Here is a 55,598-nt window from a genome sequence, read left to right as displayed (position 1 = left end):
TGATCGCGTTGGTAATGAGGTCTGCAGCGGCAGCGCGTTTTGCGTCGCTTTCCACCGATTTCGGGGGAAGCGCTCGGTCGCCCGCCCTACGCACCGCACTCAGCGTTGCTTTTTGTGCCCTGCTTGCGCTCCTTGCCACCGCCACTGTGGAGATCATTGCCCGCGATGGGTTGGCCGACGTCCGCGAATTCCTGACATCGCCTGTGCGTCCGGGGATGACGACGGTTGTGATGTTGACTGTCCTGATGCTGTCGCTCGATGCAGTCCTGGGCCGGCGGTTCATTTCGGCGCTGATCGTTCTTCCGCTTGTGATCGTCCCCGCCATCGTATCCAACCAGAAGCAGCACTACCTTTCGGACCCGCTTTATCCATCGGACGTCCTTTTCGGGCGGCAGATCATGGAACTGCTCCCTGTGATGGTGCGCGACCGCCCCTGGACGGCCGTTGCGATGCTTGTCGGCATCGTCTTGTCCGTTACCGCGATTGTCTTCCTCTGGCGCTTCGCCTGGCGCAACTTCCCAAAGCTCCCAAGGGCCTCTCGCGTCCGCCGGCTTTGCGTCGGCCTGCCCGTTATCGCGGCTTTCGGGTCCTTGATGGACTATTCCCAATATTCCTTCATCCGTGACCGCCTGCAGGTGGTTCCGATGATGTGGGACCAGAAGGAAAACTACCGCAGCAACGGCTTCATCCTCGCCTTCATCTTCAACATTCCGATGGCAGACGTGGCAGCGCCTGTCGGCTTCGGTACAGAGGCGCTCGACGCCATCCCCGGCCGCAACTACGGCTACCTCAGCGGGCCACGCGAAAAGCCCGACGTGATCATGCTGATGAGCGAGTCATTCTGGGATCCGACCCGCCTGAAGACGCTGAGCCTGTCGCCAGATCCTATGCCGACGATCCGTGCAGAGCAGTCCGGCTATGTCTTCTCGCCGGAGTTTGGCGGCATGACCGCCAATGTCGAATTCGAGGCGCTGACAGGTTTCTCCAACGCCTTCCTGCCATACGGCAGCATTCCCTACCAGCAATACATCCGTCGTGATGTTCCCTCGCTCGCCACGTTCTTCCGTGGCGAAGGTTACGCGGCGCGGTCGCTTCATCCGTTCAGCGGCTGGTTCTGGAATCGCAACGAGGTTTACAAGGACTTCGGCTTCGAGCAGTTCCGCTCCGAAGAAACCCTGCCTCCCATGGAAAAGCGAGGCATCTTCGCTTCGGACGAGTCGCTTATGAAGGAGATCATGAACGAGGCTGACGGCATGGATCGCCCGTTCTTCTTCTTTGGTGTCACCTTGCAGGGACATGGCCCCTACGAACCGAACCGTTACGCCCACAACACTATCGACATCAAGGGCAACCTGAACGATGCCGACCGCGCCACCCTTGGCACCTATACGCAGGGTGTCAAGGAAGCCGACGACAGCCTCAAGATGCTGATGGATTGGGCAGAAAAGCGCGACCGCGAAACGATCATCGTGCTGTGGGGCGACCACCTGCCCCCGCTCGGCAATGTCTACATGGCGACCGGCTACATGCCGGACCAGGTTGCCACCCGCAAGGCATCAGTGAGCGTCATGAAGCAGGAACACGAGACCCCGCTCGTCATCTGGTCGAACAAGAAGGGCAGCAAGAAGGATGTCGGCACCATCAGCCCCTCACTGCTTTCGTACCACCTCCTGAAGTTCGCCGGCTTCGAGCATCCCTACTACACGGGCTTCCTCGGCCGCGTGCAGAAGAAGTACAGCGTCATCGACCGATATCAGCTCATTGCCCGCGACAACACGGCATCTCCCGATTGGGTCCTGAAGCCGAAGAACCTCGATCCCCTCGTCCGGGACTATCGATACCTCCAGCATGACATCATGTTCGGCAAGGCTCAGACGCTCGAGCGGTTCTTCCCGCAGCATGCCTGGCTCTATGCGCAAGGCACATAGAAAAGCGGCACAAGCCCGCATTGCAATTTGAAAACATTACGGAATACTGGCGCCCGAGCGATCTAGCATTCGGAGTCGGCCATGCATAACCTATCGGACCTCATCCACCATCACTTCGACAAGCCGGCCTACGAACTCGGCGAGATCGAAAGGCGCGTTCTCGCGAAGGCGCACGAGCGGAAGATAATCTCGACCGATATCAATGCCGCTCTTCAAGCCGAATCTTCCTCCGGCCAGCGCTTGGCAGATACGATTGCGCGTGTTGGCGGCTCGTGGAGCTTTATTATTGCTTTCCTGCTCTTCCTGGTCTGCTGGTGCGTTGTAAACACCATTGTATTGCTGACGCGCGCCTTCGATCCCTATCCGTTCATTTTCCTCAATCTCGTGCTTTCGATGCTGGCGGCGATCCAGGCTCCGATCATCATGATGTCGCAAAACCGCCAGGCGGAGCGCGATCGTTTCGAGGCGGCAAAAGACTATGAGGTCAATCTCAAAGCAGAACTGGAAGTTCTATCCCTGCATCAGAAGATTGACATGCGCGTGCTCACCGAAATTGCAGCATTGCGCGAAGACATCGAGCGTTTGAACCAGCGTCTGCCCAGTTGATCGAAGGATCCGGGATCGCTTGAATTTAACTATACCAATCGATTAACGATCCGCTAACCAAGTCCCGCATTGAAACATCGACGCAAATGTTGGAGGAGCAACGGGAACCAATCCGATCCGACAATACGATACGATGCTCACTGGCCGACTGCATACACGCGACGAAATCCTTCATCACCCTCTGTTTCTGTCGATCGAACGCCAGATCGCACTCCACCTTATCGACATACACAAGCGCGCTCCTCGCCTTGCCCGCCTCGCCGCCTCGCACCAAAAGTGGCTAATGACGCAAACGCTGTTTGCCATGCATGCCGGACGAGACCGAGGCAACCCACGTTCGGGGCTCACGGCCGGCCGCATGATGCAGGTGGCCAAAGAGTTCGATCTCGCCAGTAAGAATACGGCTGCGTCGTTCCTTGCAGAACTGATTGCCTATAAGTTCCTGCGGGATGCTGCCGATGAAACGCCCGACCGGCGCCTGCGTCGCCTCGAGACGACCGAGGCGAGCGAGGAGGCCATGGCCTCCTGGTTCCAGGGCCATATGGCCTGCCTCGATCAACTCGACGGCGGCAATCGCGCAAACCTGACCGCTGACACCCCGCGGCTCTTCCTTCTCGCACAGCCGCGAGCTGCGCGTGCCCTTATCCAGGATCCGGTCTGGAAGGAACCCCGGAGCAGCATCGGGCATTTCCTCTGGTCGGATGTCGGCGGCCTCGTGCTGCACGATCTGATCAGCCGCCTGCCGGACGACGCGCGGGAGCATGATCGCACTCTGCTGAAAGGCGTGACGATCAGCGAAATCGCGAGCGACTTCGGCATCTCCCTCACCAACTTGAAACGGATGTTCAAGAAAGCAGAAACGGACGGCATGCTCGGCTGGGAAAACCCGCGCAACCGTGGCACGCTATGGCTTTCCAAGACATTCATCGAGGACTATTTCCACTGGCAATCCGCAAAGTTTGCCGAATTGGACAGCGCTATCCACTGGGCGGCCGGCCAAATCCGCTAGAGCATTCCGCCGATGCGAACTCATACGGAGCGACGTCCGATACGGTAGTCAGAGCGCGCCACCCGCCACCATCGTATAAAACAAAAAAGCCCGGCATCAGGCGGGCTTTTTCTTCTATTTTCGATCAACCGTTGACGGCCATGCGCTTTTCGTCGCGCCCGCCCTTCATGCGCTCGGCCAGCAGGAAGGCCAGTTCGAGCGCCTGGTCAGCATTGAGACGCGGGTCGCAATGCGTGTGGTAGCGATCGTGCAGATCCTCGGCCGTGACGGCGCGGGCGCCGCCGGTGCATTCCGTCACGTCCTTGCCGGTCATCTCGATGTGGATGCCGCCCGGATGCGAACCTTCTGCACGATGGATCTGGAAGAAGCTTTCGACTTCCGACAGGATCCGCTCGAACGGACGCGTCTTGTAGTTGTTCAGCGTGATCGTGTTGCCATGCATCGGATCGCACGACCAGACGACCTTGCGCCCCTCGCGCTCGACCGCGCGGATGAGACGCGGCAGATGCTCGGCAACCTTGTCGTGGCCGAAGCGGCAGATCAGCGTCAGCCGGCCCGCTTCGTTTTCCGGATTGAGAATGTCGATCAGGTTCAGAAGATCGTCCGCCTGCAGAGACGGACCGCACTTCAAGCCGATCGGATTCTTGATGCCGCGGCAGTATTCGACATGGGCATGGTCTGCCTGGCGCGTGCGGTCGCCGATCCAGATCATGTGGCCCGAAGTCGCGTACCAGTCGCCAGACGTCGAGTCGACGCGCGTCAGCGCCTCTTCATAGCCAAGCAGCAACGCTTCGTGGCTGGTGAAGAAGTCCGTCTCGCGCAGGCTCGGATTGTTTTCCGCGCTGATGCCGATCGCCTTCATGAAGTCCATGGTTTCGCTGATGCGGCCGGCAAGCTTGCGGTAGCGCTCACCCTGCGGGCTATCCTTGACGAAGCCAAGCATCCACTGATGGACGTTCTCGAGGTTCGCGTAGCCACCCATTGCGAAGGCGCGCAGCAGGTTCAGAGTAGCGGCCGACTGGCGATAGGCCATAGCCTGGCGCTCCGGGTTCGGAATACGTGATTCTTCCGTGAACTCGATGCCGTTGATGATGTCGCCACGGTAGCTCGGAAGCGACACGCCATCCTGCGTCTCGATGCCGGAAGAGCGCGGCTTGGCGAACTGCCCGGCGATGCGGCCGACCTTGACCACCGGCAGCTGTGCCCCGAAGGTCAGGACGACGGCCATCTGCAGGAACGCACGGAAGAAGTCGCGGATGTTGTCGGCGCCATGCTCGGCAAAACTCTCGGCGCAATCGCCACCCTGCAGCAGGAAACCGTTGCCTTCTGCAACGTTGGCGAGATGCTTCTTCAGCCGGCGTGCTTCACCCGCAAAGACAAGAGGCGGATAGGATGCGAGCTGGGCTTCCGTTGCTGCCAATGCGGCCTGGTCCGGATAGTCCGGAACCTGCTGGATCGGTTTTTGCCGCCAACTACTCGGTGTCCAATTCTCTGCCATCTTACTCACCTGCTCCACCATCCGGTCAGTCCGGATGTTCCGTCCTAAAAATGTTGGGCGGCTTATAACCCTTTAGTGCCATCTTGCATAGCGGCGTTCCGCTCTTCGACACTGAGGATTAAATCGGCGACCACGCGCGATATAAAGGAATTCGATGACGTATTTTCAAACAGAAAACGTACGATCAACGATCACTATACCAAGACGGTTTGTATCCAATTTAAGCTTGTCTCGGAAAAACGCCGGCAATTCTAATGAAGCGTCATACAGGCGCTCTTCCTCAACGTGATCCGCACGCCCCACATCACCAGCTGCTGGCGTCAGACATGAACACCGTCCCGAATGCGATAGCTCGGGGCATACATTGTGACGAGCTCTTCCGCGGCCGTCGGATGCACGGCCATCGTCCGGTCGAAATCGTCCTTCGTGCAGCCCGCCTTCAGCGTAATTCCAAGGATCTGGGCCATCTCACCGGCGTCGTGGCCGAGGATATGCGCGCCCACAACCTTTTGGCTGGCAGCGACCACAATCAGCTTCATGATCATCTTCTCGCCACGCCCCGACAGCGTCGCCTTCAGTGGACGAAACTGCGCACGGTAGACCTCGAGCTCCTTGTAGCGCTTGCCCGCTTCCTCCTCGGTCAGCCCTACGGTACCGATCTCGGGCTGCGAGAAGACCGCCGTTGCGATCGTCTCGTGATCGGGCTTGGTCGGATTGTCCTTGTACTCCGTCTCGATGAAGCACATTGCCTCGTGGATCGCCACCGGCGTCAACTGTATCCTGTCGGTGACATCGCCGAGCGCATAGATGTTCGGGACGTTGGTGCGAGAATAGTCGTCGACCACCACCGCTCCGCGCTCGTCGGTCTTCACACCGGCGGCTTCCAGGCCTAGGCCTTCCGTATTCGGAATGCGCCCGAGCGCCAGCATCACGACATCGGCAACCAGCGTGCCGTTCTTCAGCGTCTCGACGGAAAGACGACCGTCCTCTTTCGATACCTTCTGCAGCATATCATGGCAGAGGATGCGGATGCCCTTGGCGGTCATCGCCTCGTGCAGTCCCTGGCGGAGGTCCTGATCGAAGCGCGACAGAATCTCGGCGCCGCGATAGATCAGCGTCGTCTCGACGCCGAGGCCGTGAAAGATATTGGCAAACTCCACCGCGATATAACCGCCACCCGCAATCACAATCGCCTTCGGCAGCTCCTCCAGATGGAAGGCCTCGTTGGAGGAAATGCAGAGTTCGTTCCCAGGCAAAGCCGCGTGCGGGTTCGGGCGGCCACCGGTCGCGATCACGATGGTCTTCGCGGTCACCGTCTTGCCGGTATTGACCAACCGGACCGTATGCGCGTCGACCAATTCGGCACGTGTTTCCAGGATTTCGGCGTTGGCGCCGGCCAGTCCCTTCTTGTAGAGCCCTTCCAGTCGCGCGATCTCGTTGTCCTTCGCGGCAATCAGCTTCTTCCAGTCAAACGAGCTCTCGCCGACCGTCCAGCCGAAGCCAGCGGCATCCTCGAAATGTTCATGGAACTGAGCCGCATAGACAAAGAGCTTCTTAGGCACGCAGCCGCGGATCACGCATGTTCCGCCGTAGCGGTACTCCTCTGCGATCGCGACCTTCTTACCGAGCGAGGCTGCAACGCGGGCGCTTCGCACACCGCCTGAGCCACCGCCAATGACAAAGAGATCGTAATCGTAGGACGTCATGAGAAACTCCGGATGGAATCGGCTGGTGAGGTGAAAGTGATATAGTATCGGCGGCCGCAAAAACAAAAGCCCGGACGGTGCCGGGCTTTTGATCTGTTATTCGCGCCTTCTTACGGCTTCGGCTTTGCAGCAGCCGGTGCAGCTGGCTTCGGCGCGGCCGTCGCGGCCGGGTTCGCCGGATCGGCAGCCGGTGGCGGGGCCTTGATGACCTTCACGAGTTCAGCGCTCGTCTGTTTCTGCAGATCGCGCGAGATGCCCTGCGCCCAAATGTCGGCGGCCTTGACGGTTTCGCGCGAAGCGATCGGGCCATCCTTGAGCAGCTTCTTGCCAACCGGCGAGTTGTAGAACTCGGCGATCGCGTTGAGTTCCTCGACGGAGAATGCCTTGGCATAGGTCAGCGCGGCTTCCTTCTCGAGATCGGCGCGACGCGGTGCAAGGGCCAGTGCCTGCTTGTCGACCTCAGCGGTGATCGCATCCTGGTAGTTCGGCGAGTCCTGGATGAGATCGGCCTTCAGGCGCTCAGCCAGTCCGGGCAGGATGTTGTCGAACTGCGCGGTGGCGCCGATCGCGTCGATCGCAGCGCGGGCCGCCTTCAGCTGCTCCGGAGAGGCTTCCTGCGCATGTGCGGCAAAGCCGAATGCGACGCCTGAGAAAATAACGGTCGCAGCAGCAAAACGGCCAAGACCTGCAAATTTAATCATGAGTTTCAATGCTCCTGTTACCTGTTCGCCCGCAGCGTGCGTGCGCCTGCTGGACCTGCAATGATCGCAAGCGCCGCCATTTTTAGAAAGAGCCCGTGTTCAACGACTCCGGGTATTGAATTCAGCTCGTTTGAAAGCGCCTCTGCATCAGGAATGCGGCCAAAAGATGCATCCAGGATGTAGTGGCCGCCGTCCGTCATGAAGTCTTCGCCACCGGATTGGCGCAGCGTCAGGCTGCCGCTCAACCCAAGCTTCGAGGCCTTCTTTTCGATCGCCATGCGTGTCGATACGAGTCCGAACGGATTGACCTCAATCGGTAGCGGAAATGCGCCAAGTGTCTCGACCAGTTTGCTCTCGTCGGCAATCACGATCATGCGCTGAGATGCCGCAGCGACGATCTTCTCGCGCAGCAGTGCACCGCCGCCACCCTTGACGAGCGTGAGGTCGGAATCGACCTCATCCGCGCCATCGATCGTCAGATCGAGTTCCGGCAGTTCATCCAGTGACTTCAGCGGTACGCCGAGCTCGACGCAAAGCCTTGCCGTGCGTTCGGAGGTTGGCACGCCTTCGACCTTGAAGCCGGTTGAAACCTTCTCTGCGAGCAGCCGAACAAACTCTTCGGCAGTACTCCCGGTTCCGATTCCAAGCCGCATGCCATATTCGACATGAGCGAGTGCGGCCTCGGCGGCCTTGATCTTCATTTCGCGGGCATCCATGCGCCGCTGACTCCGAATTATTGCGTTGGATGTGCTGTTTACACGGCTCGCTTGCCAAACGAAAGCCAAAAGAGCGTAATGATTTTTGAAAAGCCGTGGGCATTTGCAACTCGTCGCCTTTGCCGGCAAATATTGCTTTTCCGGTCCTCATCACCTACTGCCGATGACATCATTTCTGAAAGGCGCAATCCTTGACCCCTGCCCTTGTTGTATTCGATCTTGACGGAACACTGCTCGATACTCACACCGATCTTGTTGAGAGCCTGAATTATACGATCGCGGCAATCGGTGTGGCGCCGGTCAGCTACGACGACCTCACGCATCTCGTCGGACATGGCGCCAAGGTCATGATCGAGCGGGCCTGCGGTCTTCGAGGACATCCGTTGGCACAGGAACAGCTTCCTGCCCTGCTCAACCGCTTCATTGCGCACTACACCGACAACATGCCGGGACATACCGCGCCTTACCCCAGCCTGGTCGAGGCAATGGATCAACTGAAGAGTGCCGGCTGCAAGCTTGCCGTTTGCACCAACAAGCTCGAGGGCCTGGCGCGCAACCTGATCGAGAAGCTTGAACTCACCCATTATTTCGATGCCATTGCCGGCGGCGACACCTTCACCGTCAGGAAGCCCGACGCCCAACATCTTCTCGGAACCATCGAGCGCGCCGGCGGCGATGTCCGCAGGACCGTCATGATCGGCGACAGCGTCAACGACATTCTTGTTGCCCGCAATGCCGGCGTCCCTTCGATCGCCGTGCCGTTCGGCTATTCCGACGTCCCCGTCGAGACCCTCGGGCCAACGAGCGTGATTACGCATTTCAAGGAGTTAACTCCTGCCCTGATCGACGAATTGATCGAGGACTTCGCCTCGGCAACGCCGGCGGCGGCGGCAGGCTGACGCAAAAGAAAAGGCGGCCCGCGGCCCCTAACCCGATCGCGCGAAAAAACCCTCGCGAAACCCTGACCTACGCAAGGAGGTTTTGCGACATGCCCAGCCTCGACTATGGACTCTTCTTTTGCAGAGGCGCAGATTCAGGATACAAGGCGCAAGTTGCAAATCGTCCGATGCCGCATGCGTGATATGCGCAACTGATACATGATTGGCTCGCGATAGTTCCAAGTGGGTTGCGCATAGCCCGCATGTCCCTGTTCAGGTGACCGACGAATGGACGGTGCGACTGCGTTCCAGAACCGTCACGGAGGGAAATATGCCTGATTTCCAGCGCAGAAAATTTCTCGTTCAAGGTAGCACGGCGGCGCTCGCCGGGATGGCCGGTCTCAATTCTTCATCTCCTGCGTCCGCGGCTCCGACGGACGAGCTCGTGGCCGCTGCCAAGGCAGAGGGCCACCTCACCGTTGTCGGCCTGCCTCGCGACTGGTGGGGATACGGGGACATCATCGACGGTTTCAAGGCGAAATACGGCCTTGGTATCACCGAACTTATGCCCGATGCGGGATCGGCCAAGGTGATCAATACCATCAGAAATGCGAGGGACACAGCCGACTCGCAAGCGCCGGATGTCATCGACGTCGGTCTGCCTTTCGCCTTATCGGCGAAGAGGGACGGCCTGCTGCGGCCTTACAAGGTGGCGGCGTGGGAAGCCATTCCGGACGCAGCCAAGGATCCTGATGGATACTGGTACGGCGGCTACTACGGCACGCTTGCCTTCGAGGTCAACGCGGATATCGTGACGACGATGCCGACCGATTGGGCGGACCTCGCCTCGCCGAAATACAGAAATGCCGTGGGTCTCGCCGGCAATCTGACATCAAATCAAGCTATCCAAGGCATTTTCGCTGCGGGCCTGTCAGCTGCTCACGGGAACGCGGACGAGGCAGCCGATCAGGGGCTGAGCTTCTTTGCAGACCTCAGCCGCCGCGGCAACTTCGTTCCTATCGTCGGCGGCCTTGCTTCGCTTGAGGACGGGCGCACGCCTATCCTCGTTAGCTGGGACTACCTTGCAGCTACTGATCGGGAACGATCAGGAGGACGAACCAGGATTGAGATCGTGAGGCCGAAGACGGGCATCGTCGGTGGCGTCTATGCCCAGGCCATCAGCGCGTTCACTCCGCATCCGAACGCAGCCCGATTGTGGATGGAATACCTATACACTGAGACGCGGGCCTTCCTGAATAGCGGGTATGCGCCTGCCGACTTGGAAGGAAAGCTGGCACGGGTTCAGCATTCTGGTACCGAAGTCTACCCGCTCTTCCCAACACAGGAAGAACTCGATAGGGCAAGGGAGATCATCACCAACGGGTGGGGAGACGTCGTCGGAGTGCAAATCCAGTGTCTCCCGTGCGGAAGCCCTTCCGGTATCCCAATGGTTTTCAGTGAAGGCACCATCGGACAGCGCACGATGTCGCGGTAGCCGATATGGTTTTGATCGCCGTGCCATTCGACTATTCCGACATCCCGTCGAGATCCACGGAGCCTGCACAGATCGACGAATTGATCGCGGAGCTTGCTTCCGCAACGCGCGCAGCGGCGGCAAGCCGATCGCAAAAAGAAAAGGCGGCTCCCCGGCCGCCGTCATATCATCGGCGCGATCAAATCTGCGCGTCACGCGCCTTCGTCGTCGCATCGAAAGCCTTCTGCACATAGGCGTCGCGGCCGTATACGTCATCGAAATACTGGATGACACCATCCTTGTTCGGCCAGGCCGTGAAGTAAGCCACGTAGACCGGGATCTTCTGCGGAACCTGCAGGGCGTGGTTCTTGCCCGTGGCAATCTCCTTGCCGATCTGGTCCACCGACGTGTTCAGCACGGCCGCTGCCATCGCGCGTGGCTCGGCAAGGCGGACGCAACCATGGCTGAGGGCGCGCATATCGCGTTTGAAGAAGCTCTTCGAAGGCGTGTCATGCATGTAGATGGCGTGAGCATTCGGGAAAAGGATTTTGAGTTCGCCAAGCGCATTGTCGTCGCTCGGCGGCTGGCGCACGGAAACGTTGGTCGTCGAGCCGTACCAGTCGACGCTGGACGACGCCACGGCGCGACCGCCGACTGTTACCTCATAGCCCATCCGGTCCAGATAGCTCGGGTCGGAGCGCAGGCGCGGCAGCATCTCGTTGATGATGATCGACTGCGGCACACCCCAGAAAGGATTAAACTCGACCGTCTCGATCTGATCCTGGAAGAAGAAGGTCTGGTGCGAAGGCTGACCGATCACCACGCGCATCGACAACTGTTCCTTGTTGTCGTTGTGGTAGTAGACCATATAGGCCGGCTGGTTGATGAAGACGTAGCGCGAGCCGAGGTCGGCCGGCAGCCAGCGGGCCTGCTCCAACGCAACAATCAGCTTCTCGACCTTCGATGCGTTGCTGTCGCCGCCAGCCATGATGCGGACCGTCGCCTGGCCGATAACGCCGTCCGGCTTCAGTCCATGTTCCTTCTGGAAACCTTCAACGAGCGAAACGATCTCAGGCGAATATTCGGTGCTGCCCGTATAGGCGGAGAGCGTACTCGCATGTTCCGCCTTGAGCGCGGCCGAGCCATGCTTGCCGATCGCCTTCACGATGTTCGGGATTTCGGACGAGTTGTCGCCCGGACGAAGCAGGCCGCTCAGCGCGATATCGATGCGCTCTTCGCTGGCTCCCTCTGCGCGCAACTTCGCCAGTTCGCCTTCGAGTGCAACGAACTGCGGCGCATCCGGCGTACGGCTTCTGAGATAGGCCGGGGTATCCGGGCTCATGCGGGCGAGCTTCAGCACCGGCGCAAGGTTCACGTCCTTACGCTTGAAATCGTGATAGCCGGAGAGCTTGTTCGGATCGACGCGACCACGAACTGTATCCTGGACATAGGCGAGCACCTTTGCGGACAGTTCCAGTTCAAACTGCGTCAGGGCGCGGTCACGGACTGCCGGATCCGGATTGGTCGGATCCTCCGCCGGCACCTGGACCGCATAGTCGGCCGGGTCGAGACCGACCGAAGCGGCATCCGCCAGAACGTCCATCGCCGCCTTGGCACGATCGTTGACATCCGTTCCGGCGAGCCAGACCAGCGGATTCTTCACATCGCCGTAATAGGCCTCAAGCGCCCTGGCGACTTCGACGGGGGCGCGCACCTTCGCCTCAATAAGGAAGCGGCGCTGTACCGACGGCGTTGCCTCGGTCGCAGCCGACGCATCGGCAACTGCCCCGGTGACGACAGGATCGGTAAATTTACCGGTATCGACGAAGCGCATCGCATCTGGCTGATAGGTATAGTAGCGTGGGCTCGAAACCTTCGGCAGCGGCGCATCCGGAGCCGACTGAAGGAAGGACGGAACCGACCGCCTCGGATTGACAATCGTGCTCTGGGTGCGAGCGCGATCCCCGCGGATCATATCCATCAACGTGTAAGCCTGCGCGGGCGTGGAACCCATCGCAGCCATGCCGCAGGAAAGCGCTAGTGCGGAAGCCGCACCTTTCAGAAGGAATGTCATGCTTTTATCCAGTCCCAGTGTCATGCTGTCTTCAAATCGCGGGCAAAAACCCGCCTTAAAACTCGTTTCATCCGGCGCGAGCGTCACATGGCAGAAACTGGCCGCAGCCGCCAGCCTTGGGCCTCTCAACCCAAAGTAACGCGGAAAACGCTTATGCCGAGCCCCAGTTCACACAAAATAATGAAATTATTAGTTAATTTTTTACTTTATTTTCGCCTTCGGACACAGTGGCCAACGAGGCACTGAAATATAAAAATTTAGCCGTGTCTAAATGGCCACTGATCACCCGCCGATAACATGATTTATACATTCATATTTTGCATTTCCAGCAGTTTTCTTCGTCCCGTTTCGGACCTATAAGACCCATCTCCGAAGGCACCGCGACAGAAAGGCATGACCATGACCTCCACCCGCACCGAAACAGATACGTTCGGCCCGATCGAAGTACAGAACGACAGATATTGGGGTGCTCAGGCGCAGCGCTCGCTCGGCAATTTCAAGATTGGCTGGGAGAAGCAGCCGCTTTCGATCGTTCGCGCCCTCGGCATCGTCAAGCAGGCGGCGGCGCGTGCCAACATGGCGCTCGGTCAGCTCAATCCGGAGGTCGGCAACGCCATTGTCGACGCGGCGCAGGAAGTGATCGACGGCACGCTCAACGACCACTTCCCCCTCGTTGTCTGGCAGACGGGCTCCGGCACGCAGTCAAACATGAATGCCAACGAAGTGATCTCCAACCGTGCCATCGAATTGTTGGGCGGCGTCATGGGATCGAAGAAGCCGGTGCATCCCAACGATCACGTCAATATGAGCCAGTCGTCAAACGACACCTATCCGACGGCCATGCATATCGCCTGTGCGGAGCAGATCGTGCGCCACCTGCTTCCGAGCTTGAAGCACCTGCACGCCGCGCTCGACATGAAGGTCACCGAATTCAGCCACATCATTAAGATCGGCCGCACGCACACGCAGGATGCGACGCCGCTGACGCTTGGCCAGGAATTCTCCGGCTATGCAGCGCAGGTCGGCTCCGCCATCAAGCGCATCGAATTGACGCTTCCTGGCCTTTGCGAGCTGGCACAGGGCGGCACCGCGGTCGGCACCGGTCTCAACGCGCCTGTTGGATTTGCCGAGAAGGTCGCTGACGAGATCGCCGAAATCACCGGCCTGCCCTTCGTGACGGCCCCGAACAAGTTCGAAGCACTCGCCGCCCATGACTCCATGGTGTTCAGCCATGGCGCCATCAATGCGGCCGCCGCCGCGCTCTTCAAGATTGCCAACGACATCCGCCTGCTGGGCTCCGGTCCCCGCGCTGGCCTCGGCGAACTCGCCCTTCCCGAGAACGAGCCCGGCTCCTCGATCATGCCCGGCAAGGTCAACCCGACCCAGTGCGAGGCGCTGACGCAGGTCTGCATCCACATCTTCGGCAACAACGCGGCCCTCACCTTCGCCGATAGCCAGGGCCACTTCGAGCTCAACGTCTACAATCCGATGATGGCCTACAACTTCCTCCAGTCGGTGCAACTGCTCGGCGACGCCGCCGTTTCTTTCACCGACAATTGCGTCGTCGGCATCGAGGCGCGCGAGGACAACATCAAGGCCGGTCTCGAACGGTCCCTGATGCTGGTCACGGCGCTTGCTCCGAAGATCGGCTATGACAACGCCGCCAAGATCGCCAAGACCGCGCACAAGAACGGCACGACCCTGAAGGAAGAAGCGTTGGCGAGTGGCCTCGTCACCGTCGAGGAATACGACGCAATCGTTCGCCCTGAAACGATGATCGGCCCGAAGTAAGCCTGCCTCCTCGCTTGCTTGAAACAGTTGACACCGCCGTACCCGCGGCGGTGTTTTCCAGATTTTCATGACTAAAACAGACAAGTTTTAGAATTATTGCAATTGCGAAGACGCCCGAATAGATCATCTGCGATTTCGGTCCGCATGAAAGGTCCCTCGATGGCTGACGATCTTTTCCCCCTCAGCAAAGACTCCACCCAATACCGCAAGATCAGCAGCGACTACGTCTCTGTCGACAGCTTCAAGGGGCAGGATATCCTGACCGTCGAGCCGGAAGGCATCCGCCTCCTTGCCGAAACGGCCTTTGCCGACATCAACCATCTCCTGCGACCCGGCCACCTGAAGCAGCTCGCCTCGATCCTCGAAGACCCGGAGGCGACCGACAACGACCGCTTCGTTGCTTATGACCTGCTGAAGAACGCCAACATCGCCGCAGGTGGCATCTTGCCGATGTGCCAGGACACCGGCACGGCGATCATAATGGGCAAGAAAGGACGCCGCGTCTGGACCGAAGGTGAGGACTACTCGGCTCTCGCCAAGGGCGTCATGGACGCGTACGAGAAGAAGAACCTGCGCTATTCGCAGCTCGCGCCCATCAAGATGTTCGAGGAAAAGAACACCAAGAACAACCTGCCGGCGCAGATCGACATCTACGAGGAAGGCACCGACTCCTACGACTTCCTGTTTGTCGCCAAGGGCGGCGGTTCGGCCAACAAGACCTTCCTCTACCAGGGCACCCCGTCGCTCCTGACGCATCACCGGATGATCGACTTCCTTAAGGAGAAGATCCTTACGCTGGGTACGGCAGCCTGTCCCCCCTACCATCTGGCGATCGTCATCGGCGGCACCTCCGCCGAAATGAACCTGAAGACCGTCAAGCTCGCCTCGACGCGCTACCTCGACGATTTGCCGACCGAAGGTTCCGAGAGCGGCCACGCGTTCCGCGACCTCAAGATGGAGAAGGAAATCCACAAGCTGACGCAGCAGATGGGCGTCGGCGCGCAGTTCGGCGGCAAGTATTTCTGCCACGACGTCCGCGTCATCCGCCTGCCCCGCCACGGCGCATCCCTTCCGATCGGCCTCGGCGTTTCCTGCTCCGCCGACCGCCAGGCGAAGGGCAAGATCACCCGCGACGGCATCTTCGTCGAGCAGCTGGAGACCGATCCCTCCAAATACATGCCTGAGATCGACGAGTCGAAGCTGTCGGACTCGATGGTCCGGATCGATCTCAACCAGCCGATGAGCGCAATCCTGGCCGAACTCAGCAAGCACCCGGTCAAGACCCGCCTGTCGCTGACGGGCACGATCATCGTCGCGCGCGACCTTGCCCACGCCAAGATCCGCGAGCGACTGGAAAAAGGCGAAGGCATGCCGGATTACATGAAGAACCATCCGGTTTACTACGCCGGCCCGGCCAAGACCCCGGCAGGCTACGCCTCAGGCTCTTTCGGCCCGACGACCGCCGGTCGCATGGATTCATATGTCGACCAATTCCAATCCTTCGGCGGCTCCATGGTGATGCTTGCCAAGGGCAACCGCTCCCGCGCCGTGCGCGAAGCCTGTAAGACACATGGCGGCTTCTACCTCGGCTCGATCGGCGGACCGGCTGCCCGCCTCGCGCAGGACTGCATCAAGAAGGTCGAGGTGCTGGAGTATCAGGAACTGGGCATGGAAGCCGTGTGGAAGATAGAGGTGGCAGACTTCCCGGCCTTCATCGTCACCGACGACAAGGGCAACGACTTCTTCCAGGAATTCAACCTCGGCTGATCGACGTCAATGGATTGCCGCGGTCGCCCGATGGTCGACCGTGGCGGTATCGACGCGATTTGCGAGATCAGCAACATTGAGGACCTCCTCCGCCTTCACGCTGGCGAGAATGTCGCTGCGAAATACACCGTCGAAGAAACCATCCTGCTGGATCAGCGCGACGGAGCCTGCAATGACTGCAGCAACAAGGACGATCGGCGAAGTGTGACGAGAGCTTTCCAAGATCTCTGCCTTCCGTTGGAGCCACACGGCTCTTTCGGGGGGAATGTGCGCCTTCTCGCCGATCCGCGACAGCGCGACCGATCGACACCGACTGTCAACAAATATGAAACAATGCAAAAGCAACTGAAACGACTGGTTGGATTTTTTATTTTGCGCCACTCGCCCATAAGGCGAAATTACCGCAACCCTTCTGCAGCTTCTCAGATAAAAATCAATACGATAAGCAAATAACGCAGAATAATGGATAAATTTCACATGTAATCATTGGTATATCCTCTCTTAATCATTTCCCAATATTTCTTAGCTATCAAATTAAAGACTGCATTTGACATTCAATTGAGGAGTAGTCGCATGACGACGGCCGCAGCGCCAACGAGGGCGCAGGTTCCCGACGTGGCAGGTCAGATCACGTTCGCCATGCGCTCCATGGGCGTCGCACCGATCCCTCGGAACTACGAACTCTTTTACGAAGCCTATATCGGCTCCAACCCGGCGCTGACACGAGATCTTGCTGCGCTCGGCAGTCAGGCGACGCAGGAGGAACTGGACGCGCTCGGGGCGCAGTATTTTACGCACAGCCCTGCCCGTGTGTTCGACGACGCGCACGGTCGCATTGCCGCCGAGCTCGAGACGCTGCTGCGCGTGCTGCGCCAGGAGCAAATCTCGCTGGAGAGCTACAACAAGCTGCTTGGCGAAACCTACAAGCGGATCAGCTCGAAGAACCATACCAGCGTGGAGCTTATCGAAAACGCCCTCAGCCTGCTCACGCAGGCAACCGGCGACACCATGGCGCACGGCGAACGCACGGTCGAGAACGTCGTCCAGCGATCGCAGGAAATGGATCAGGTCCGCAAGGAGCTTGACGAATACAAGCGTATCGCCAACACGGACTCATTGACACGCCTGTCGAACCGCCGTGCATTCGACGATCGCCTCGCCGCCGTCTACAACAATCCGGCCATGCGGCCCGTTACTGCGCTGGTGCTCGCCGACATCGACAATTTCAAGAAGATCAACGACACCTACGGTCATCCGGTCGGCGACAAGATTCTCGCCACGGTCGCCTCGGTCATCCGCGCCAACGTCCGCCGCGACGTTTTCGTCGCCCGCACCGGCGGCGAGGAGTTCGCCCTCATCATAGAAGGCAACACGGCCGACGAAGTCATGGGGATGGCCGAGCGCATTCGTCGCACGCTGGAAACGACGCCCTTCACCAACTCGCGCACCAGAATAAACTACGGGCCGGTCACGGTATCGGTCGGCGTCTGTATGGCGTCCTACGCGGAAGACGCCGGCGAGCTTTACCACAGGGCCGACGTTGCCCTTTACGGCGCAAAGAATTCCGGCCGCAACTGCAGCGTCCTCTTCGAAGACGGTATGCAGAAGGACTTCACGAAGAGCTGGCTGATCTACAAGGGATAGACCCTGGCAAGCAGCGTCTTCGCCTGCCTGTCGATGAGCTTGATTTGCCGCAATCGCCCGTCGGCATCGCAATGGACCGCGATTTGCGCGGCCCTCCTTCCTAAGAGGTGGGCCTGCCAATCCTACGCGGAAGCCTACCACATCGTCCTGGCGGCACGCTCCGGCCATTCGCGGTCATAGGTTTCGTAGTCGAAATCCCCTGTCGCCGCCTTCAGCATCAAACCGGGCGTTGGCAGGCTCTTCGGATCGATGAAGGTTGCCGGATTCCACAGCTCCGAACGGATCAGCGCACGAGCGCATTGGAAATAGACCTCGTCGATCGTAATGACGATCACCGTACGCGGATGCTTTCCGTCCATCACGAAGCTGGACAGGACTGCCTCGTCGTTCGTCACGACACCACGCCCGTTAATACGCATGGTGGTGTTCGAACCGGGAATGAGGAACATCAGCGCCAGGCGTGGATCCCGCACGATGTTGGAGAGCGAATCCACCCGGTTATTGCCGCGCCAGTCAGGCAGATGCAGCGTCCGGTCGTCGACGATGCGCACGACGCCGCCGATATCACCGCGCGGCGAACAGTCGAGGCCTTCGGGTCCCACCGTCGCGAGTGCCACGAAGGGCGACGCCTCGATCATCTCGCGATAGAGCGGCGTCAGATAGTCCGTCACCTTGGCTACGGATGCCTGCGTCAGCCCGCCAGCGTAGATCGCTGCGAGTTCCTCTACCGTTTCAATGATTTTCATGACTGTCCTGCCGCTTTTTATCGTGGCGGCCTTTAGCTGCCTAACGTGACGTTACAATGACACGCGCCGCGCAGGAAGAGCGAAAAGCGGAATGATCTCAGCATCCTTTCCGGAATCGTCCTCCGCGAGAAAACCCCTAATCGCATCGAGAACCGACCGCGCCGCCACGATGCGACGGTGCCCGAAGCCATTTGCCCAGTGGAGCCGCACGGCATTGCCTGCGGCCGCGTAACGCCGAGCGTGATTGGCACTCACTTCCTTGTCGTCCTCCGCGTGCACGATCATCACTGGCCGCTGGATCGCGCCGGCCGCCCCGCTCGCATCGAACGCCTCCAGTCGCCGACCGGTGACACGGTGCACCTCGTTCTCCAGCGCCTGCTGTGCCGGGCGCCTAAGCCCGATCAGCCTGCCGAAATCCTTGAAGAGCCAGTGCATTTCGCTTGGCGAGCCGATCAGCACCAGCTTTTCCGGAAGCACGGCAGACTCGCCAGGCAACATGCCTGCCGCGGCCACCATCAGCGCGGCGCCGCCAAAGGAGTGGCCGATCGCGGCATCGAACGCACCGAATCGACGCTCGGCCGCGGCGATCGCCTTCACCGCCATGCCCATGTGGAGCATCCTCCCCGCCGCGCGGCCATGACCGGGAAAGTCGACCGCGATCACTTCCGCGCCGGTTGCCGCCAAGGTCGTCGCGATGTCGGCCATGTAGGCACAGCTCGATCCCCAGCCATGGGTCACAAGATAGCGCGGGCGCCGTCCCAAGGCGCCACCGTTCAGCCGATAGGCATGCGCCCGTCCGCCGCCGGCCAGACGAAGCGTGAACCGCTCCGCTCCGGCAAGCTTTGCCGCGCCGGCCGCATGTGCTGCTTTCGCCTTCTCGCCCTTCGGCCTTGTCGAGGGTGTTACGCAGAACAGGCGGAACGCCGCCGTCCCGGCGAGGCGCGGCGAAACCGACTGCAGCAGGGAAAAACCGAGGCGGGTGACCTTCAGCGCAAAGTTTGTCATAGTGGGAATCCAATAATGTTCAACACTGAACAATAAAGTACAACGATGAACAAAAATCAATCCCTGCCCTGGGATCATCCGCGTTTTCGCAGCTGGATCGCTGTTGCCCGCGCCTGCCAACTCATGCAGCAGTCGCTCGGTCGCTCGCTATCCGAACTCGATATCAAGACCCCGCACCTCGATATTCTGATCAATCTCTATCGCTTCGAGGGCATCTCGCAGCAGGAACTCGCCCGCAAGCTGCTGGTCGGTCGCTCGAACATGAGCATGCTCTTGCCGCAGATGGAGAAGCGCGGGCTGATCGAACGGCGCGGCGATGAGAAGGACAAGCGCGTACTGCGCCTCTTCCTGACGCCGGAAGGCCGGAATGTCACGGAGAAGGCCATGGTCATCCAGACCGACCTCATCGAGCGGGTGCTTTCGCCCGAGCCGATCGAGCAATGCATGGCGATGGCCGGATCAATGGAACGGATCATCCGGGTCCTGCAGCAAGACCTTGTCGACGAAGACTGATCTCAGTGAACGGTGTGGCCGACCGTTTGCCCCGCAAGGGATTTGTATTCCCACGCGGCCACGATGATCAGCACCAGCATCGCGAGGATACCGGCAAGGTAGACCTCGATGAACGGCGCAATGAAGGCGAGCAGAATCAAGAGCACAAGGCCGGCCAGATGCGACAGCGGCATACGTCCGCTGGTCGCCCCTTTGAACCAGAGATTGCCGGCAAGAAACAGTCCGGAGCCACCGAGTACGGAGGCCATCACGCCTAGATTGCCAGTCTCATGCGGATGCGAGAACATGAACTCGACGGCGACGGCGTGAACGATGATGCCCGCCAGGATCGGGATATGGGCATAGGTGAACGCCAGCCGTGCCAGGCTTCCCGGCGTTTCGTCGTGTTCGATCCGATGCGCCGCCCGCTCGTGGCCGAAGCGGAAATAGAGCCACCACATCGCCACCGTCCCCGCGAATCCAGTCCCGAAGACGACCGCCGTCAATGGCGAAAACGGCATTTCCGAGAAAGTCCGCCCCGACACCAGCACCGCCTCGCCAAGGCAGATGATGACGAAAAGCGCGCAACGCTCGGCCATATGCGCGCCCGACACGTCCCAGTCCGCGGCGGTCGATTTGCCAAGTCCCGGGACGGTAAAGCCGCTCGCCGGAGCGGCATATTCGATAGCAAGGGCGATGAGCCATGCGATCAGTCGCGCCTCGTGTTCCAGAAGGCCGCCGGCGATCCAGAAGACGCCGGAAAATATTAGCCAGCTACTGATGCGCACGAAATTTCGATACTTCAAGGCGTCCGACTTGACCGCATAGCACGCAAACAGCGATCGACCGACCTGCATGAGCACGTAGGACCCGGCAAAGAGCAGCCCCTTGTCGCCAAAAGCCTCGGGGATAGACGCGGAAAGAACCAGGCCAAGCAGCATCAAGACGACGAGCATGCCGCGAACCGCCATCTTGTCGGGGTCGAGCCAGTTTGTAACCCAGGTCGTGAATATCCACACCCACCAGACGGCAAAGGTCATCAGGCCGGCTTCAAGAGCGCCGAGCGGCGTATAATGCGCCGCGAGGGCATGCGAGAGCTGCGAGATCGAGAAGACGAAGACGAGATCGAAAAACAGTTCGAGGAAGCTGACCCTGCTTTCACTCGGACTGCCTTTGGCGCGCAGCCAGTTTCGCTTGCTCGTTCCCGCCATGCATTTCCCCCTTGCGGCAATTGTCGCTTAACGCGGCTTCTCTGAGGTGTCGCGGCTCATGCCCTTTTCGCGCAGCTCTTCTTCATAGGCCGAGAACAGCTCCTCGCCGCGCTCGCCGAGCTCGCGCAGATAGGTCCAGGTATAGATGCCGGTATCATGCATGTCGTCAAAGCCGATGCGCACCGCATAATTGCCGGTCGGCGTCATGGAAATGATCGCGACATTGCGCTTGCCGGGAACGGTGACTTTCTGCCCGGGCCCGTGCCCCTGCACCTCCGCCGATGGCGAAAGCACCCGCAGCATCTCGGCGGAAAGATCGAAACTCTGCTCGTCGTTGAACGTCACGACGAGGTGCTGCCGGTCTTTTGAAACTCTGAGTTCAGTCGGCCAGATATCGGTCATGATCCCATTCCCCTTCAAAATCACGAGTAGGCAATGAGGCTTGCCGAGGCAAGCTCAATTTACCGTGCGTAAGGGGCGTTTCCCTTGACGCGGCAATGGCATATACGCACATTAGTAGCATTGCGGAGGTATTCGTGAACAGCAACGTCGGAACGACAGGCAACGCATCGCCACTGGTTGCAGAGACGAAACCGATGATCGACCCGTTCAAACGGGCCGTGACCTATCTGCGTGTCTCCGTCACCGACCGCTGCGACTTCCGCTGCACCTACTGCATGGCCGAGCACATGACCTTCCTGCCGAAACAGGAGCTGTTGACGCTCGAGGAATTGCACCGGCTCTGTTCCGCCTTTATCGCCAAGGGCGTGCGCAAGCTGAGACTCACCGGCGGCGAGCCGTTGGTGCGCAAGAACATCATGTATCTCGTGCGGGAACTCGGCAAACAGATCGGCTCCGGCCTCGACGAGCTGACCCTGACCACCAACGGCTCGCAGCTTTCCCGCTTTGCCGGCGAGCTCTATGATAGCGGCGTGCGTCGCATCAACGTCTCGCTCGACACGCTTGATCCCGACAAGTTCCGCCAGATCACCCGCTGGGGCGATTTCCACAAGGTGATGGAAGGCATCGAGGCGGCCCAGAAGGCCGGCCTCAAGGTCAAACTGAATGCGGTAGCACTGAAGGACTTCAACGACACCGAAATGCCGGAGATGATCCGCTTCGCGCACGGCCGCGGCATGGATCTCACCGTCATCGAAACCATGCCGATGGGCGAGATCGAGGAAGACCGGACGGACCGCTACCTGCCGCTGTCGAAGCTCAGGGCCGATCTCGAAGAACGATTCACCTTCTCCGACATCGGCTACCGCACCGGCGGTCCGGCACGCTATGTCCAGGTGAAGGAAACCGGCGGCCGGCTCGGCTTCATCACTCCGATGACGCATAATTTCTGCGAGAGCTGCAACCGCGTCCGACTGACCTGCACCGGCACGCTTTACATGTGCCTTGGCCAGAACGACGCCGCGGATCTACGCGCCGCCTTGCGCGCCACCGAGGACGACGGATTGCTCTATGCGGCGATCGACGAGGCCATTTCGCGCAAGCCCAAGGGCCACGACTTCATTATCGACCGCACCCACAATCGCCCTGCCGTTGCCCGCCACATGAGTGTCACGGGCGGGTGACACCCGCGGAGCTAGGGCAGCTTACGTCCGGTTGATCGAAACCCCGCCATCCGCCAGCATTGACGTCCCGGTCACAAAGCTCGCCATATCCGATCCCAGGAACAGTGCGGCCTTGGCGGTCTCCTCCGGCCGAGCCAGCCGTTTCAGCGCGTGCAGGCCATGGATGAAGGCGACGAGCTGCATGTCGGGATTCTCGAAATTCGCCGGGTTCAGCGCGGTGTCTGTGCCCCCGGGCAACAGCGCGTTGACGCGGATGTTTTTCGGACCGAGCTCGGCGGCAAGAACCTGCACCAGGCCGGTCAGTCCCGCCTTGCTTGCCGCATAGGCACCCATCCCAGGCATTCCTGCCGTGTGACCGACGAAGGTCGAGGTGAAGACGATCGACCCGCGGCCGCGGGCGATCATTGCTGGCACCTGATATTTCGCTGCCAGAAATGCGCTGGTGAGATTGACCGCCAGCATTTCGTTCCAGCCATCCAGCGACAGGTCAGCCACCGGCGCCGATTCGCCGGCGCTGCCGGCGTTGTTGAAGGCAACATCCAGACCGCCGAAGCGTTCGACCGCCACTTCGACCAGCCGCCAGTTCAAAGCCTCGTCGCGCACGTCGCCGGCAACCGCAACCGCCTCGCCGCCCGCATCTCCGATCTCTTCGACCAGCATGCCAAGCTGAGCCTCGCGTCGCGCCGCGACGACCAGCCGCGCGCCTTCGGCTGCAAAGAGCTTGGCGGCCGCCCGGCCGATGCCGGAGCTCGCGCCGGTTATGATCGCAACCTTGCCATCCAGATATCTCATGTCGGAACCTCCGCTTGTTGTTCGCGGTATCCCAATCCCAGACATCCTGGCGCTCAGCCACCCGTTTCCTGCCCGTGTCGGCGCGCGCCCTATTGTGCACTGCGCAATCGAATTATTTCGGGTGTGTCTTTCGTTCGATACCCATGGCGCCTGGCACGCTCTAAGAACACGTGTACGAGAATCGGAATATCGACATGCCGCGGTCCCGCAACACCCAGGGCGCCATCTACATGAGTTCGGCCATGGCCGGATTTTCCTGCAGCGACGCACTTTCCAAATCAGTTATCGCTTACATGAATGCCGGCCAGATCATGTGTCTGCGCGGCCTCTTCACCAGCATCTTCGTCTACTTCATCGCGCGCCACATGGGTGCCTTGCGATCGTGGCGCATCATCCTCAAGCCCATGATCATCATCCGCGTCATTTGCGAGATATTGGCAGCGGTGACTTACATTACGGCGCTCGGAATGATGCCGATCGCGAACGCATCGGCCATCCTGCAGTCGCTGCCGCTGGTCGTGACCTTCGGTGCGGCGCTATTCTTCCGCGAACCCGTCGGCTGGCGTCGCTGGTCGGCCATTCTCGTCGGCCTGATTGGCGTGCTGATCATCATTCGGCCGGGACCGGACGGTTTCACGGCCGCAGCTCTCCTCTGCGTTGGCAGCGTCCTCACGACGGCCGGCCGCGACCTCGCCACGCGCGGCATCGCCCCCGAGATCCCGTCACTGATGATCACAGTGGTGACGGCCGTCTCGGTAACGGTCGTCGGTGCATTGCTGACGCCGCTGCTGGGAGGATGGGAGCCGGTTAGCGTGACTTCGCTTTCGCACCTGCTGCTCGCCGCCATTCTCGTCCTGGTCGGCTATCAGTCGGTCATCATGGCGATGCGCACCGGTGAAATCTCTTTCGTCGCACCGTTCCGCTACACCAGCCTTATCTTCTCGACATTGCTGGGCTTCGTCTTCTTTGCGGAGTTTCCCGATGTCTGGACGCTCGGCGGTGCGGCTATCGTCATAGCGTCCGGCCTCTACACGTTCTATCGTGAGGCCAAGCGCCATGTACCGCCGGTCGCCCAGGAGTCCGAGCCGAGAACCCCCGTCTGAGGCAACCATGAACGATTTTGTGCTGCATAGATCCAATATTCCGGGTGTGGTCCTGGCGGGAGGACGCTCTTCGCGCATGGGCCGCGACAAAGCCTCCGTGCGGCTCGATGGCCGCACGCTGCTGGAGCGCGTCATCGAACAGCTCGAGCCGCAGGTGAGCACCCTTGCCGTCAACGCCGACGCAACCCCGGAAAATTGCCGGCATCTGTTCATTCCTGATATAGTTCCCGGCAAAGCGGGACCGATGGCCGGCATCCATGCAGCGATGACCTACGGTGCATCGCTTGGGGGTGTCACACACGTGGTCACGGTTTCTGTCGACAGTCCATTCTTTCCGAGCGACCTCGTCGATTGGTTCGCTGGCGTCATCGATTCACCTGGCAAGATTGCCATCGCCGCCTCCGAGGGCCGCAGCCATCCGGTGTTCGGCCTGTGGCCCGTCAGCCTTGCCGATGACCTGGAATCCTGGATCGCAACCGACGAAAAACGCCGTGCGCGCGACTTCCTTCTACGGCATGACGTTACGGAAGTTGCCTTCCCGCTGCGCCCGACGCGGGCGAGCCTCCTCGATCCGTTTTTCAACGTCAACACGCCGGACGATCTCGCCGAGGCGGAGCGCTGGCTCAAGGTCATGGTATGATAGAGAAACCGAAGGTCTTTGGCATCGCCGGCTGGAAGAACTCGGGCAAGACCGGTTTGGCGGTCCGCCTCGTCGAGGAATTCACCCGCCGCGGCTACCGCATTTCCACCATCAAGCATGCCCATCATGACTTTGACATCGACAAGGTCGGTGCCGATAGCTACCGCCACCGACAGGCCGGCGCTCACGAAGTGACCATCGTCTCCGGAACGCGTTATGCCATCATGCACGAATTGCGCGGCGCCCCAGAGCCGACATTCGACGAAATTCTTGCCCGCATCGCGCCCTGCGACCTTGTCTTGATCGAGGGCTACAAGCGCGAACCGATCCCGAAGATCGAGGCGCGGCGGCTCGAATCCGCCAACCAGGAACCCCTCGCCCCGACGGATCCCCACATCGTTGCCATCGCGGCCGATCACCCGATCGCCGAAGGCTTTCTGCCGGTATTCAACCTCGATGACACCCAGGCAATCGCAGACTTCATTTCCGGAATAGTGGAGCTGCCTGCAAAGTAGGAAACGTTACGACCTAGAAGCTGGTGCGCTCGCGCCAGAACCGCAGAGCGCGCAAACGAAAGCCGCCGGTCTCCCGACGGCTTCCGATCAGTTTCGATTATCGGCTCGCGGAGGCGACCGGGCGTACCAGCGCCGTCACGCGACGGATGGTGACGCGGCGGTTTTCCTGGTTCGGCCCCTGCGTGTTGACCTTGAGGTAACGTTCGCCGTAGCCCTGCGTCGCCAGGTTTTCGGGCGGGATGCCGTAAACGTCGGTCATCACATTCGCCACCGATTCCGCGCGTTGGTCCGAGAGGACGAGGTTGCTCTGGTCGGAGCCGACCGCGTCCGTATGGCCTTCGATCAGAAAAGTTTCCGACGGATCCTTCCGCAACACCTCGTTGATCGCATCGGCGACCTTGCGCAGGCTGCGCGCCTGGCTCATCGGGATCTCGGCACTCCCCGTCGCAAAGGTGATCGTATCGAGATCGATACGGCGAACCTTGTCGCGGATACGCGCCGAATACTTCACCTCATCCAGCGAATAGACACGCTCCACGGGCTCCACCGGCGGCTCGCGCAGGAAGTCGTAGTAGTCGCGATCGTCGTCGCTGCTCGTGTCCATGATGTAGTCACCGAGCGGAATACGCAGGCGCATCGGCGGCAGGTCGCGGCCCGGATCTTCGAAGTAGCCGCGGTCCGGATCTTCGTAGAGACCAGGCGAATAGTAGAGCACGGACTCGCGCCCGCCATTGTCGATGCGCGACCGCTGGATGATGTCACCATAGCGGTTGCGGATCGTCACGATCTGATAGCCGTCACGGTCGATCGTCTCACGGTAACGGTCCCGCGGCAGCTGCTCGTAGGTCGGCCGCTCGCCGTCACGCAGGAAGCGCCGGTCGTCATCGCCGCGAACGATCGTCTGGTTGTTGATCTGGATGATCACACGATTGTCGTCACCACGCTCGCCGAAGCGCGCGCCTTCCGGCCGCTCGAACTGCGGACGCCTGTCGAGACGCCGACCCTGTTCGCTGGTCACGGCTTCGATCTTGATCGGAGCAGCCTTTGCGCCCTCGGTTATGATCTGGGCCTCGGCGTCGGTTTTTGGAACCCGGAAATTCTGCTCCTGGCCGCGTTGCCTGTCGCGGTCACGACGGGACTGGATGCCCCCCGAGCGGTCGGCGTCCTTGTCGCTGTCGAGAACGGCGGCACCGTTTTCAACCGGCAGAACGACGGTTTCCGTGCTCTTGCTCGGGTCCGCGGCAATCTCCTTGCGGCGCTCGAGTTCCTTGGGCGTGATTTTCTCCGGAGCCGGGATAACCTGCTCGGCTTGGCCCACTGCCGGCTGATCGGTCGGCTGCGCCGGAACCTGTTCACCCTGCTGCTGAGCCGGTGCTTGCTCGCCCTGCTGAGGTGCTGGAACCTGTTCGCCCTGCTTCAGGATCGGCTGCGTGCCGCCAGGCTGGGCCTCCGTCGCCGGCTCCTGCGCGGGAACGGGCGGCTTCTCGGCCGTCGGCGCCTCTACTGGAGCAGGCGCCTGTTCCGCGGCTGGCGCCTGCGCTTCAGCGGCAGGCTTCTTGCGCGGCTTCACCGGCTGCTCAGAGCTTTCGGTCGCCTGCTGCTTGCCTGCCTTCCTCGTGGGCTGCGGCGCTTCGCCCTGCGGCTGAGCGTCCTCCTGCTGCGGGGCGACCTGCTCGGTCTGCGGCTGCGGCGCGGCCTCCTGCTGAGGTTGCTGCTTGTCGCGCTTGTTGCGACGCGGCTTTTCCTGGCTTTCGACAGGCTGCTGTTCCTGGGCCGCCGGGGCTATCTGCTCCTGCGGAGCCGCGGGCTCAACCTGCTCAGCGGCCGGCTGCCGCTTCTTGCGCGGCTTTTCGACAGGGGCTGCTTCCTGCAACTGCTGTTCCTGGGCCGGCGCTATCTGCTCCTGCGGAGCCGCAGGCTCTGCCTGCTCGGCGGCCGGCTGCCGCTTCTTGCGCGGCTTTTCGGCGGGGGCTGCCTCCTGCAACTGCTGCAGCTGCTGTTCGACGACAGGCTCCTGCTGTGGCGCGGGCTGTGCCTCTGCTGCCGGCTCATGCTGCTTGCGTGGCTTTTCGGCAGGCGCATCCTGCGATTGCTGTGGCTGCTCCTGCTGGGCGGCCGGCGCCTGTTCTTCACCGCCGCCGCCGTGCTGCTTGTGGTGCTTCTTCAGAATCTCTTCATCGGAGGGCGCATCCTGCGCAACCTCGAAGCTGCCCGCGACCGCTTGCGGTGCTGTCTGAACCTGTTCAACGCTGGCAACTGCGGCAAAGGATTGCACTGGAGGCATCACAAGCGACAGCGACAACAGCGGAAAGGCGGCACTTGCAAACAATCTGGATTTCATTCCCATAAAGGGGCTCCTCGTTGACTTCATTTTCTTGGGACGCGGTCGTGGCCACGTCCGATTTTGGGGCACCCATCCGCGGCGAAAACCGCGGGGGGACTGCATTTGTTCCACGAGTCTTAGGAACTGCAGCATTAACCCGGTATGAATGTGGCAGTGCGGCATTGTTCATCTTCGACATAGTTGATCGTTCGCCACACCCCTGCGATTCCAGTTGCAATTCCGCCGAAAAAGGTTTGAGTATCGCGCCAAGGCCGTGCCTTGCACCGCCCTGCTCAGCCGCCGTCCAAAAGAAGAACACGAGCGGCAGCACCAACAGAGAGGACTAACATGCGTATCTCCACCCGTATTCTTGCCGCCGCTTCCGTCGCCGCGATGTCTCTTTTCGCAGGCGCCGCCATGGCTGATGGCGAGAAGTATGTCATCGGAACAGACTCGACCTACCCGCCCTTCGAATACGTTGACGCCAGCGGCCAGTTCCTCGGCTTCGACATGGACATCGCCCGCGCGCTCTGCGCCGAGATGAAGGCCGACTGCACCATCGTCAGCAGCGACTGGGACGGCATCATTCCCGCCCTGCAGGCCAAGAAGTTCGACATGATCATCTCGTCCATGTCGATCACGCCGGAGCGTTCGAAACTCGTAGACTTCACCAACAAGTACTACAACACCCCGCCGGCAATCGCCGTACCGAAGGATTCGACCGTCACCGACGTGGCCGGCCTGAAGGGCAAGACGATCGGCGCGCAGACCTCCACCACTCACTCGAACTACGCTGAAAAGCACCTGCCGGATACCGAGCTGAAGCTCTACCCGACGGCAGACGAGTACAAGCTCGACATCACGAATGGGCGCGTCGACGCCGTCATCGACGACATCGTCGTGCTGTCGCAGTGGGTCAAGTCGGATGCCGGCGCATGCTGCAAGATCCTGACGCCACTGCCGGTCGACAAGGAAATCAACGGCGTTGGTGCAGGCATTGCCGTCCGCAAGGGCGACGACGCGCTGCGCGAAAAGCTGAACACCGCGATCGCCGCGATCCGCACCAGCGGTGAATACAAGAAGATCCAGGACAAGTACTTCGACTTCAACGTTTACGGCGAATAAGAAAAGCTGTAGGTCGCTGATAAAGCTGATGGCGGAAGGCTTGCTCTTCCGCCATTTTTGTTTGACAACGATAGAAAGATCAAAGCGGTAGAAACCGCGAGGGGAAAACTGGCATGGGCGGATTATTTTCCGCGCTAGGTCCATTCTGGGCCTGGATTGGGCATATCTTCGATCCGCTTTGCGGACCCGCAGGACTCTTCACGTGGTTCGGTTCCTCGACGATCCTGGCCTGTGGCGACACCGGTTGGGGCGATGAGATCGCCGCCGGCCTCAAGGTCACAGTTGCGGTCGCTCTGGTTACCCTTCCAATCGGACTTGTCATCGGCTTCCTCATCGCACTCGGCCAGCAATCGGAAGAGAAATCGGTCCGCCTTGCGGCCGGCATCTACACCACGATCTTCCGTGGCCTGCCGGAACTGCTGACACTGTTCATCATCTATTACGGCATGCAGATCCTGATCCAGTCCGTCCTCGCCTCCATGGGCTATGACGGCCGGATCGAAATCAACGCTTTCTTGGCGGGCGTGATCGCGCTGTCGATTGTATTTTCCGCCTATTGCTCGGAGGTGCTGCTCTCGGCTTTCCGCGCCATCCCGAAAGGCCAGTACGAAGCCGGGGACGCACTGGGCTTTCATCGTGGGCGCACGTTGCGCCTGATCGTGTTGCCGCAACTAGTGCGCATCGCCCTTCCCGGCCTGGTGAACCTCTGGATGATCCTGCTCAAGGATACGTCCTACGTCTCGATCATTGGCCTTGCCGATATCCTGCGGCAGACCGGCGTCGCCGTTAAGGTCACTAAACAGGCATTCCTGTTCTATACCGTCGCCTGCGCTCTCTATCTCGGCCTCGCCATCATTTCCTCCTTCGGCCTTCGCTACATAGAACGGTGGGCCAAGCGTTCGGAGATCAGCCGATGAGCCACGCCCAGACGCTCATTCCGGCGCAGCCGGCTCCGAAGCAAGCGCACAGGCCAGTCACCGCTGCGCGCATTACCGGATACGTTGTCGTCGCTCTCTGGATCGTCCTGGCTGCCGCACTGCTCACGATGGTCGTGACCGGTTGGGATCCGGAGAAGTTCACCCGCTACGGTCCCCGCTACCTGCATGGTCTGTATACGACGATTGCCTTGGTGGTGATCTCGGTATTCTTCGGCGCCATCTTGTCGCTGCCGTTGGCCTTTGCCCGCATGTCCAAGAACAGGTTCATCAACGGCATCGCCTACTGCTACGTCTATGTGTTCCGCGGCACGCCGCTGCTGGCACAGCTCTTCCTCATTTACTACGGCCTGGGCAGTTTCCGTCCGCAGCTGGAAACCGTCGGCCTCTGGTGGTTCTTCCGCGATGCCTGGTATTGCGGTCTGTTTGCGATGACCATCAACACGGCCGCCTACCAGGCTGAAATCCTGCGTGGCGCCATCCAGAGCGTTCCGCGCGGCCAGCACGAAGCCGCCGCCTCGCTTGGCATCCACAAGGTCATCGCCTTCCGCAAGATCCTCTTGCCGCAGGCGCTGATTGTCGCCTTGCGGCCCTACGGCAACGAGATCATCCTGCTGATCAAGGGCTCTGCGGTCGTCGCCATCATCACCGTTCTCGACCTGATGGGTGAAACGCGCTACGCCTTCTCGCGCACCTTCGATTACCAGACCTACCTTTGGGCAGCGATTTTCTACCTCACCATGGTCGAAGCCCTGCGCCATCTCTGGGCATGGATCGAGCGCCGCCTCACCCGCCACCTGAAGCGCTGAACAACGTGGCAGCACTCGCCGATGAGAGCTGCCAACGATTTGAAATTGCAAAAGAAATTCCTGAGGCACTAGCAATTCGTCAAGCTTCGGTTAAGCATGTAGTGGTTCCATTTCATTGATCGCTAATGAGCGATCAATGGAACCAGAAGCGAGACGACGATGCACAAGGACATGGAAAGGCAGCTTCAGGGCTACGGCCTCACGACGGCCCAAATCATCTACCGGATGCCGGATCATCAAACGATCCTACAGACATACATCTGGCAGGACTACGACCTTGCACCGGATTTTCCGGAAATGCGCAGCTTCCTGAAGTTCTGGCAGGAGAAGCTCGACGGACCGCTGCATTCGGTCCGCTACATTCACCGCAAACTCATCTCGGCCACCGAATGGCGGGCGCTGAGAGGCGAGTTCACCATCAACTGATCACGCTGCAAAAGCCGGTCAGACATGAGCCTCCCCTTTGACGAACTCGTCTTCGTCCATCTCCCGATGCAGTGTGCCGTAGAGGATACCGGCATAGCCCAAGCCAACCAGGCAGAGCACGGCCCAGCCCGGGATCGGCCCAAGTGCCGCGTTCTCGACTACGTAAGTCCATGAATGCGTCTGCGTCAGCGGATTGCCCTCTGCCTGGAGCTTCGGCGTGGTGATCTTCAGACACCATGCGAGCAACAGGATAAAATACATCCAGCAATAGTTGCGGCGCAGTCGCCGCTTGACCGCCCCGGGGTAGCTCAAGAGAAATTGCGGCTTGCGCAAGCTCCTCGCGATCGCGCCGGCCCAATCGGGTCTGGATTCGCCGTTCGGCGCAAGAATCTGCGCGAAATAGCCCCGCTCCAGCTTCCGTACTCGGGCGCGGTAGATATCGAAGAAGCGGTATCGGCGCGCTTCGATGAGCAACAGCAGGGTGATCAGCATCATCCCGAAAAGCAGCACGCCATGGTGCGAGGTCGGCGTCGACAGTGAAACCGAAAGCAGCGCCGCCGAGACCGTGATCGCCCAATTCGATGTTCGGTCGATGCGATCGCGCCAGCTTATCATCCGGCCGAGCTCTCCCCGATAATAGTGGCTGAGCGTATTCGTGATCTCGCCTGGCGTTGCCGGCAGCGCTGGTCGCGGACTATCCAGCTCTATCTCGAAGTTCGCCTTACTGATTTCGGCCACCATGGTATTTCCTCCATTTTGTTCTTATCCATTAGAGGATCCTTATTCTGCGCCTCGAACGTCGCCATTGCAAAAGACAATCAGTCGCCGTAGACGCAGCTCTGGAATTAAAACGATGGTGAATTGCTATGGCCAAGAAGATCGACGAAGACGCACTCGCGGAAGCCTATAACCGGGCTCTTGCCCTCGAGAAGGCGGGAGATGTCGATGCCGCCGTAAAGGCCTATGAAGAGGTCCTGGCCATCGACCCCGAGGATCATGGCGGCGCCGCCGTCCGGATCGCCTCCATGGGACGCGGCGAGACGCCACCCAAGGCGCCGGACGCCTATGTCGAGACCCTGTTCGATCAGCACGCCGAAGTCTTCGAGGACGTTCTCGTCGAACAGCTCGGCTACCACGTGCCGATGATGGTGCGCCAGCGCCTGCAGGAGCTGAACCTTGGCCCCTTCAAGCGCATGCTCGACCTCGGCTGTGGCACTGGCCTCACCGGCAGCGCGCTCAGCGACCTCTGCGAGGACATGACCGGCATCGACATTTCCGAAAACATGGTCGAGATCGCCCACGAGAAGGAGCTCTACGAGACGCTCTTCGTCGCTGAGGTCGAGGACTTTCTCGAAGACAATGACGAGGATCCGTTCGATCTCGTTACCGCGACTGACGTCCTACCCTATCTCGGCGCGCTCGAACCACTGTTCTTCGGCGTCGCGGAAAACCTGAACCCCGGCGGTTTCTTCATCTTTTCATCCGAGGAACTGCCCGATGCCTCCGCAAATGGCCAACCCTACATGGTCGGCCCGCATCAGCGCTTTTTGCATTCGGCAGCTTATATTCGCGAACGCCTCGCAGCGACGGGATTCGAGCTCGTCGAGATGCGAGAGATCAACGTTCGCATGCAGGAAGGCAATCCGAGCCCGGGCCACCTGGTGATTGCGCGGCTGTCTTAATACTTAGCCATCCACGCAACTTTCCTGTTGCCAGCGAAGCGGCGCCCTGATACTTAGCCATTCACGCAAGTTTTAAAACAACGTGAAAGGCCGGCCGCATGTCGCTCTTCCTCCACAGTCATCCGCTTGCATCTTTCTGCCACAAGGTCCTGATCGCCCTTTACGAGAACGACACGCCCTTCGAGCCCGTCCATGTCGATCTCGGAAACGAGGCATCGAGAGCCGCGTTCCTCAGCGTCTGGCCACTCGGAAAGATGCCGGTGCTGCGCGATGAGGCACGCAACCGCACTGTCCCTGAAACGACGATCATCATCGAGTATCTCGATCGCTACTATCCGGGTGCGACGGCCCTCATCCCAGGCGATTTCGACAAAACGCTTGAGGTCCGCCTGTGGGATCGCTTCTTTGACCTGCACGTGCAGGAACCGATGCAACAGATCGTCGCCGAACGTCTGCGCGGCGGCGGCGATCCGAGCCGCGTGGCCGGTGCTGAGGCGGCGCTGCGCAAGGCCTACGGCATGATTGAGCAGAAACTCGGCGAACACCCTTGGATCGCAGGGGATAGCTTCACCATGGCCGACTGCGCCGCGGCACCCGCCCTCTTCTATGCCGAGACCCTTGTCCCTTTCGCCGGCCAGCCAAGCCTGCGGGCTTACTACGACAGGCTACTGGCGCGCCCGTCCTTTGCACGGGTCCTTGAAGAAGCGCGGCCGTATTTCAGATTCTATCCCTACCGGGAACGGCTACCCGCACGCTTCCGGCCGGACGAAGCCTCTATATGATGGCCGAACCGGCCACACTCGATGAGACGTTCCACGCGCTTTCGGACCGCAGCCGGCGCGGGATGGTTGATCGTCTCGGCCGCGGGCCAGCCTCGGTGTCAGAGCTTGCCGAGCCTCTGTCGATGGCTCTGCCGACCGTTATGAAACATCTCGCCGTGCTGGAAAGGAGCGGCCTTGTCCATTCCGAAAAGAGCGGCCGCGTGCGGACTTATCGCCTGGAAGCAGGCGCATTGGGCCAGGTGGAACGCTGGCTTGCCGAACACAAGGCAAGCTGGAACGCCAGCTTTGACCGACTTGAACGATTTCTCTCGGACGACCAACCGGAGTGACGAACGACATGACAAGACATTCCGCCATGCACGAGACATTCGCAATCGAGCGAAAGATGCGGGCGCCGATCTCACGGGTGTTTGCCGCCTGGGCCGATGCGGAGGCCAAGCGGCAGTGGTTTGCATGCCACGACGAGTGGGTGCCCATCGAATACAGCCTCGAGTTCCGCGTCGGCGGCCAGGAGCGCAATCGCGTCGCAGACAGCGACGGCGTGCTGCATGCCTACGAGGCGCGCTATCTCGATATCGTGCCGCAGGCCCGCATCATCTATGCCTATGACATGAAGCTCGGCGAAACCCGCATTTCGGCATCGCTTGCGACGATCACCTTCGAAGCTACGCCATCAGGAACAACCATGCTCTTTACGGAACAGGTCGTCTTCCTCGATGACTATACCGACGGTGGCTCGCGACGGCAGGGAACGGAAATTCTGGTCGATCGCATACAGGCGTTTGTCGAGCGCGACGGCAGCACAGCGCACTAAATCTTGAACCGGTTTCATGCTAGGTTGGCGCCTCGGCATCTCACGGCGGCAGGCGAGGCAGTATGACTGCAGATAAACGACACACACAAGCCGGATCCACGCTCAAGCGGCGGCCGAGATTCAATCCCAAGCGCGGCCCCAGGCCAAGCGTCCTGGCCCGGGCCAATCGCACGGTTGCCTGGGGAGCGTCCCTGGTTATCGCTGTCTTTCTCCTGATTGTCACAGTCAACGCGTTGGTGCACTAGCCGGAAGAGGCCGGGCTGTAGCTAAGCCAGCACCACCGGTCGACGCAGTATCCGGCGAGCATGGTCGGAAGGTGCGTCGTCGATGAAAGCGCGCCGCCCGACAACAGACGGCGCCGGTTGGCACATCAGGAGCCGGACACTACTTTGAGGTTTCCACCATGGCTGCCGCCACCGAAGACCTGATGCTTGCCGAAATCGCTCTGGAAGCCGTGACGCTGCTCTTCGCGCGTGATCCCGAGTTCCGGGAACAGTAACTCGGCAACGCGATAGGCCTCCTCGAGATGCGGATAACCGGATCCGATGACCGTATCGATACCGACGTCCTGATATTCCCGCAGGCGAGCGGCCACGGTCTTCGGCGACCCGACAAGTGCTGTCCCTGCCCCGGCGCGCACCAAGCCGACACCGGCCCAAAGGTTCGGCGACACTTCCAGCTTGTCGCGCCGGCCACCGTGCAGGGCCGCCATACGCTGCTGGCCGACGGAGTCGGATTCCTTGACAAAGCGCTCCTGCGCCTCGCGGATCGTCTCATCGTTGAGTTTCGAGATCAGACGATCGGCCGCTGCCCATGCTTCCTCATCGGTTTCGCGGACGACGAAATGCAGGCGAATGCCGAAGCTGACCTCGCGCCCCTTGTTCGCCGCGGCAGCCCATACCTTTTGAACCTTTTCGGCAACCTGAGCCGGCGGCTCGCCCCAGGTCAGGTACTTGTCGACGCGGCCGACCGAGAAGTCGATACCAGCATCCGACGAACCGCCGAAGTACAGGGGCGGCCGCGGGTTCTGCACCGATGGAAAGCCAAGCTTCGCATTCGTCGCCTTGATGTATTTGCCGTCGTAACTCGCGACACCCTTTTCGAGCAGCTCTTCGAAGACCGTGAAGAACTCATCGGCATGGGCATAGCGCTCGTCGTGGGCCAAATGAATGCCGTCGCCGGCAAGCTCCGCCGGACTGCCGCCGACGACGATGTTGAGCAGCAGGCGCCCATTCGAAATACGGTCCAGCGTCGTCGTTAGACGCGCGTAGTATGCCGGTGATGCCGTACCCGGACGGATTGCCACCAGAAACTGCAGCTTCTCGGTCTTGGCGGCAAGCGCTGCCGCTGTCACGAACGATTCTTCACAGGCAACGCCCGTCGGCAGCAGCACGCCGGAGTACCCAAGGCGATCAGCCGCCTGGGCAATCTGGGTGAGATAACCGATTTCCGGCGCGCGCGTCTGCTCGTTCGAGCCGAGATAGGCACCATCTCCCGAGGTCGGGATGAACCAGAGGAAATTGATGGGATCGTGTTTGCCGGTCATGGAAATGATGCCTTCTAGTCGGAATTGAATTAGCTTTGCTTTGCGTGCGAGGCGCCCGTCGTCGGTGTTCAGGACGGTGCCATGACGAAAAGCCCCAGTGTTTGACGTCGTAAAATCATCGTCTTCCCTCTCTGGAAGTCAGCCGCTCTCGGCGCTCCAGTGTCTCGTTGCAATCTTTACAAAAACCATCAAATCGATCGACATTTGTAATTATTATCTTTCGAGGCTCGCCGGATTATCCGAACCGGCAATTGCCGCTTTCGGAGAAAATTTTTCCGCCACGATGCAACCCGCACTTCGACGGCTTTCCGAGCGCCGTGCTTTCCGCTAATCCTCGTGCCCGGCATTCAGGAGAGGATTGGCACATGGCAAAAGTCGCATTCATCGGTCTTGGCGTAATGGGGTTTCCCATGGCTGGCCATCTCAAGGTGAAGGGCGGCCATGACGTTACCGTCTACAACCGGACCGCATCGAAGGCGGCGGCCTGGGCGGAGAAGTTCGGCGGCAGAGCGGCCCCAACACCCGCCGAAGCGGCCAAGGATGCGGATTTCGTCTTTACCTGCGTCGGCAACGACGATGATCTCCGTTCGGTGGCAACAGGTGAAAACGGCGTTCTCCAGACGATGAAGCCCGGCGCGATCCTGATCGACAACACGACCGCGAGCGCGGAAGTTGCCCGCGAGCTCGATGCCGCCGCAAAAGGCAAGGGCTGCGCCTTTATCGATGCCCCGGTATCGGGTGGACAGGCCGGCGCCGAGAACGGCGTCTTGACCGTCATGTGCGGTGGTGACGAGGCCATCTTTGACAAGGCAAAGCCGGTGATCGATGCCTACGCCCGGATGGTCGGCCTCATGGGACCGGCGGGTGCCGGTCAGCTGACCAAGATGATCAACCAGATTTGCATCGCCGGCCTCGTCCAAGGGCTGGCGGAGGGCATTCACTTCGGCAAGCGCGCCGGCCTCGACATCGAGAAGGTCGTCGAGGTTATCTCCAAGGGTGCTGCCGGCTCCTGGCAGATGGAGAACCGGCACAAAACGATGAATGCAGGCAAGTACGACTTCGGCTTTGCCATCGACTGGATGCGCAAGGATCTCGGGATCGTGCTCAACGAGGCACGCCGCAACGGCGCAAAGCTGCCGGTGACGGCCTTGGTCGACCAATTCTATGGTGACGTCCAAGCCATGGGCGGCAATCGCTGGGATACGTCCTCGCTCCTGGCCCGTCTCGAAAAATGATCGGTCCCTCCTCCAGCAGCGCGGAGCTGATTGCGCATCTGCAAACGCTGCGCTCGGAGGAAAACATATCAGGCATGGCCCGTTTCGGCATCGTCACCGAAACGGCGCTCGGCATCTCCAATTCGGATCTCCGAAAGATCGCCCGAACGGTGAAGCAAAGTAACGGCCGTGCGCTGGAGCTGTGGCAAGGCAACATCCGCGAAGCTCGCCTGCTAGCGCTCTATACGGCCGAACCGCAGAAGCTCACGGCAAACCTCGCCAGAACATGGTCCGATAACTTTCACTCGTGGGAAATCGTCGATACGGCGGCAGACCTCTACGTCGAGGCTGGTCTCAAGGCGCTCATACCTGAATTCGCAGCCGACGATCGCGAGTTCGTTCGGCGAACTGCCTTTGCGATGATTGCCAGCGCAGCCGTGCATCTGAAGAATGAGCCGGACGACACGATCCTTGCCTGGCTTCCACTTATAGACGCGCACGCTCGCGACCCGCGCAATTTCGTACGCAAGGCGGTGAACTGGGCGCTGCGAAACATCGGCAAACGCAACCTGCATTGCCATGCTCGCGCATGCACAGTCGCAGAACGACTTGCCGCATCCGACGACCGGACCGCGCGCTGGATCGGCAAGGACACCGTCCGGGAACTCAAAAGCGAGAAGGTCATCGCGAGGGTCGAGAGAAAGTCGGCAACGCGATAATCGCTGTAAACGACAGCGAGCGGATGATGATATCCGCCCGCCGTCCTTCCCCCCCACTATTTCTGGATGCAGGTATCGACCGTATCCTTGGTGCACTCATCGAGGCCGGTGAAGACTGGATCCGGGACCGTCTTGCCGGCGATCAGGTCCATCATCACTGACGGTGCCTTGTAGCCCATTTCGAACGGCCGCTGGCCGACAAGAGCGGTGACGAGACCTTCCTTGGCGATCGCGACTTCATCACCGATCGTGTCGGCCGCACCGATCACGAACTCGTTCTTGCCGATCTTTTCGGCCATCGGCTTGAACAGGTCGCGATAGGGCTGCGGCGCGCCGAACAGCGGCCAGCCGCCCATAATCCCGAAAGCATCGAGATCGGGGTTTGCCTGGAGAATGTCGGTCATGGCCTGAACGCCTTTGGCGCCATCGTCGTTCGTGAAGACCGGGCAACCGGCAACTTCGGTCCACCCGCCCTCGCCTTTCAGCGCGGTCAGGCCTTTCTGGCCGGTCAGGGTGTCACGCATCCCCTGCGCGCGACGCAGAATGTTGTCGGCACCCGGGTTGCCTTCGATCGTGCAGATCTTGCCGCCCTGCGGCTTGGCCTTCTTGATGTACTCGCCGATGCGCGCGCCCATCAGATAGTTATCGGTGCCGAGATAGGTCTTGCGCAGTGCTGAATCTTCCGCCGCAAGGTCGGCGTCGAGCGTCATCACGGGAACCTTGGGATTTGCCGTCTTCAGCGTCTGAGCGATCAGTTTGGCGTTCGACGGAGAAATGGCGATGGCCACCGTTTCCGCCTTGCCCAACACGTCCTGAACGATTTGCGCTTCGCCGGCTTCATCCGAAGTCGATGCAGGGCCAGTGTAGAAGCACTCGTATTCGGAGCTGGCGTTTTCCTTGTTCCACTTCTGGCAGCCTTGGTTGATTGCCTCGAAGAACGGGTTGTCGAGGCCTTTCACAACGATGACCAACTGTTTCTTGGCCGCCAGCGCCTGTCCCGCCGTCAGCGCCAGCACCGCGGCTGTAAGCAATAATGCCTTCCTCATAGCTTCCTCCCATTGAAAAAATGGCGGACGCCATCGTCCGCCACATGATCAACCCGGATACCAGACGATGCGAGGATCCTCCTCCAAACGCACATACCCCCAGGCCGAGTCGATTAGCATTTCCAGATCGTAGACGGGCCGCCATTCGAGCAGGTATTTCGCCTTGCTGTTGTCCATCCAGTTGGAATGGAACTGGCTCGGTATATCGACCGCACCGAGGCCGCGCGTCCGCGAAAGGTGGGCGGCAACCTCGCCGTAGTCGACAGGTCGGTCCATGCAGATGTTGAACAGCTGACCTCGCGCGCGCGGATTGTCGAGCGACGCGAGGATCGCCGAAACCAGATCGTCAACATGAACGAAATTGCGCTTCAGCGGCCTGCCGTCGGCATCGCGCAACAACGGCACCGTCTGCTCCCGCTGATAGCGCTCCGCATCAGCCCGCGGCACGAGTGTCTTCCAGTCCGGCCCGCCGAAAACATCGTCGCCGAACGACAAGGTGAACTTGAAGTCGTCCTTCTCCATGATCCAGGGCGCGCGCAAGCAGCAGCCGTTTATGCCATACTGTATCTGGAACTGCTCCAGCATCACCTCTTCCAGCACCTTCGACAGCGCATAGCAGCCGGGATAGGCCTGGTGAGGCGTAGCCTCTGTGATTGGCGCTTCATGGCGATAGAAAAAGTGCCCTATCCCTGCATCGCCGCCGATAAGAATGAATTGGCGCGCAGTAGCGCTCGTCCTGAAGCCCTCGAGCAGCCAGAAAAGTCCCTTGACGGTGACGTCCATGACATCTTCAGGCGTTTCCTTGCATGTCGCGAGATGCACGACATGCGTGACGCCGGCAAGCGCAGTCGACACGGCCCCTCGATCGCTGATTGAGCCTCGCACAGCTTCGACGCGCTCGTTTTCCGGGCACAAGCGATTATGACAAAGCGCGCGAATGCGCGCCTTGGAAAATCGCGGATCGTCGAGCAGCCCCCCGATGAAGCGCTGCCCGACCTTGCCCGTTGCACCGGTGACAAGGATCAGCATGCTCTCCTCCGTCAACAGCTAATATACAGAGACCTCCGCGCGTCAATCGAATTGTAGTATGAAACGAGTAATTGTAACAAAGACGGTAAATTAGCAGCATCCGATTGACGGTTTCGCACGGTTCTGGGTAAATGTTGTAAGCGCTCGCAGGGAGGAAACTGGCGAGCGAATCAGCGGCCCCAAGAAAGGGTCGCGCTTTGGGAGGCTAGACGGCTGGTGGCAGTTCTTGAGCTCGCCAACATCTCCAAACATTTCGGCGCCATACAGGCGGTCAACGACGTTTCGTTTTCGCTCGAAGCGGGAGAAGTCGTCGGATTGATGGGCGATAACGGCGCCGGCAAATCGACGCTCGTGAAAATGATCGCGGGCAATTTCCGTCCGAGCCATGGAACGATGCGGCTCGACGGCAACGACCTCATTCTGCATCGACCAGTCGAGGCCCGGCAGCGGGGCATCGAGATCGTCCACCAGGACCTGGCGCTCTGCAACAATCTGACGGCCGCAGCGAACGTGTTCCTCGGCCGCGAGATGCGCCGTGGTTACGGCCCCATGCGCATTCTCGATTACAAGACGATGTACAAGCGCGCCGGCGAAATCTTCAAGGAACTGAAATCGGAGACGCGGCCGCGAGATCTGGTGAAGCAGATGTCGGGTGGTCAGCGCCAGGCCGTCGCAATCGCTCGCACCATGCTGGCGGAAGCGAAGCTCGTGCTCATGGACGAGCCTACCGCCGCCATCTCGGTTCGCCAGGTTGCCGAGGTTCTTGCTCACATCCGTCAACTGCGCGATCGCGGCATCGCGGTCATTCTCATCAGCCACCGCATGCCTGACGTTTTCTCGGTCGCCGATCGGGTGATCGTCATGCGGCGCGGGCGCAAGGTTGCCGACAAGCCGATAACGGCGAGTTCGCCGGAGGAAGTCACCGGGCTCATAACAGGCGCAATCGAACAGGTGTGACTGGCAGCCGCTCCCTAACGTAAGTGAAGGTCGACCATGGCAATAACCCTCGATCAGACGATAGCGCAAAGGCAGCGCAACTGGTTCTCGTCCGTGTTCGCGAGCCAGACCTTCTGGGTCCTCGTCGCCGTCATCATCGCCTGCATCTTCCTGTCCTTCGCCACGAGCTCCTTCGCCACCCCCACCAATCTCTACAACATCACCCGCAACGTCACCTTTGTCGCCATCATTGCTCTCGGCATGACGCTGGTCATCATCACCGGAGGCATCGATCTGTCCGTTGGGTCGGTTCTTTGCCTCTGCAGTATGGTGTTGGCGGTTACGATGCATGCCGGCTATGGGATCGGGACCGGCATTGCGGCCTCGATCGGCACGGCGCTGGTGGTCGGCGCCTTCAACGGCCTGTTGATTGCCTATCTCGGATTCCCGCCGTTCGTCGTCACCCTTGGCATGCTGTCAATTGCCCGCAGCCTCGCAATGGTGGCCTCCAACAACACCGTCGTCTTCCAGTTCGGCCCGGATCACGACAAGCTGCTAGCGCTTGGCGGCGGCGCATGGCTCGGCATCGCCAATCCGGTCCTTTACATGGCCGTGCTGGCGCTGCTGACCGGCTTCGTGCTGCGCTGGACGCGCTTCGGCCGTTATGTCTTCGCGATTGGTGGAAACGAGCATGCAGCCACGCTGACGGGCGTGCCTGTCAGGAAGATCAAAGTCGCGGTCTATATGATCTCGGCTCTCTCAGCCGGTGTCGCCGGCATCATCCAGACCGGATGGCTGGGTGCCGTAACCACGAACATCGGTGCAGGGATGGAACTGCAGGTCATCGCCGCAGCCGTCATCGGCGGCGCCAATCTTGCAGGTGGCGTCGGCACCGCCTTCGGCGCCATTGTCGGCGCCGCGTTGATCGAGGTCATCCGCAACAGCCTCGGCCTGCTCGGCATCAACGCCTTCTGGCAGGGCACCTTCATCGGCGGCGCGATCGTTCTCGCGGTTCTGTTTGACCGGCTCAGGAACCTGCGGCAGAGCGACTAGCAACTGCCGCGGCTCTCGTATCAGTCCTCGTTCGACTTCGCGTTGTCGAGGATCATGTAATCGAGCGGCAACTGCGTCGAATACTTGATCTGCTCCATCGCGAAGGCGGAAGACACGTCGCGAATCTCGATCTTTGCGATCATCCGCTTGTAGAAGGCGTCATAGGCGGCAATGTCAGGCACGACCACCCGCAGAAGATAGTCCACGTCGCCGCTCATGCGATAGAACTCGACCACCTCGGGAAAATCGGCAACGACTTCCGAAAAACGCCGCAGCCACTCGATCGAGTGTGTTGCGGTGCGGATCGAGACAAAAACCGTGACCTTTGTGTTGACCTTTTCCGGGTCAAGGATGGCGACGCGGCGCTTGATCACGCCATCCTCTTCCATCTTCTGGATGCGCCGCCAGCAGGGTGTCGTGGACAGCCCGACCTTCTTGGCGAGATCGGCAACAGCCAAAGTCGAATCCTCCTGCAACAGGCGCAGGATTTTGCGGTCGAGACGGTCCATACGGAAAAGCCCTTTCGAATTTATTTTCTTTGTATAGCGTGATTCCGGCAGTTTAAAAGAATTTTGTTTCAGCGCAGCAATGAGGCAACCCGCTCTCGCAGCACAGGCAACAACTCCGTCTCGAACCACGGGTTGCGCTTGATCCATCCGGTATTGCGCCAGCTCGGATGAGGCAGCGGCAAGATGCCAGGCATGCGGACCTTCGACAGCGTCGTTCGCCAGGCTCGCACCGTCTCCGTCATATTCTCGCTGCGCTCCGCGCCCATGTGCCACGCCTGCGCATATTGGCCGACTGCAAGGACAAGCTCGATCTGCGGCATAGCCGATATGACCCTGCTCCGCCAATGCGGCGCACATTCACGCCGCGGCGGCAGGTCGCTTCCCTTCGAGTCATAGCCGGGAAAACAGAAGCCCATCGGCACGATGGCGAAACAGTCGGGGTCGTAGAACGTCTCCCGATCCACCCTCAGCCAGTCGCGCAACCGGTCGCCGGATGCATCATTGAAGGGAATGCCGCTCTCATGAACCTTGAGGCCGGGCGCCTGCCCCGCGATCAGGATCCTCGCCTTCGACGACATCACTGCAACCGGCCGCGGCTCGTGCGGCAGACGAGCGTTCGCACCGCCAAGCGGCGTGTCACGACAGATGCGGCACGCCCCAATCTCCTGCCGAAGACTATCGAGCGCCGCGTCGTCCGGCGCACCTCTTGCAATCACCATCCGAGCAACCCCAGGACACCTCGTGCAACTGGTCGCGGCGCATGGTCGCGTACGCTTCGCGGCATCTCGAAGGTGCCCGCCCAGAGCCCGACCTTCTGCGCCCTCGCCCGCGCCTCCTCGTCACCATACGCTCCGTAGGATACCGCCATGCCCTTGCGCACCATCGTGGCGTTGAGATCCGCCCCGCCAGCATGGCAGACCACCAGCAGGCGATCGAAACGGTCCCGTTCGGTTCCCCTGCACTTCGTATCGGCGGCCCTGACAAGGGCTTGCACCGCCTGCTTCGCCTCCCGCCCGCACGCCCATTCGCTGCCCGCACGCTCGCATGTCTGGCTGAGCTCGGGCGCGTCGATACCGTATAGCCGCGTCCGATCGCCGCCTATGTTCAGGCTGTCGCCGTCAGCCGCATGAAACTGGCCGGCATAGACCGTTGCCGCGTCATCATTCAGCTTGGCTGCAATCAGCCACAGGAATGCCAGCAGAGCCAGCGCCGTCACGCCGTCGCGCATCACCCGCAAACCGCGCGTCACGCTTTCGCCTCCTTAAAAAACAAATCCTTGGCAAAGATGGCTAACACCATCTTAAGGATTGCGCTTTAGGGTTTAGACAACCGCGGATCAAGTTTCAACGTGCACAATGGGTACTGGCGTTAGCACATCGGCCGACAAGAACATCGTCGACAAGTCACGCAGCCACCGCAACAAGCCAGTGTCGAAGGCTGTGCGGCTGACGCGAGAGCGCCTCCAGTCGAGCCACGCCGCAAGCGGTACGTTCGATCGCGACGTGCTGGCAATGTATATCAATACGGTCCTGCAGGGCGCGTCGATCGTCCCGCTCTTCGTCATGATCATCGCCGCCCTCGGCGTCTACTTCACCGAAAACACCCAAATCTTTCTGTGGGCGCTTCTGACCCTCACGGCCCATGCGACCAACGTATTTCTGGCGCGCCGCGCCCGAGGCCAGGAGATCAACGCGACGACGGCCCGCAAATGGCGCCGCCTTCTCCTGTTTGGACAATTCATGGTCGGCTGCTGCTGGGCGGTGTTCGCCCTGCAGGACTGCATGGCATGCGAACCCTCGAGCTTCCTGCTCTACAAGGGGGCCGCGCTGCTGATCGCGCTCTCGATCACTGCGATGTCGAACTTCATGCTGACGCCGTCGGTGCTCATCACGTTCGCACCGGTCGTCCTCGGACTGATCGCCCAGGCTGGCCTTTCCCGTGGAATCCTCGAGATCAGCCTGACGGCCGTCTTCACCACGACGGTTATCCTCTTCAACTACATCAGCGACCGGCTGTTCCAGTCCAACCTCAGGATCCTCGCCTACCAGGCCGAGAAGGACGACCTGATCGCCGAGTTGGAAGTCGCAAAGTCGATGTCCGATGAGGCCCGCCGCCGTGCGGAAGAAGCAAACCTCGCAAAGTCGCGCTTCCTTGCATCCATGTCGCACGAATTGCGCACGCCTCTCAATGCGATCCTCGGCTTCTCGGAAGTCATGTCCGCCGAAGTGATGGGGCCGCTCAACAACGCCACCTACAAGGAATATACCAGCGACATTCACCGCTCGGGTGAGCATCTGCTGAACCTCATCAACGAGATCCTAGACCTCTCGCGCATCGAGGCCGGAAAATACGAGCTGAGCGAGGAAGCCGTCTCGCTGCTGAACATCTCGGAAGATTGCATCGGCATGGTGCAGCTACGCGCACGCGGCAAGAACATCACCATCTCGCCGCAGTTCGAGGCCGAATTGCCGGCCGTTTGGGCGGATGAGAAATCACTGCGTCAGGTCGTCCTCAATCTGCTGTCCAATGCCGTGAAGTTCACCCCGCAAGGCGGCGAAATCCGCGTCAAGGTCGGCTGGACCGCCGGCGGGGGCCAATACATCTCCATCAAGGACAATGGTCCCGGGATTCCTGAAGAAGAGATCCCCGTGGTTCTCTCGGCCTTCGGCCAGGGGTCGATCGCGATCAAGAGCGCCGAACAAGGCACCGGCCTCGGCCTGCCGATCGTTCAGGCGATCCTCGCCAAGCACGACGGCCAGTTCATCCTCAAATCGAAGCTGCGCGAAGGCACCGAAGTCATCGCCATCCTGCCCGCCAAACGCGTGCTCCAGACTGTCCCGGCGGTCGAAGATGCGCCAGCGGTCTCCCGCAAGCGCCGGAGTTTTGCTTGACCGTCTGGTCGACCACAGGCGCCTCTATCCAAACAGCAGATGCTTGCCGATCGTGAACAGCAGGAACACGCCGCACGCAACGATCATGCAGACGACGGCGAAGGAGCCGAGATCCTTGGCGTGCTTTCCGACCATGGAAATCTCCGGCGAAATCCTATCGATGACTTCCTCGATCGCCGTGTTCAGGGCCTCGACGGCAAAGAGGGCAAGAAATAGCACGACAGCAATCATCAGCTCGGCAAGCGTTGCCCCGACGACGATCAGGAGGATCAGTGAAAACGCGAAGAACAGCAGTTCCTGCCGGAATGCCGCCTCCCGGATCAACCGCCTGAAGCCGCCCAGCGAGTAGCCGGCGGCTGCAAAGAAGTGGCTGATGCCGGTGAGTTTTGTCACGGCAGGTTTCATCAAGTGCCCTCGTTGTCCGTCAATGGCGGCCTTGTCGCCGCCAGTCAGAAATTGCGAATACCGGTTCGCGGTCGCCGCGGCAAGGACTCCGTCATCAACCTGTCACAAACCTGAAGGTCAGTGCTTGTTGGTGACGCCTGCCTGCGAAAACGTCGCCATGCCGGAATGGCAGGCCGCCGCCGCCTTGACGATCCCGGCCGCAAGGGCCGCCCCCGTCCCCTCGCCGAGCCGCATGCCGAGCGCCAGAAGCGGCGTCTTGCCAAGCATTTCGATCGCCCGCAAATGGCCCGGCTCGCCGGAGACATGGCCGATCAGGCAGTGATCGAGCGCCGAAGGATTGGCCGCCTTGAGGATGGCCCCGGCTGCGGTTGCGACATAGCCGTCGATCAGCACAGGAATCTTCTCGACACGCGCGGCAAGGATCGCTCCCGCCATCGCCGCGATCTCACGACCGCCGAGGCGGCGCATGATCTCGAGCGGATCGTCCAGATGATCGCTGTGGAGCGCAACGGCCCGCTCAACGGCTGCGATCTTGCGCTCCAGCATCTCGCCTTCGGAACCCGTGCCCGGACCAACCCAATCACGCGCAGTGCCGCCGTAAAGGGCGTAGTTAATCGCCGCTGCGATCGTGGTGTTGCCGATTCCCATCTCACCGATGCAGAGAAGATCGGTACCGCCAGCGATCGCTTCCATGCCGAAGGCCATGGTCGCCGCACAGTCACGCTCGGACAAAGCAGGCTCTTCGGTAATGTCGCCGGTCGGATAGTCGAGCGCCAGATCGAAGACTTTCAGCCCGAGGTCATAGGCGACGCAAATCTGATTGATCGCAGCGCCACCGGCCGCAAAATTCTCGACCATCTGCTGCGTGACGGCAGGCGGAAACGGCGTGATGCCCTGCCTAGTCACGCCATGGTTGCCGGCGAAGATCGCCACCAGCGGCCGATTCACTGCAGGCGCCCTGCCCGTCCAGGCGGCGAGCCAGAATGCAATTTCCTCAAGCCGTCCGAGCGCACCGGGCGGCTTCGTCAACTGCGCATCGCGCTCGCGCGCGGCAGCAAGTGCCCTGGCATCCGGTCCCGGCAGATCGCGCAAAAGTGCCCGAAAATCGTCGAACGGCAGGCCTGAAACGCTCATGAATGCGGCTTCCTTGTCTTGGTCGGTAACTTGTCTTTTCGCTGCAAATCAGCTTCTTTCGTCGCAACTCTCTTAAAGGCAGGCGCCGAGGCGAACAACACCTAAAGCGCTGCATATGGTCGCGGGGTCGGGGTCAGAATGAATATCGGAAACTATGCGGCCGACCTTGCTCGTGCGGTTGCCTTCCTCAGCCGTATTCCGATGCCGTCTTTTGCCTTCGCCGACTTTAACGGCAAGCTTGACCGCGCCTCCCGCGCCTTCCCCGCGGCGGGCATTGTCATCGCACTGCTGCCTGCGCTCGTCTTGCTGGTCATGCTTGGCCTACGCGCCGACCGGCTGATGTCGGCCTTCGCCGCGCTTGCCGTCCAGGCGGCATTAACCGGCGCGCTGCACGAGGATGGCCTCGCCGACTGCGCCGATGGCCTCGGCGGCGGGCGCGACCGCGATCACGCGCTTTCGATCATGAAGGACAGCCGCATCGGGACCTACGGCGCGATCTCCTTGATTCTGTCGTTTGCGCTTCGCGCGGCGGGACTCGCCGCTGTCGCACGAGAAGCCCCGCCCATGGCTGCAGCCCTTGCCATTCCGGCGATTGCCTGTATCAGCCGCGCCGCGCTCGTTTGGCACTGGCATCGGCTGCCGGCAGCAAAACCCGATGGTGTGGCGGCCGCCGCGGGACAGCCGGGCGAAGGTGCGATGCACATGGCGCTAGCCACAGCCTGCCTTTTCGCGGCCCTGCTGCTCTGGCCGAGCCTTGGCCTCCTGCCCCTCGTCTGCGCCCTTCTCGCCTGCGGTTTATCCGCCATGGTCTTCACGCGCATCGTCCGTCGCAAACTCACGGGACACACCGGTGACACGCTTGGGGCTACCCAGCAGATTTCGGAGATCGCCGCCTTCTGCGCCCTTGCCATGGCTTTCTGAAATCTCGATATAGATTGCATGCAAACACCCTGCATCCACGTCTGCTCAATTGATCCGGAAACCGCCCTGTGCACGGGTTGCGGTCGCACGCTTCCGGAGATCGGCGGTTGGATGTCCTTTTCCGACGAAGAGCGCCGGCTGCTGATGACCTTGTTGCCAGCGCGGCTTGCCGCAATCGGATTGGCGACCCCATTGAAGCCCACCCAGCAGGCCACAGCGGAGCAGTGTGCATGAACCGTCTGACGATCGTCCTTGCGGTCCTTGGCCTCGGTCTCGCAGTCCTCTTGTTCAGCGGCGACACGACCCGCGTCTTCGGCATGCGAACCGATGATTTCGGCCGCTTTGTCTATCTGCTTCCGATTGCACTAATGCTGGCCGCCGGCATCTGGGCGAGGCGCACGAGCGCGAGCGAGACACTGCGCAATCTCATGATCTGGCTCGTGCTGATCCTCGCTCTTGCGACCGTGTATCTGTATCGCCAGGAAGCGCTTGGCGTCGGTAACCGCCTGCTGGCCGGCCTCGTGCCGGGGCGTGCCGTTGTCGTGACGACCAGCGAGGGCGGTCAGGAGGTGATCCTTCACAAAGTCCTGAACGGCCACTACGAAGCCTATGTCACGGTCAACGGCCAAAGCATTTCCATGCTGGTCGATACCGGTGCCAGCATGATCGCGCTGTCCCGCGAGGATGCGGAGCGCGTTGGCATCATCCCGGAGAATCTCGATTATTCGATGAGCGTTATGACTGCCAACGGCCGCGCCCGCGCAGCCCGCGTGACGCTCGCCGAGGTCGCGATCGGCCCGATCGTTCGTCACAACGTCCCGGCCAGCGTCGCTGAGGACGGCAAGCTCGACCAGAGCCTGCTCGGCATGAGCTTCCTCTCCACCCTCGGCTCCCTCCAGATCCAGACGGACGAACTGCGGATGCGAGACTAATGGCCTCGGTCTAGCTCCGCAGCCTGTATCCCGTCTTGAAGATCCAGCCCAGGCTACCGAGGCAAATCAGCAGGAAGAGCGAGATCATCCCGAGGCTGACCAGCGGATTGACGTCGGCAATGCCGAAGAAGCTCCAGCGGAAACCACTGACGAGGTAGAGCACCGGATTGAAGTGGCTGACCGCCTGCCAGAACGGCGGCAGCATGTTGATCGAATAGAAACTGCCGCCAAGAAACGTCAGGGGCGGCACGACCAGCATGGGGATCAGGTTCAACTGTTCGAAGTTGGCGGCCCAGATGCCGATCATGAATCCGAAGAGGCTAAAGGTGATCGCCGTCAGCAGGAAGAACAGAACCATCATGACAGGATGCTGGATCCTGATATCCACGAATAGATTCGCCGTCAGCAGGATGATCACCCCGATCATCAGTCCCTTCGTCGCCGCCGCACCGACATAGCCAAGCAGGATCTCGCTCATGGCCACCGGGGCCGACAAGACCTCGTAGATCGTGCCGGTAAACTTCGGAAAGTAGATGCCGAACGACCCGTTGCTGATGCATTGGCCAAGCAGCGTCAGCATGATCAGGCCGGGCGTGATGAACGCGCCGTAGGATACCCCCTCCACTTCCTGGATCCGCGAGCCGATCGCCGCGCCGAAAACGATGAAATAGAGCGACGTCGAGATCACCGGCGATACGACGCTTTGCAGAAGCGTCCGGCGCGTGCGCGCCATCTCGAAGAAATAGATGGACTTGATGGCTTCGACGTTCATTTCGCTCCTCCCACGAGCGCCACGAAGATGTCTTCCAGCGAGCTCTGCTGCGTCGAAAGATCCTTGAAGTGAATGTTATGCTCGCTGAGCCGGGTCAGCAGCGTGGCAACGCTTTCCTGTTCGTTCTCCGCGTCGAAATCGTAGATCAGGCGGGTGCCGTCTGCGACGAGCGAGAGGCCGTTGCCGGCAAACCGGTCCGGCAACGCCTGCAACGGCTCGGTCAATTCGAGAATGAGCTGCTTGCGGCCAAGCTTCGCCATCAGCGCCGTCTTGTCTTCCACCAAAAGCAGCTCCCCGCCGTTGATGACGCCGACACGATCGGCAATCTCTTCCGCCTCTTCAATATAATGCGTCGTCAGGATGATTGTGACCCCCGAGCGTCGCAGCTTCTCCACGACATGCCACATGTCCTTGCGCAGCGTCACATCCACGCCCGCGGTCGGCTCGTCGAGGAAAAGGATTTGCGGTTCATGCGACAGTGCCTTGGCAATGAGCACGCGCCGCTTCATGCCACCGGACAGCTGCCGCAGCATATTGTCTTTCTTGTCCCACAGCGACAGATCGCGGAGCACCTTCTCGATATGCCCGGGATTGGGCCGCTTGCCGTGCAGCCCGCGGGAGAAGCTGACGGTATTCCACACGGTCTCGAATTGGTCCGTGGTAAGTTCCTGGGGAACAAGGCCAATCATCGAGCGCGTCGCCCGGAACTCCTTCACCACGTCATGGCCATCGACCGTGACCGTGCCACCGGTCGGATTCGTGATACCGCAGACGATCGAGATCATAGTTGTCTTGCCCGCCCCGTTCGGCCCGAGCAGGGCCAAGATCTCGCCCCTCTCGACATCGAGGTCGATGCCCTTGAGCGCTTGAAATCCGTTGGCGTAGGTCTTGGTGAGATTTCGGATGGAAATGATGGGGGCCATGAACTCTTCTGACATCTGCGGCGGGAGTTGCTGGGGCGCTATATATCCGCTTTGAGTAGTTTTGACATCCCAACACAGGTGAACAGAGTATTCACTTGCGTGAAAAGGCGCGCGGGAAGAAAAGATCCTTCGCGCCTTCAGCGAACCCCAAAGCAGCAGATGTCATCAGACGGTGATATTTCTGATCCATAAAGACGGCGAGGCAAGCAAGCGCTCTCCGTCCCGCCGCACCCCTTGCGGAGCCGCCGTCCGAGCGATCTCGTTACGCTCCTTTGCTTCCTCGACATACAGTAGAGTGTATTACCTATGATGACATGAGATGACAGGATCCGGCTGGGCGGCCGTCGCCCGCGCCGCGTTCGCATTGGGGGCCGGCTCTCGGGCCGGCCTTTCCTTTTCAATCGCAGTAGACCCTACCGCTCTGGCGTGCGCGCAGATCGAAGTGAAAATGGTTCCAATGCTCTGGATTGCTGCCCGGTCCGAGCACCGTGTTGAAGTACTTGCAGCTGTCGCTGCGCACGGCCTGCAGCAGCCTGCCCTCCCGGAAAGAGAACAACCCTTTCTTGCGCACGTCGATCGCGTGACCGCTCTTCAGGACAAACTTGCCGACATCGATTGCGTTGCCGTGAGCGTGCTCGGACATCGGATTGTAGCGCTGCCGGCTGTTGTTCATGCGGCGGCAGCTATATCCGCCGAGGGGCTGGATGGTCTTGATACCGGACCAGTAGCGAAAGCGGGCGGAAGGCGCGAGCTCGTTCTTGACCCATTTGGCGAAGGCGAGCGTCACCTGGCAATTCAGCGTCACCGCCGGCCGGACGCCGATATTGCCTGACAGGCCCTGCAATGAGATCGGGTACGGCACCTGGCAGGCCGGCCCGTTTGAGATCGGCGGCTTCTCGGTATAGACGACACCCATCCGCTTCAACTCACGGCGACAGGCAAGCTCCGAGGCTGGCATTACGCTCGGATCAGCGGGCGCGACCGGTTCGCTCATCATCGGCGCGGTCGGGTTGTTCGGTCGCAACATGGCGACCTCGTTCTCTTCGGGCACGCGCGCCGGCGCAACCACCCGCCTTCCGTCATTCCAGACAGGTGCGTTACCCATCTGCGCCTGCGCCGCGGGCGCAGGGATCCGCGCGCTGTTAAGCTGGGTCGGATTTTCGGTGCCGATGCCATCGACAACGGGCTGGTCGGACTGGCCCTCGGCGATCTGCTGCTGTTGCTCCTCTGCCAGACCGACGACAGGGTCCGCCCCCAGTTCAGCATCCATATTGACGCCACCGGTAGGCACGGAAAGTGGCTGCGTTCCGCCCCAGGTCGAAGGCTGGTTTCGAAGTGAGCCGGCAGCGCCCTGCGCGCCCGCCATCGCCTCGTCGCTGTCGATCATTGGCAGTCGCCCGGGCTGCGCGGATGCCCGTAGCGTCTGGCTGCCACTGCGGCTCTCACCTGTTCCAGCAAGATTGGGGGTGTTGAGATAATCCACCGATCCTGCGGCATCGCTGACAGGCGCGTTTGCGGCCGGATAGGCCTGCTCGCTCGGCGCTGTCTGCATTTGCGGCACAGGTGCGCGGCGGCTTGCCGGAGAGATCGATCCCACCCGTGTTCCATTGTCCACCTCGCCGGGCGGAATAAGGCCATCGGTGGAACACGTCACCAGGGCTGTCGATAGCAGCACGGGCAATACGTATTGCCGAAGAATGGGAACAAACGCCATACTCTCATCGCTTCCGAGGAACGGCAGGGATCTAAAACTTGAGCCGAAATTTAACGATGAACGGTGAACGAAAGCTTACCCGGATCGCGACTGCCGCCCCCAACTCCCGAAACCGAACCCGGACAGCACCTATCCAGGCCAAGGACAAGACGCTGGCCCGACACGCAGCTGTCACAATTTGGACATAGCCGCCCTCGACAACACAAGTTGCCGCATGCTGTACAAAAACGAAATCTTAAGTCATTCCAACGATTGTAAGATTGAGCCATCCAACGTCGGACCGGGTATGAGTTACTTCGCTGCTTTCGTCAAAATCGCAGACCCGATGGCGTCATCCCGAGGTAGCAGCGAGGCTGCCGTGGCGGCGCTGGAACGCCAACTCGCGGACAAGGAGCGGCAGCTCGAACAGCAGGCGGTCGCCCTCGCGCACAGCCGGAAGATATTCGATCGCTCGTCCGAGGCCGCACGGATTGGCGTATGGGAATGCAGCCTACCCGACAATCATCTTGTCTGGACCAAGATGGTCTACGATCTCTTCGACCTGCCACATGAGGCGAATCTCGACCGCGCCGAGATCCTGAAATGCTACTCTAGAGAATCGCTTTCCGAGCTTATTCGTCTCCGCGGCCGAGCGATCGAGGAGCGGACCGGATTTACGCTCGATGCCGAGATCCTCACGCCCAAGGGCCATACGCGTTGGATTCGCATCACCGCGACCGTTGAGTGTGAAGACGATGTCCCCGTCCGGATCTTCGGCATGAAACTCGACATCACGGCTGAAAAGATGATGTACGATCAGATCCGCTATCTGGCGGAATTCGACATCCTGACCGGCCTGCCGAACCGCGCGCAGTTTCAGACCGCGCTGCAGCGCCTGCCTCTGCGCTCCGTTGGCGGCAATGCCGCTGCCCTGCTTCTGATCGACCTCGACGGCTTCAAGGGCATTAACGACACCTTCGGCCACCAGGCGGGCGACGATTGCCTCAAGGAAACGGCAGAACGGTTGCTCGCAGCGTGCGCGGGGGCAGACCTCGTGGCACGGATTGGCGGCGATGAGTTCGCGGTTCTCGTCAGCGGCTACGACAGTGTCGAAAGCGTCGCCGCGCTCGCCGGGACAGTCGTTCGGCGCCTCAACCGCTCTATCGAACGGAACGGCGCCAAAATGGATGTCGGCGCATCCGTCGGGGTTGCCTTCCACGACGCATCGCTGCGTTCTGACATCTTCGTTTGCGCCGACGCCGCGCTCTACAAGGCGAAGAGCGACGGCAAGAACCGCTTCCAGGTCCACCAGGCTCCCGCCTGCATCGACAATCCAAAGATGGACGCCGCCTAACCTCTCCCACGCATTGACCGAGCAACGTGCCTTCTGAAACGCTGGCGACGGATGCACGCGTCTGGACTATACTACAGGCTGACTGCGGTCATCGGCAACGTGCGTCAGGAGTGACATATGGCAGACAGCAGATCCCCGGTCACCCCAGGCGCACGCGACATTGCAATATTGATCGGCCGGCTGCTTCTCGCCTGGATCTTCCTGCATGAAGGCGTCTCGCTGGCGTTGAATTTTTCAGGCGCCGTCGAGATGGCCGCGCAATTCGGCTTGAGCGTTCCCCTGCTTGTGGCAACGATCGCACTCCAGATCGGCGCCGGCCTATCTATTGCGGGCGGGCTCTTGACCCGCTTCGGCGCAGCCGCCCTGGGCCTGTTTTGCGTCGCAACCGCCACGCTCTACCACACGAACTTCAGCGACCAGAACGAACTCCTTCATTTCGAGAAGGACCTGGCCATTGCTGGTGGGATGTTCGTGCTCGCCGCGGCGGGAGCCGGCGCTCTCTCGATCGATCACTGGCTGAGGAGCCGCGGGCAGTAGCGCCGGTCGAACTAAAAAATCTGAACACCTACCCTCGTCGCCGATCCGTCGCGAAGATTATTGCGCGAAGTCACCATGCGGTCACGCAGCATCGCACCGCTCTCCCCGATAGGCTCTCACGATCGCCTCGACCGCCTCCACCGCCTGGGCAGTGTTCGTCTGGTAGTTCGTGACTGACAGCCGCAAGACCTGCCTGCCGCGCCATATCGCGCCACCGGCAAACAGGGCGCCTTCCCGCTGCAAGGCACCGATCGTTCGCTTGGTCAGCTCGTCGGCCTGCTCGGCCGGCCAGTCCGATCCGAAGCGCACTATCACTTGGTTGAGCAGCACATCGTTGGCGATCGCAATTCCCGGCTCTTTTGCAAGCGCCTGCGCTATGGATGCCGCGACGTCACTGGCGCCATCAACCAAGGCCTCGATGCCCTGGCGTCCGAGATGCCTGATCATCGCCCACGTGGCAAAGCCACGCGCGCGCCGCGACAGCTCCGGCACATAGTGCGAGGGATCGCGCTCGCCTTCGCTGGCAAGCGGCAGATAGCTCGCCGATATGGTCATGGCCCGCCGATGCGCGACTTCGTCGCGAACGATTGCATAGCCGCAATCGTATGGCGTCTGCAGCCACTTGTGCCCGTCCGTCGCCCAGCTGTCCGCCTGCTCCACGCCTGAAGTGAGATGACGGCGCCGTGCCGATACCTGCGCCCAGAGGCCGAACGCGCCGTCGACATGCACCCATGCGCCTTTCGATTTGGCGATCGGGATCAACCTGCCGAAATCATCGCAGGCACCCGTATTGATCTGCCCGGCCTGGAGGATCGCTATGCGCGGGCCAGAGACATCAGCAACGGCCTGTTCGAACCCTGCCGGCACGATACGCCCCTGATCATCGGTCGGGACCCGTATCACGCGGTCGTGGCCGAGACCGAGAAACTGCAAGGCAGAAAATACCGTCGTATGCGCATCATCGCCGATCAGCACTGAAATGGGCGGCGCTCCGAACAGCCCGTTGGCGTCAGCATCCCAGCCGGCGCGCAACAGCACCTCGCCTCGAGCCGCCGCCAGGCAAGTGAAATTCGCGACGGTTGCGCCGGTAACGAAACCAACTGAGGCCTCTAAGGGGAGTCCGAGCAGCTGAAGCAGCCAGTGCCCGCCCACTGTTTCAACGGCCGCGGCAGAAGGCGATACCGTATGGTTGCCGGCATTCTGTCCCCA

56 protein-coding genes (2 of these 56 only partly in view) are annotated in these 55,598 nt (G+C 60.6%); 31 read left to right on the top strand and 25 right to left on the bottom strand.

Annotation, left to right across the window (positions count from 1 at the left end; translation table 11 throughout):
* From AC1DPR_RS00835 to AC1DPR_RS00825, 3 genes are all read left to right on the top strand, one after another.
* Positions 1–1,928, top strand: the 3' portion of a protein-coding gene (locus AC1DPR_RS00835; RefSeq protein ID WP_192240596.1) for an LTA synthase family protein. Its footprint begins 1 nt before the window's first position; the window shows 1,928 of its 1,929 coding nt (coding positions 2–1,929); only part of the start codon is in view: it crosses the left edge, with 2 bases visible at positions 1–2; its stop codon occupies positions 1,926–1,928.
* An 81-nt stretch (positions 1,929–2,009) separates the two neighbouring features.
* Complete coding sequence (locus AC1DPR_RS00830) at positions 2,010–2,534, top strand: DUF1003 domain-containing protein (protein WP_477815610.1); 525 nt, start codon at positions 2,010–2,012, stop codon at positions 2,532–2,534.
* A gap of 133 nt (positions 2,535–2,667) precedes the next feature.
* A complete protein-coding gene (locus AC1DPR_RS00825; protein WP_018854825.1) occupies positions 2,668–3,543 on the top strand; it encodes a hypothetical protein in 876 nt (291 codons plus the stop codon).
* 124 nt (positions 3,544–3,667) lie between these two features.
* Here AC1DPR_RS00825 and AC1DPR_RS00820 read toward each other — a convergent pair whose 3' ends face one another.
* The 4 genes from AC1DPR_RS00820 to rpiA all read right to left on the bottom strand — a co-directional run bounded on the left by AC1DPR_RS00820 (position 3,668) and on the right by rpiA (position 8,164).
* The gene (locus AC1DPR_RS00820) at positions 3,668–5,041 is read right to left on the bottom strand and encodes a class II 3-deoxy-7-phosphoheptulonate synthase (RefSeq protein WP_018854824.1); all 1,374 of its coding nucleotides are present in this window, start codon (positions 5,039–5,041) and stop codon (positions 3,668–3,670) included.
* Between the two features lie 320 nt (positions 5,042–5,361).
* The gene (gor, locus tag AC1DPR_RS00815) at positions 5,362–6,747 is read right to left on the bottom strand and encodes a glutathione-disulfide reductase (RefSeq protein WP_018854823.1); all 1,386 of its coding nucleotides are present in this window, start codon (positions 6,745–6,747) and stop codon (positions 5,362–5,364) included.
* Positions 6,748–6,857: 110 nt separating this feature from the next.
* Entirely contained in the window at positions 6,858–7,448 is a 591-nt protein-coding gene (locus AC1DPR_RS00810; protein WP_018854822.1) for a DUF2059 domain-containing protein, read from the bottom strand.
* Positions 7,449–7,465: 17 nt separating this feature from the next.
* Entirely contained in the window at positions 7,466–8,164 is a 699-nt protein-coding gene (gene rpiA / locus AC1DPR_RS00805) for a ribose-5-phosphate isomerase RpiA (RefSeq protein ID WP_018854821.1), read from the bottom strand.
* Positions 8,165–8,355: 191 nt separating this feature from the next.
* Here rpiA and AC1DPR_RS00800 point away from each other — a divergent pair, with 191 nt between their 5' ends.
* Entirely contained in the window at positions 8,356–9,063 is a 708-nt protein-coding gene (locus AC1DPR_RS00800) for an HAD family hydrolase (RefSeq protein ID WP_477815609.1), read from the top strand.
* A gap of 310 nt (positions 9,064–9,373) precedes the next feature.
* Positions 9,374–10,537 (top strand): ABC transporter substrate-binding protein, encoded by a 1,164-nt coding sequence (locus AC1DPR_RS00795; protein WP_477815608.1) that lies wholly within the window; start codon positions 9,374–9,376, stop codon positions 10,535–10,537.
* Positions 10,538–10,715: 178 nt separating this feature from the next.
* On the opposite strand, the gene AC1DPR_RS00790 is transcribed toward AC1DPR_RS00795, so the two are convergent.
* Positions 10,716–12,590 (bottom strand): L,D-transpeptidase family protein, encoded by a 1,875-nt coding sequence (locus AC1DPR_RS00790; protein ID WP_018854818.1) that lies wholly within the window; start codon positions 12,588–12,590, stop codon positions 10,716–10,718.
* A 399-nt stretch (positions 12,591–12,989) separates the two neighbouring features.
* Between AC1DPR_RS00790 and fumC the strand changes: the two genes are divergently transcribed.
* Together fumC and AC1DPR_RS00780 are read left to right on the top strand one after the other, a co-directional pair.
* A complete protein-coding gene (gene fumC / locus AC1DPR_RS00785; protein WP_018854817.1) occupies positions 12,990–14,381 on the top strand; it encodes a class II fumarate hydratase in 1,392 nt (463 codons plus the stop codon).
* A 159-nt stretch (positions 14,382–14,540) separates the two neighbouring features.
* On the top strand, positions 14,541–16,148 hold the full coding sequence (locus AC1DPR_RS00780) for a fumarate hydratase (RefSeq protein WP_477815607.1): 1,608 nt from the start codon (positions 14,541–14,543) through the stop codon (positions 16,146–16,148).
* Between the two features lie 6 nt (positions 16,149–16,154).
* Here the strand turns inward: AC1DPR_RS00780 and AC1DPR_RS00775 are convergent, their stop codons facing one another.
* Complete coding sequence (locus AC1DPR_RS00775) at positions 16,155–16,625, bottom strand: hypothetical protein (protein ID WP_477815606.1); 471 nt, start codon at positions 16,623–16,625, stop codon at positions 16,155–16,157.
* Between the two features lie 96 nt (positions 16,626–16,721).
* On the opposite strand from AC1DPR_RS00775, the gene AC1DPR_RS00770 reads away from it, so the two are divergent.
* Positions 16,722–17,792 carry a GGDEF domain-containing protein gene (locus tag AC1DPR_RS00770; protein WP_025662762.1) on the top strand — a complete coding sequence of 357 codons (1,071 nt, stop codon included), beginning with the start codon at positions 16,722–16,724 and terminating at the stop codon, positions 17,790–17,792.
* A gap of 134 nt (positions 17,793–17,926) precedes the next feature.
* On the opposite strand, the gene AC1DPR_RS00765 is transcribed toward AC1DPR_RS00770, so the two are convergent.
* On the bottom strand, positions 17,927–18,538 hold the full coding sequence (locus AC1DPR_RS00765; protein ID WP_018854813.1) for a pyridoxamine 5'-phosphate oxidase family protein: 612 nt from the start codon (positions 18,536–18,538) through the stop codon (positions 17,927–17,929).
* Positions 18,539–18,589: 51 nt separating this feature from the next.
* The gene (locus AC1DPR_RS00760; protein WP_477815605.1) at positions 18,590–19,543 is read right to left on the bottom strand and encodes an alpha/beta hydrolase; all 954 of its coding nucleotides are present in this window, start codon (positions 19,541–19,543) and stop codon (positions 18,590–18,592) included.
* A 45-nt stretch (positions 19,544–19,588) separates the two neighbouring features.
* Between AC1DPR_RS00760 and AC1DPR_RS00755 the strand changes: the two genes are divergently transcribed.
* The gene (locus AC1DPR_RS00755; RefSeq protein ID WP_018854811.1) at positions 19,589–20,056 is read left to right on the top strand and encodes a MarR family winged helix-turn-helix transcriptional regulator; all 468 of its coding nucleotides are present in this window, start codon (positions 19,589–19,591) and stop codon (positions 20,054–20,056) included.
* 2 nt (positions 20,057–20,058) lie between these two features.
* On the opposite strand, the gene AC1DPR_RS00750 is transcribed toward AC1DPR_RS00755, so the two are convergent.
* A complete protein-coding gene (locus tag AC1DPR_RS00750) occupies positions 20,059–21,246 on the bottom strand; it encodes a low temperature requirement protein A (protein WP_018854810.1) in 1,188 nt (395 codons plus the stop codon).
* A gap of 27 nt (positions 21,247–21,273) precedes the next feature.
* The gene (locus AC1DPR_RS00745) at positions 21,274–21,648 is read right to left on the bottom strand and encodes a gamma-butyrobetaine hydroxylase family protein (RefSeq protein WP_018854809.1); all 375 of its coding nucleotides are present in this window, start codon (positions 21,646–21,648) and stop codon (positions 21,274–21,276) included.
* 134 nt (positions 21,649–21,782) lie between these two features.
* Here AC1DPR_RS00745 and moaA point away from each other — a divergent pair, with 134 nt between their 5' ends.
* A complete protein-coding gene (moaA, locus tag AC1DPR_RS00740; protein ID WP_018854808.1) occupies positions 21,783–22,829 on the top strand; it encodes a GTP 3',8-cyclase MoaA in 1,047 nt (348 codons plus the stop codon).
* A 21-nt stretch (positions 22,830–22,850) separates the two neighbouring features.
* Here moaA and AC1DPR_RS00735 read toward each other — a convergent pair whose 3' ends face one another.
* The gene (locus tag AC1DPR_RS00735; RefSeq protein WP_477815604.1) at positions 22,851–23,621 is read right to left on the bottom strand and encodes an SDR family oxidoreductase; all 771 of its coding nucleotides are present in this window, start codon (positions 23,619–23,621) and stop codon (positions 22,851–22,853) included.
* 194 nt (positions 23,622–23,815) lie between these two features.
* Between AC1DPR_RS00735 and AC1DPR_RS00730 the strand changes: the two genes are divergently transcribed.
* From AC1DPR_RS00730 to mobB, 3 genes are read left to right on the top strand one after another with little or no spacing between them, the layout of a single operon-like run.
* Positions 23,816–24,724, top strand: coding sequence for a DMT family transporter (locus AC1DPR_RS00730; RefSeq protein WP_018854806.1), 909 nt, complete (start codon positions 23,816–23,818; stop codon positions 24,722–24,724).
* Between the two features lie 7 nt (positions 24,725–24,731).
* A complete protein-coding gene (gene mobA / locus AC1DPR_RS00725; RefSeq protein WP_018854805.1) occupies positions 24,732–25,364 on the top strand; it encodes a molybdenum cofactor guanylyltransferase MobA in 633 nt (210 codons plus the stop codon).
* Complete coding sequence (mobB, locus tag AC1DPR_RS00720) at positions 25,364–25,879, top strand: molybdopterin-guanine dinucleotide biosynthesis protein B (RefSeq protein ID WP_018854804.1); 516 nt, start codon at positions 25,364–25,366, stop codon at positions 25,877–25,879. The genes mobA and mobB overlap by 1 nt, the downstream gene beginning before the upstream one ends.
* A 97-nt stretch (positions 25,880–25,976) precedes the next feature.
* Here mobB and AC1DPR_RS00715 read toward each other — a convergent pair whose 3' ends face one another.
* A complete protein-coding gene (locus tag AC1DPR_RS00715) occupies positions 25,977–28,226 on the bottom strand; it encodes an OmpA family protein (RefSeq protein ID WP_477815603.1) in 2,250 nt (749 codons plus the stop codon).
* Positions 28,227–28,550: 324 nt separating this feature from the next.
* On the opposite strand from AC1DPR_RS00715, the gene AC1DPR_RS00710 reads away from it, so the two are divergent.
* The 4 genes from AC1DPR_RS00710 to AC1DPR_RS00695 all read left to right on the top strand — a co-directional run bounded on the left by AC1DPR_RS00710 (position 28,551) and on the right by AC1DPR_RS00695 (position 31,497).
* Positions 28,551–29,327 (top strand): ABC transporter substrate-binding protein, encoded by a 777-nt coding sequence (locus AC1DPR_RS00710; protein WP_018854802.1) that lies wholly within the window; start codon positions 28,551–28,553, stop codon positions 29,325–29,327.
* A gap of 113 nt (positions 29,328–29,440) precedes the next feature.
* On the top strand, positions 29,441–30,244 hold the full coding sequence (locus tag AC1DPR_RS00705; RefSeq protein WP_192240587.1) for an ABC transporter permease: 804 nt from the start codon (positions 29,441–29,443) through the stop codon (positions 30,242–30,244).
* Complete coding sequence (locus tag AC1DPR_RS00700; protein WP_018854800.1) at positions 30,241–31,071, top strand: ABC transporter permease; 831 nt, start codon at positions 30,241–30,243, stop codon at positions 31,069–31,071. The genes AC1DPR_RS00705 and AC1DPR_RS00700 overlap by 4 nt, the downstream gene beginning before the upstream one ends.
* A gap of 159 nt (positions 31,072–31,230) precedes the next feature.
* Positions 31,231–31,497: an usg protein gene (locus tag AC1DPR_RS00695; protein WP_018854799.1), complete on the top strand. Its 267-nt coding sequence runs from the start codon at positions 31,231–31,233 to the stop codon at positions 31,495–31,497.
* 18 nt (positions 31,498–31,515) lie between these two features.
* On the opposite strand, the gene AC1DPR_RS00690 is transcribed toward AC1DPR_RS00695, so the two are convergent.
* Complete coding sequence (locus tag AC1DPR_RS00690) at positions 31,516–32,238, bottom strand: DUF2270 domain-containing protein (RefSeq protein ID WP_018854798.1); 723 nt, start codon at positions 32,236–32,238, stop codon at positions 31,516–31,518.
* Between the two features lie 125 nt (positions 32,239–32,363).
* Here AC1DPR_RS00690 and AC1DPR_RS00685 point away from each other — a divergent pair, with 125 nt between their 5' ends.
* The 4 genes from AC1DPR_RS00685 to AC1DPR_RS00670 all read left to right on the top strand — a co-directional run bounded on the left by AC1DPR_RS00685 (position 32,364) and on the right by AC1DPR_RS00670 (position 34,775).
* Entirely contained in the window at positions 32,364–33,179 is an 816-nt protein-coding gene (locus AC1DPR_RS00685; protein WP_018854797.1) for a class I SAM-dependent methyltransferase, read from the top strand.
* Positions 33,180–33,277: 98 nt separating this feature from the next.
* Positions 33,278–33,961, top strand: coding sequence for a glutathione S-transferase family protein (locus AC1DPR_RS00680; RefSeq protein WP_477815602.1), 684 nt, complete (start codon positions 33,278–33,280; stop codon positions 33,959–33,961).
* The gene (locus tag AC1DPR_RS00675; protein WP_477815601.1) at positions 33,958–34,290 is read left to right on the top strand and encodes an ArsR/SmtB family transcription factor; all 333 of its coding nucleotides are present in this window, start codon (positions 33,958–33,960) and stop codon (positions 34,288–34,290) included. The genes AC1DPR_RS00680 and AC1DPR_RS00675 overlap by 4 nt, the downstream gene beginning before the upstream one ends.
* Before the next feature lie 8 nt (positions 34,291–34,298).
* Positions 34,299–34,775 carry an SRPBCC family protein gene (locus AC1DPR_RS00670; protein WP_026371467.1) on the top strand — a complete coding sequence of 159 codons (477 nt, stop codon included), beginning with the start codon at positions 34,299–34,301 and terminating at the stop codon, positions 34,773–34,775.
* A gap of 370 nt (positions 34,776–35,145) precedes the next feature.
* On the opposite strand, the gene ssuD is transcribed toward AC1DPR_RS00670, so the two are convergent.
* A complete protein-coding gene (gene ssuD / locus AC1DPR_RS00665) occupies positions 35,146–36,321 on the bottom strand; it encodes an FMNH2-dependent alkanesulfonate monooxygenase (protein WP_477815600.1) in 1,176 nt (391 codons plus the stop codon).
* 317 nt (positions 36,322–36,638) lie between these two features.
* Here ssuD and AC1DPR_RS00660 point away from each other — a divergent pair, with 317 nt between their 5' ends.
* Entirely contained in the window at positions 36,639–37,556 is a 918-nt protein-coding gene (locus tag AC1DPR_RS00660; RefSeq protein WP_477815599.1) for an NAD(P)-dependent oxidoreductase, read from the top strand.
* Positions 37,553–38,254 carry a DNA alkylation repair protein gene (locus AC1DPR_RS00655; RefSeq protein WP_018854791.1) on the top strand — a complete coding sequence of 234 codons (702 nt, stop codon included), beginning with the start codon at positions 37,553–37,555 and terminating at the stop codon, positions 38,252–38,254. Before AC1DPR_RS00660 ends, AC1DPR_RS00655 begins: the two co-directional genes overlap by 4 nt.
* A 56-nt stretch (positions 38,255–38,310) precedes the next feature.
* On the opposite strand, the gene AC1DPR_RS00650 is transcribed toward AC1DPR_RS00655, so the two are convergent.
* Together AC1DPR_RS00650 and AC1DPR_RS00645 are read right to left on the bottom strand one after the other, a co-directional pair.
* Positions 38,311–39,300: a sugar-binding protein gene (locus tag AC1DPR_RS00650; protein ID WP_018854790.1), complete on the bottom strand. Its 990-nt coding sequence runs from the start codon at positions 39,298–39,300 to the stop codon at positions 38,311–38,313.
* Between the two features lie 48 nt (positions 39,301–39,348).
* Positions 39,349–40,329, bottom strand: a complete 981-nt coding sequence (locus tag AC1DPR_RS00645; RefSeq protein WP_477815598.1) for an NAD-dependent epimerase/dehydratase family protein — start codon at positions 40,327–40,329, stop codon at positions 39,349–39,351.
* A gap of 213 nt (positions 40,330–40,542) precedes the next feature.
* Here AC1DPR_RS00645 and AC1DPR_RS00640 point away from each other — a divergent pair, with 213 nt between their 5' ends.
* Positions 40,543–41,286: an ATP-binding cassette domain-containing protein gene (locus AC1DPR_RS00640; protein ID WP_026371466.1), complete on the top strand. Its 744-nt coding sequence runs from the start codon at positions 40,543–40,545 to the stop codon at positions 41,284–41,286.
* A gap of 36 nt (positions 41,287–41,322) precedes the next feature.
* The gene (locus AC1DPR_RS00635) at positions 41,323–42,318 is read left to right on the top strand and encodes an ABC transporter permease (protein WP_018854787.1); all 996 of its coding nucleotides are present in this window, start codon (positions 41,323–41,325) and stop codon (positions 42,316–42,318) included.
* Positions 42,319–42,338: 20 nt separating this feature from the next.
* Here the strand turns inward: AC1DPR_RS00635 and AC1DPR_RS00630 are convergent, their stop codons facing one another.
* The 3 genes from AC1DPR_RS00630 to AC1DPR_RS00620 all read right to left on the bottom strand — a co-directional run bounded on the left by AC1DPR_RS00630 (position 42,339) and on the right by AC1DPR_RS00620 (position 44,076).
* Positions 42,339–42,827: an Lrp/AsnC family transcriptional regulator gene (locus AC1DPR_RS00630; protein ID WP_007533095.1), complete on the bottom strand. Its 489-nt coding sequence runs from the start codon at positions 42,825–42,827 to the stop codon at positions 42,339–42,341.
* 68 nt (positions 42,828–42,895) lie between these two features.
* Entirely contained in the window at positions 42,896–43,546 is a 651-nt protein-coding gene (locus AC1DPR_RS00625; RefSeq protein WP_169680212.1) for a uracil-DNA glycosylase family protein, read from the bottom strand.
* Positions 43,540–44,076, bottom strand: a complete 537-nt coding sequence (locus tag AC1DPR_RS00620) for a thermonuclease family protein (protein ID WP_477815597.1) — start codon at positions 44,074–44,076, stop codon at positions 43,540–43,542. Before AC1DPR_RS00620 ends, AC1DPR_RS00625 begins: the two co-directional genes overlap by 7 nt.
* A 106-nt stretch (positions 44,077–44,182) precedes the next feature.
* On the opposite strand from AC1DPR_RS00620, the gene AC1DPR_RS00615 reads away from it, so the two are divergent.
* Positions 44,183–45,718, top strand: a complete 1,536-nt coding sequence (locus AC1DPR_RS00615) for a sensor histidine kinase (RefSeq protein WP_018854784.1) — start codon at positions 44,183–44,185, stop codon at positions 45,716–45,718.
* A 24-nt stretch (positions 45,719–45,742) separates the two neighbouring features.
* Here the strand turns inward: AC1DPR_RS00615 and AC1DPR_RS00610 are convergent, their stop codons facing one another.
* Together AC1DPR_RS00610 and cobT are read right to left on the bottom strand one after the other, a co-directional pair.
* Positions 45,743–46,123 carry a diacylglycerol kinase gene (locus AC1DPR_RS00610; RefSeq protein WP_018854783.1) on the bottom strand — a complete coding sequence of 127 codons (381 nt, stop codon included), beginning with the start codon at positions 46,121–46,123 and terminating at the stop codon, positions 45,743–45,745.
* A 117-nt stretch (positions 46,124–46,240) separates the two neighbouring features.
* Complete coding sequence (gene cobT, locus AC1DPR_RS00605) at positions 46,241–47,257, bottom strand: nicotinate-nucleotide--dimethylbenzimidazole phosphoribosyltransferase (RefSeq protein WP_018854782.1); 1,017 nt, start codon at positions 47,255–47,257, stop codon at positions 46,241–46,243.
* 138 nt (positions 47,258–47,395) lie between these two features.
* Here cobT and AC1DPR_RS00600 point away from each other — a divergent pair, with 138 nt between their 5' ends.
* From AC1DPR_RS00600 to AC1DPR_RS00590, 3 genes are read left to right on the top strand one after another with little or no spacing between them, the layout of a single operon-like run.
* The gene (locus AC1DPR_RS00600; RefSeq protein ID WP_018854781.1) at positions 47,396–48,178 is read left to right on the top strand and encodes an adenosylcobinamide-GDP ribazoletransferase; all 783 of its coding nucleotides are present in this window, start codon (positions 47,396–47,398) and stop codon (positions 48,176–48,178) included.
* Positions 48,179–48,196: 18 nt separating this feature from the next.
* On the top strand, positions 48,197–48,412 hold the full coding sequence (locus AC1DPR_RS00595) for a DUF1289 domain-containing protein (protein ID WP_026371463.1): 216 nt from the start codon (positions 48,197–48,199) through the stop codon (positions 48,410–48,412).
* The gene (locus tag AC1DPR_RS00590) at positions 48,409–49,110 is read left to right on the top strand and encodes a TIGR02281 family clan AA aspartic protease (RefSeq protein ID WP_018854779.1); all 702 of its coding nucleotides are present in this window, start codon (positions 48,409–48,411) and stop codon (positions 49,108–49,110) included. Before AC1DPR_RS00595 ends, AC1DPR_RS00590 begins: the two co-directional genes overlap by 4 nt.
* Positions 49,111–49,120: 10 nt before the next feature.
* Here the strand turns inward: AC1DPR_RS00590 and AC1DPR_RS00585 are convergent, their stop codons facing one another.
* The 3 genes from AC1DPR_RS00585 to AC1DPR_RS00575 all read right to left on the bottom strand — a co-directional run bounded on the left by AC1DPR_RS00585 (position 49,121) and on the right by AC1DPR_RS00575 (position 52,519).
* The gene (locus AC1DPR_RS00585) at positions 49,121–49,882 is read right to left on the bottom strand and encodes an ABC transporter permease (RefSeq protein ID WP_018854778.1); all 762 of its coding nucleotides are present in this window, start codon (positions 49,880–49,882) and stop codon (positions 49,121–49,123) included.
* A complete protein-coding gene (locus AC1DPR_RS00580) occupies positions 49,879–50,805 on the bottom strand; it encodes an ABC transporter ATP-binding protein (protein WP_026371462.1) in 927 nt (308 codons plus the stop codon). The genes AC1DPR_RS00585 and AC1DPR_RS00580 overlap by 4 nt, the downstream gene beginning before the upstream one ends.
* Before the next feature lie 397 nt (positions 50,806–51,202).
* Positions 51,203–52,519 (bottom strand): extensin-like domain-containing protein, encoded by a 1,317-nt coding sequence (locus AC1DPR_RS00575; RefSeq protein ID WP_477815596.1) that lies wholly within the window; start codon positions 52,517–52,519, stop codon positions 51,203–51,205.
* 286 nt (positions 52,520–52,805) lie between these two features.
* Here AC1DPR_RS00575 and AC1DPR_RS00570 point away from each other — a divergent pair, with 286 nt between their 5' ends.
* On the top strand, positions 52,806–53,852 hold the full coding sequence (locus AC1DPR_RS00570; protein ID WP_477815595.1) for a diguanylate cyclase domain-containing protein: 1,047 nt from the start codon (positions 52,806–52,808) through the stop codon (positions 53,850–53,852).
* Positions 53,853–53,969: 117 nt separating this feature from the next.
* A complete protein-coding gene (locus tag AC1DPR_RS00565; protein ID WP_018854773.1) occupies positions 53,970–54,389 on the top strand; it encodes a DoxX family protein in 420 nt (139 codons plus the stop codon).
* A gap of 81 nt (positions 54,390–54,470) precedes the next feature.
* Here the strand turns inward: AC1DPR_RS00565 and AC1DPR_RS00560 are convergent, their stop codons facing one another.
* Positions 54,471–55,598: the 3' portion of a pyridoxal phosphate-dependent decarboxylase family protein gene (locus AC1DPR_RS00560; protein ID WP_477815594.1), read on the bottom strand. 282 nt of this gene lie beyond the right edge of the window; the window shows 1,128 of its 1,410 coding nt (coding positions 283–1,410); its start codon lies off the right edge, out of view — the gene reads right to left on this strand; it ends in the stop codon at positions 54,471–54,473.

This window comes from Rhizobium sp. 01T417, assembly GCF_056398905.1.
The sequence above is the reverse complement of the archived record's forward strand: the minus strand, read 5'-3'. Positions and strand labels throughout refer to the sequence as shown.

Bases quoted from the DNA above. Each gene is read 5' to 3' on its own strand.
- AC1DPR_RS00830 (WP_477815610.1), top strand. From the start codon at position 2,010: ATGCATAACCTATCGGACCTCATCCACCATCACTTCGACAAGCCGGCC.
- AC1DPR_RS00825 (WP_018854825.1), top strand. From the start codon at position 2,668: ATGCTCACTGGCCGACTGCATACACGCGACGAAATCCTTCATCACCCT.
- AC1DPR_RS00820 (WP_018854824.1), bottom strand. From the start codon at position 5,041: ATGGCAGAGAATTGGACACCGAGTAGTTGGCGGCAAAAACCGATCCAG.
- gor (WP_018854823.1), bottom strand. From the start codon at position 6,747: ATGACGTCCTACGATTACGATCTCTTTGTCATTGGCGGTGGCTCAGGC.
- AC1DPR_RS00810 (WP_018854822.1), bottom strand. From the start codon at position 7,448: ATGATTAAATTTGCAGGTCTTGGCCGTTTTGCTGCTGCGACCGTTATT.
- rpiA (WP_018854821.1), bottom strand. From the start codon at position 8,164: ATGGATGCCCGCGAAATGAAGATCAAGGCCGCCGAGGCCGCACTCGCT.
- AC1DPR_RS00795 (WP_477815608.1), top strand. From the start codon at position 9,374: ATGCCTGATTTCCAGCGCAGAAAATTTCTCGTTCAAGGTAGCACGGCG.
- AC1DPR_RS00790 (WP_018854818.1), bottom strand. From the start codon at position 12,590: ATGACATTCCTTCTGAAAGGTGCGGCTTCCGCACTAGCGCTTTCCTGC.
- fumC (WP_018854817.1), top strand. From the start codon at position 12,990: ATGACCTCCACCCGCACCGAAACAGATACGTTCGGCCCGATCGAAGTA.
- AC1DPR_RS00780 (WP_477815607.1), top strand. From the start codon at position 14,541: ATGGCTGACGATCTTTTCCCCCTCAGCAAAGACTCCACCCAATACCGC.
- AC1DPR_RS00770 (WP_025662762.1), top strand. From the start codon at position 16,722: ATGACGACGGCCGCAGCGCCAACGAGGGCGCAGGTTCCCGACGTGGCA.
- AC1DPR_RS00765 (WP_018854813.1), bottom strand. From the start codon at position 18,538: ATGAAAATCATTGAAACGGTAGAGGAACTCGCAGCGATCTACGCTGGC.
- AC1DPR_RS00760 (WP_477815605.1), bottom strand. From the start codon at position 19,543: ATGACAAACTTTGCGCTGAAGGTCACCCGCCTCGGTTTTTCCCTGCTG.
- AC1DPR_RS00755 (WP_018854811.1), top strand. From the start codon at position 19,589: ATGAACAAAAATCAATCCCTGCCCTGGGATCATCCGCGTTTTCGCAGC.
- AC1DPR_RS00750 (WP_018854810.1), bottom strand. From the start codon at position 21,246: ATGGCGGGAACGAGCAAGCGAAACTGGCTGCGCGCCAAAGGCAGTCCG.
- AC1DPR_RS00745 (WP_018854809.1), bottom strand. From the start codon at position 21,648: ATGACCGATATCTGGCCGACTGAACTCAGAGTTTCAAAAGACCGGCAG.
- AC1DPR_RS00735 (WP_477815604.1), bottom strand. From the start codon at position 23,621: ATGAGATATCTGGATGGCAAGGTTGCGATCATAACCGGCGCGAGCTCC.
- AC1DPR_RS00730 (WP_018854806.1), top strand. From the start codon at position 23,816: ATGCCGCGGTCCCGCAACACCCAGGGCGCCATCTACATGAGTTCGGCC.
- mobA (WP_018854805.1), top strand. From the start codon at position 24,732: ATGAACGATTTTGTGCTGCATAGATCCAATATTCCGGGTGTGGTCCTG.
- AC1DPR_RS00715 (WP_477815603.1), bottom strand. From the start codon at position 28,226: ATGGGAATGAAATCCAGATTGTTTGCAAGTGCCGCCTTTCCGCTGTTG.
- AC1DPR_RS00710 (WP_018854802.1), top strand. From the start codon at position 28,551: ATGCGTATCTCCACCCGTATTCTTGCCGCCGCTTCCGTCGCCGCGATG.
- AC1DPR_RS00705 (WP_192240587.1), top strand. From the start codon at position 29,441: ATGGGCGGATTATTTTCCGCGCTAGGTCCATTCTGGGCCTGGATTGGG.
- AC1DPR_RS00700 (WP_018854800.1), top strand. From the start codon at position 30,241: ATGAGCCACGCCCAGACGCTCATTCCGGCGCAGCCGGCTCCGAAGCAA.
- AC1DPR_RS00695 (WP_018854799.1), top strand. From the start codon at position 31,231: ATGCACAAGGACATGGAAAGGCAGCTTCAGGGCTACGGCCTCACGACG.
- AC1DPR_RS00690 (WP_018854798.1), bottom strand. From the start codon at position 32,238: ATGGTGGCCGAAATCAGTAAGGCGAACTTCGAGATAGAGCTGGATAGT.
- AC1DPR_RS00685 (WP_018854797.1), top strand. From the start codon at position 32,364: ATGGCCAAGAAGATCGACGAAGACGCACTCGCGGAAGCCTATAACCGG.
- AC1DPR_RS00680 (WP_477815602.1), top strand. From the start codon at position 33,278: ATGTCGCTCTTCCTCCACAGTCATCCGCTTGCATCTTTCTGCCACAAG.
- AC1DPR_RS00675 (WP_477815601.1), top strand. From the start codon at position 33,958: ATGATGGCCGAACCGGCCACACTCGATGAGACGTTCCACGCGCTTTCG.
- AC1DPR_RS00670 (WP_026371467.1), top strand. From the start codon at position 34,299: ATGACAAGACATTCCGCCATGCACGAGACATTCGCAATCGAGCGAAAG.
- ssuD (WP_477815600.1), bottom strand. From the start codon at position 36,321: ATGACCGGCAAACACGATCCCATCAATTTCCTCTGGTTCATCCCGACC.
- AC1DPR_RS00655 (WP_018854791.1), top strand. From the start codon at position 37,553: ATGATCGGTCCCTCCTCCAGCAGCGCGGAGCTGATTGCGCATCTGCAA.
- AC1DPR_RS00650 (WP_018854790.1), bottom strand. From the start codon at position 39,300: ATGAGGAAGGCATTATTGCTTACAGCCGCGGTGCTGGCGCTGACGGCG.
- AC1DPR_RS00645 (WP_477815598.1), bottom strand. From the start codon at position 40,329: ATGCTGATCCTTGTCACCGGTGCAACGGGCAAGGTCGGGCAGCGCTTC.
- AC1DPR_RS00635 (WP_018854787.1), top strand. From the start codon at position 41,323: ATGGCAATAACCCTCGATCAGACGATAGCGCAAAGGCAGCGCAACTGG.
- AC1DPR_RS00630 (WP_007533095.1), bottom strand. From the start codon at position 42,827: ATGGACCGTCTCGACCGCAAAATCCTGCGCCTGTTGCAGGAGGATTCG.
- AC1DPR_RS00625 (WP_169680212.1), bottom strand. From the start codon at position 43,546: ATGGTGATTGCAAGAGGTGCGCCGGACGACGCGGCGCTCGATAGTCTT.
- AC1DPR_RS00615 (WP_018854784.1), top strand. From the start codon at position 44,183: ATGGGTACTGGCGTTAGCACATCGGCCGACAAGAACATCGTCGACAAG.
- AC1DPR_RS00610 (WP_018854783.1), bottom strand. From the start codon at position 46,123: ATGAAACCTGCCGTGACAAAACTCACCGGCATCAGCCACTTCTTTGCA.
- cobT (WP_018854782.1), bottom strand. From the start codon at position 47,257: ATGAGCGTTTCAGGCCTGCCGTTCGACGATTTTCGGGCACTTTTGCGC.
- AC1DPR_RS00600 (WP_018854781.1), top strand. From the start codon at position 47,396: ATGAATATCGGAAACTATGCGGCCGACCTTGCTCGTGCGGTTGCCTTC.
- AC1DPR_RS00595 (WP_026371463.1), top strand. From the start codon at position 48,197: ATGCAAACACCCTGCATCCACGTCTGCTCAATTGATCCGGAAACCGCC.
- AC1DPR_RS00590 (WP_018854779.1), top strand. From the start codon at position 48,409: ATGAACCGTCTGACGATCGTCCTTGCGGTCCTTGGCCTCGGTCTCGCA.
- AC1DPR_RS00585 (WP_018854778.1), bottom strand. From the start codon at position 49,882: ATGAACGTCGAAGCCATCAAGTCCATCTATTTCTTCGAGATGGCGCGC.
- AC1DPR_RS00580 (WP_026371462.1), bottom strand. From the start codon at position 50,805: ATGGCCCCCATCATTTCCATCCGAAATCTCACCAAGACCTACGCCAAC.
- AC1DPR_RS00575 (WP_477815596.1), bottom strand. From the start codon at position 52,519: ATGGCGTTTGTTCCCATTCTTCGGCAATACGTATTGCCCGTGCTGCTA.
- AC1DPR_RS00570 (WP_477815595.1), top strand. From the start codon at position 52,806: ATGAGTTACTTCGCTGCTTTCGTCAAAATCGCAGACCCGATGGCGTCA.
- AC1DPR_RS00565 (WP_018854773.1), top strand. From the start codon at position 53,970: ATGGCAGACAGCAGATCCCCGGTCACCCCAGGCGCACGCGACATTGCA.